This window comes from Virgibacillus sp. 6R (assembly GCF_001895305.1).
GTDB classification, from domain to species: domain Bacteria; phylum Bacillota; class Bacilli; order Bacillales; family Amphibacillaceae; genus Virgibacillus; species Virgibacillus pantothenticus.
Genome location: NZ_CP017762.1, coordinates 2,537,542 through 2,594,490, shown reverse-complemented (window position 1 = coordinate 2,594,490; position 56,949 = coordinate 2,537,542). Strand labels below are relative to the sequence as shown.

The 56,949-nt window shown below is 39.2% G+C and carries 71 protein-coding genes, 2 pseudogenes and 2 other annotated features (1 of these 75 only partly in view); of the genes and pseudogenes, 4 read left to right on the top strand and 69 right to left on the bottom strand.

Annotated elements, in window-relative coordinates:
- Positions 1 to 750: 750 nt before the first annotated feature.
- The 5 genes from BKP57_RS11785 to BKP57_RS21705 all read right to left on the bottom strand — a co-directional run bounded on the left by BKP57_RS11785 (position 751) and on the right by BKP57_RS21705 (position 4,562).
- Positions 751 to 1,086: an imm11 family protein gene (locus tag BKP57_RS11785; RefSeq protein WP_050349600.1), complete on the bottom strand. Its 336-nt coding sequence runs from the start codon at positions 1,084 to 1,086 to the stop codon at positions 751 to 753.
- Between the two features lie 286 nt (positions 1,087 to 1,372).
- Positions 1,373 to 1,831 carry an SMI1/KNR4 family protein gene (locus BKP57_RS11780; RefSeq protein ID WP_050349601.1) on the bottom strand — a complete coding sequence of 153 codons (459 nt, stop codon included), beginning with the start codon at positions 1,829 to 1,831 and terminating at the stop codon, positions 1,373 to 1,375.
- A 17-nt stretch (positions 1,832 to 1,848) separates the two neighbouring features.
- Positions 1,849 to 4,008: a T7SS effector LXG polymorphic toxin gene (locus BKP57_RS21710; RefSeq protein WP_198034990.1), complete on the bottom strand. Its 2,160-nt coding sequence runs from the start codon at positions 4,006 to 4,008 to the stop codon at positions 1,849 to 1,851.
- Between the two features lie 71 nt (positions 4,009 to 4,079).
- Positions 4,080 to 4,295 (bottom strand): ImmA/IrrE family metallo-endopeptidase, encoded by a 216-nt coding sequence (locus BKP57_RS23435; protein WP_128743226.1) that lies wholly within the window; start codon positions 4,293 to 4,295, stop codon positions 4,080 to 4,082.
- A 99-nt stretch (positions 4,296 to 4,394) separates the two neighbouring features.
- The gene (locus BKP57_RS21705; RefSeq protein WP_156875315.1) at positions 4,395 to 4,562 is read right to left on the bottom strand and encodes a hypothetical protein; all 168 of its coding nucleotides are present in this window, start codon (positions 4,560 to 4,562) and stop codon (positions 4,395 to 4,397) included.
- Between the two features lie 89 nt (positions 4,563 to 4,651).
- Between BKP57_RS21705 and BKP57_RS22855 the strand changes: the two genes are divergently transcribed.
- On the top strand, positions 4,652 to 4,831 hold the full coding sequence (locus tag BKP57_RS22855; protein ID WP_128743228.1) for a hypothetical protein: 180 nt from the start codon (positions 4,652 to 4,654) through the stop codon (positions 4,829 to 4,831).
- 257 nt (positions 4,832 to 5,088) lie between these two features.
- Positions 5,089 to 5,529, top strand: a complete 441-nt coding sequence (locus BKP57_RS22850) for a tyrosine-type recombinase/integrase (RefSeq protein ID WP_232231420.1) — start codon at positions 5,089 to 5,091, stop codon at positions 5,527 to 5,529.
- 128 nt (positions 5,530 to 5,657) lie between these two features.
- Here BKP57_RS22850 and BKP57_RS11760 read toward each other — a convergent pair.
- From BKP57_RS11760 to BKP57_RS11735, 6 genes and pseudogenes are all read right to left on the bottom strand, one after another.
- Positions 5,658 to 6,848, bottom strand: a pseudogene (locus tag BKP57_RS11760) (ISL3 family transposase).
- Positions 6,849 to 7,328: 480 nt separating this feature from the next.
- Complete coding sequence (locus tag BKP57_RS11755; protein WP_072741563.1) at positions 7,329 to 7,841, bottom strand: Imm6 family immunity protein; 513 nt, start codon at positions 7,839 to 7,841, stop codon at positions 7,329 to 7,331.
- Positions 7,842 to 7,854: 13 nt separating this feature from the next.
- Entirely contained in the window at positions 7,855 to 9,639 is a 1,785-nt protein-coding gene (locus tag BKP57_RS22845) for a hypothetical protein (RefSeq protein WP_232231150.1), read from the bottom strand.
- Between the two features lie 485 nt (positions 9,640 to 10,124).
- On the bottom strand, positions 10,125 to 10,394 hold the full coding sequence (locus BKP57_RS11745) for a hypothetical protein (protein WP_072741562.1): 270 nt from the start codon (positions 10,392 to 10,394) through the stop codon (positions 10,125 to 10,127).
- 31 nt (positions 10,395 to 10,425) lie between these two features.
- Entirely contained in the window at positions 10,426 to 10,863 is a 438-nt protein-coding gene (locus BKP57_RS11740) for a hypothetical protein (protein WP_072741561.1), read from the bottom strand.
- A 582-nt stretch (positions 10,864 to 11,445) separates the two neighbouring features.
- On the bottom strand, positions 11,446 to 11,868 hold the full coding sequence (locus tag BKP57_RS11735; protein WP_050349672.1) for a helix-turn-helix transcriptional regulator: 423 nt from the start codon (positions 11,866 to 11,868) through the stop codon (positions 11,446 to 11,448).
- A gap of 276 nt (positions 11,869 to 12,144) precedes the next feature.
- On the opposite strand from BKP57_RS11735, the pseudogene BKP57_RS11730 reads away from it, so the two are divergent.
- Both BKP57_RS11730 and BKP57_RS11725 read left to right on the top strand, forming a co-directional pair.
- Positions 12,145 to 12,546 (top strand): annotated as a pseudogene (locus BKP57_RS11730) (ATP-binding protein); the annotation flags it as partial.
- A gap of 12 nt (positions 12,547 to 12,558) precedes the next feature.
- Complete coding sequence (locus BKP57_RS11725) at positions 12,559 to 13,011, top strand: tyrosine-type recombinase/integrase (protein WP_232231149.1); 453 nt, start codon at positions 12,559 to 12,561, stop codon at positions 13,009 to 13,011.
- A 150-nt stretch (positions 13,012 to 13,161) separates the two neighbouring features.
- On the opposite strand, the gene rpsI is transcribed toward BKP57_RS11725, so the two are convergent.
- From rpsI to gltX, 58 genes are all read right to left on the bottom strand, one after another.
- Positions 13,162 to 13,554 carry a 30S ribosomal protein S9 gene (gene rpsI, locus BKP57_RS11720; protein WP_050349607.1) on the bottom strand — a complete coding sequence of 131 codons (393 nt, stop codon included), beginning with the start codon at positions 13,552 to 13,554 and terminating at the stop codon, positions 13,162 to 13,164.
- Positions 13,555 to 13,574: 20 nt separating this feature from the next.
- Complete coding sequence (gene rplM, locus BKP57_RS11715; protein WP_050349608.1) at positions 13,575 to 14,012, bottom strand: 50S ribosomal protein L13; 438 nt, start codon at positions 14,010 to 14,012, stop codon at positions 13,575 to 13,577.
- A 200-nt stretch (positions 14,013 to 14,212) separates the two neighbouring features.
- A complete protein-coding gene (truA, locus tag BKP57_RS11710; protein WP_050349609.1) occupies positions 14,213 to 14,953 on the bottom strand; it encodes a tRNA pseudouridine(38-40) synthase TruA in 741 nt (246 codons plus the stop codon).
- Between the two features lie 21 nt (positions 14,954 to 14,974).
- On the bottom strand, positions 14,975 to 15,772 hold the full coding sequence (locus tag BKP57_RS11705; protein ID WP_050349610.1) for an energy-coupling factor transporter transmembrane component T family protein: 798 nt from the start codon (positions 15,770 to 15,772) through the stop codon (positions 14,975 to 14,977).
- Positions 15,765 to 16,637 (bottom strand): energy-coupling factor ABC transporter ATP-binding protein, encoded by an 873-nt coding sequence (locus BKP57_RS11700; protein WP_050349611.1) that lies wholly within the window; start codon positions 16,635 to 16,637, stop codon positions 15,765 to 15,767. Before BKP57_RS11700 ends, BKP57_RS11705 begins: the two co-directional genes overlap by 8 nt.
- Positions 16,613 to 17,455, bottom strand: coding sequence for an energy-coupling factor ABC transporter ATP-binding protein (locus BKP57_RS11695; RefSeq protein ID WP_072741560.1), 843 nt, complete (start codon positions 17,453 to 17,455; stop codon positions 16,613 to 16,615). Before BKP57_RS11695 ends, BKP57_RS11700 begins: the two co-directional genes overlap by 25 nt.
- A 196-nt stretch (positions 17,456 to 17,651) precedes the next feature.
- Positions 17,652 to 18,005, bottom strand: a complete 354-nt coding sequence (rplQ, locus tag BKP57_RS11690) for a 50S ribosomal protein L17 (RefSeq protein ID WP_050349613.1) — start codon at positions 18,003 to 18,005, stop codon at positions 17,652 to 17,654.
- 276 nt (positions 18,006 to 18,281) lie between these two features.
- A complete protein-coding gene (locus tag BKP57_RS11685) occupies positions 18,282 to 19,226 on the bottom strand; it encodes a DNA-directed RNA polymerase subunit alpha (protein WP_050349614.1) in 945 nt (314 codons plus the stop codon).
- 213 nt (positions 19,227 to 19,439) lie between these two features.
- Positions 19,440 to 19,829: a 30S ribosomal protein S11 gene (rpsK, locus tag BKP57_RS11680; protein WP_050349615.1), complete on the bottom strand. Its 390-nt coding sequence runs from the start codon at positions 19,827 to 19,829 to the stop codon at positions 19,440 to 19,442.
- Between the two features lie 23 nt (positions 19,830 to 19,852).
- Entirely contained in the window at positions 19,853 to 20,218 is a 366-nt protein-coding gene (gene rpsM / locus BKP57_RS11675) for a 30S ribosomal protein S13 (protein ID WP_050349616.1), read from the bottom strand.
- A 26-nt stretch (positions 20,219 to 20,244) separates the two neighbouring features.
- Complete coding sequence (rpmJ, locus tag BKP57_RS11670) at positions 20,245 to 20,358, bottom strand: 50S ribosomal protein L36 (RefSeq protein WP_005999442.1); 114 nt, start codon at positions 20,356 to 20,358, stop codon at positions 20,245 to 20,247.
- Positions 20,359 to 20,389: 31 nt separating this feature from the next.
- A complete protein-coding gene (infA, locus tag BKP57_RS11665) occupies positions 20,390 to 20,608 on the bottom strand; it encodes a translation initiation factor IF-1 (protein ID WP_010095735.1) in 219 nt (72 codons plus the stop codon).
- Positions 20,586 to 20,921 (bottom strand): KOW domain-containing RNA-binding protein, encoded by a 336-nt coding sequence (locus tag BKP57_RS11660; RefSeq protein ID WP_050349617.1) that lies wholly within the window; start codon positions 20,919 to 20,921, stop codon positions 20,586 to 20,588. Before BKP57_RS11660 ends, infA begins: the two co-directional genes overlap by 23 nt.
- A 171-nt stretch (positions 20,922 to 21,092) precedes the next feature.
- Entirely contained in the window at positions 21,093 to 21,737 is a 645-nt protein-coding gene (locus tag BKP57_RS11655) for an adenylate kinase (protein ID WP_050349618.1), read from the bottom strand.
- A 32-nt stretch (positions 21,738 to 21,769) separates the two neighbouring features.
- Positions 21,770 to 23,062: a preprotein translocase subunit SecY gene (gene secY / locus BKP57_RS11650; protein ID WP_050349619.1), complete on the bottom strand. Its 1,293-nt coding sequence runs from the start codon at positions 23,060 to 23,062 to the stop codon at positions 21,770 to 21,772.
- Entirely contained in the window at positions 23,062 to 23,502 is a 441-nt protein-coding gene (rplO, locus tag BKP57_RS11645) for a 50S ribosomal protein L15 (RefSeq protein WP_050349620.1), read from the bottom strand. Before rplO ends, secY begins: the two co-directional genes overlap by 1 nt.
- Positions 23,503 to 23,534: 32 nt before the next feature.
- The gene (rpmD, locus tag BKP57_RS11640) at positions 23,535 to 23,717 is read right to left on the bottom strand and encodes a 50S ribosomal protein L30 (protein ID WP_050349621.1); all 183 of its coding nucleotides are present in this window, start codon (positions 23,715 to 23,717) and stop codon (positions 23,535 to 23,537) included.
- Positions 23,718 to 23,730: 13 nt separating this feature from the next.
- On the bottom strand, positions 23,731 to 24,234 hold the full coding sequence (gene rpsE, locus BKP57_RS11635) for a 30S ribosomal protein S5 (RefSeq protein WP_050349622.1): 504 nt from the start codon (positions 24,232 to 24,234) through the stop codon (positions 23,731 to 23,733).
- 20 nt (positions 24,235 to 24,254) lie between these two features.
- Positions 24,255 to 24,620, bottom strand: coding sequence for a 50S ribosomal protein L18 (gene rplR, locus BKP57_RS11630; protein ID WP_050349623.1), 366 nt, complete (start codon positions 24,618 to 24,620; stop codon positions 24,255 to 24,257).
- 28 nt (positions 24,621 to 24,648) lie between these two features.
- Positions 24,649 to 25,185, bottom strand: a complete 537-nt coding sequence (gene rplF, locus BKP57_RS11625; protein WP_050349624.1) for a 50S ribosomal protein L6 — start codon at positions 25,183 to 25,185, stop codon at positions 24,649 to 24,651.
- A gap of 31 nt (positions 25,186 to 25,216) precedes the next feature.
- Positions 25,217 to 25,615, bottom strand: coding sequence for a 30S ribosomal protein S8 (gene rpsH / locus BKP57_RS11620; RefSeq protein WP_050349625.1), 399 nt, complete (start codon positions 25,613 to 25,615; stop codon positions 25,217 to 25,219).
- Between the two features lie 29 nt (positions 25,616 to 25,644).
- A complete protein-coding gene (locus BKP57_RS11615) occupies positions 25,645 to 25,830 on the bottom strand; it encodes a type Z 30S ribosomal protein S14 (RefSeq protein WP_019375521.1) in 186 nt (61 codons plus the stop codon).
- Between the two features lie 30 nt (positions 25,831 to 25,860).
- Positions 25,861 to 26,400: a 50S ribosomal protein L5 gene (gene rplE, locus BKP57_RS11610; protein WP_050349626.1), complete on the bottom strand. Its 540-nt coding sequence runs from the start codon at positions 26,398 to 26,400 to the stop codon at positions 25,861 to 25,863.
- A gap of 24 nt (positions 26,401 to 26,424) precedes the next feature.
- Positions 26,425 to 26,736 carry a 50S ribosomal protein L24 gene (gene rplX, locus BKP57_RS11605; RefSeq protein ID WP_050349627.1) on the bottom strand — a complete coding sequence of 104 codons (312 nt, stop codon included), beginning with the start codon at positions 26,734 to 26,736 and terminating at the stop codon, positions 26,425 to 26,427.
- A 35-nt stretch (positions 26,737 to 26,771) separates the two neighbouring features.
- A complete protein-coding gene (rplN, locus tag BKP57_RS11600) occupies positions 26,772 to 27,140 on the bottom strand; it encodes a 50S ribosomal protein L14 (protein WP_050349628.1) in 369 nt (122 codons plus the stop codon).
- A gap of 42 nt (positions 27,141 to 27,182) precedes the next feature.
- Positions 27,183 to 27,446, bottom strand: coding sequence for a 30S ribosomal protein S17 (rpsQ, locus tag BKP57_RS11595; protein WP_050349629.1), 264 nt, complete (start codon positions 27,444 to 27,446; stop codon positions 27,183 to 27,185).
- 27 nt (positions 27,447 to 27,473) lie between these two features.
- On the bottom strand, positions 27,474 to 27,674 hold the full coding sequence (rpmC, locus tag BKP57_RS11590; protein ID WP_050349630.1) for a 50S ribosomal protein L29: 201 nt from the start codon (positions 27,672 to 27,674) through the stop codon (positions 27,474 to 27,476).
- Entirely contained in the window at positions 27,664 to 28,098 is a 435-nt protein-coding gene (rplP, locus tag BKP57_RS11585; protein WP_050349631.1) for a 50S ribosomal protein L16, read from the bottom strand. Before rplP ends, rpmC begins: the two co-directional genes overlap by 11 nt.
- 18 nt (positions 28,099 to 28,116) lie before the next feature.
- Positions 28,117 to 28,758, bottom strand: a complete 642-nt coding sequence (gene rpsC / locus BKP57_RS11580; protein WP_050349632.1) for a 30S ribosomal protein S3 — start codon at positions 28,756 to 28,758, stop codon at positions 28,117 to 28,119.
- Between the two features lie 3 nt (positions 28,759 to 28,761).
- Positions 28,762 to 29,103, bottom strand: coding sequence for a 50S ribosomal protein L22 (gene rplV, locus BKP57_RS11575; RefSeq protein WP_050349633.1), 342 nt, complete (start codon positions 29,101 to 29,103; stop codon positions 28,762 to 28,764).
- Between the two features lie 20 nt (positions 29,104 to 29,123).
- Complete coding sequence (gene rpsS, locus BKP57_RS11570) at positions 29,124 to 29,402, bottom strand: 30S ribosomal protein S19 (protein WP_050349634.1); 279 nt, start codon at positions 29,400 to 29,402, stop codon at positions 29,124 to 29,126.
- Between the two features lie 57 nt (positions 29,403 to 29,459).
- The gene (rplB, locus tag BKP57_RS11565; protein WP_050349635.1) at positions 29,460 to 30,290 is read right to left on the bottom strand and encodes a 50S ribosomal protein L2; all 831 of its coding nucleotides are present in this window, start codon (positions 30,288 to 30,290) and stop codon (positions 29,460 to 29,462) included.
- Between the two features lie 30 nt (positions 30,291 to 30,320).
- Complete coding sequence (rplW, locus tag BKP57_RS11560; protein ID WP_050349636.1) at positions 30,321 to 30,608, bottom strand: 50S ribosomal protein L23; 288 nt, start codon at positions 30,606 to 30,608, stop codon at positions 30,321 to 30,323.
- On the bottom strand, positions 30,608 to 31,231 hold the full coding sequence (gene rplD, locus BKP57_RS11555; protein ID WP_072741559.1) for a 50S ribosomal protein L4: 624 nt from the start codon (positions 31,229 to 31,231) through the stop codon (positions 30,608 to 30,610). The genes rplW and rplD overlap by 1 nt, the downstream gene beginning before the upstream one ends.
- Positions 31,232 to 31,257: 26 nt before the next feature.
- Positions 31,258 to 31,887, bottom strand: coding sequence for a 50S ribosomal protein L3 (gene rplC / locus BKP57_RS11550; RefSeq protein ID WP_050349638.1), 630 nt, complete (start codon positions 31,885 to 31,887; stop codon positions 31,258 to 31,260).
- Between the two features lie 28 nt (positions 31,888 to 31,915).
- On the bottom strand, positions 31,916 to 32,224 hold the full coding sequence (gene rpsJ, locus BKP57_RS11545; RefSeq protein WP_050349639.1) for a 30S ribosomal protein S10: 309 nt from the start codon (positions 32,222 to 32,224) through the stop codon (positions 31,916 to 31,918).
- Positions 32,225 to 33,157: 933 nt separating this feature from the next.
- A complete protein-coding gene (gene tuf / locus BKP57_RS11540; protein ID WP_050349640.1) occupies positions 33,158 to 34,348 on the bottom strand; it encodes an elongation factor Tu in 1,191 nt (396 codons plus the stop codon).
- Positions 34,349 to 34,474: 126 nt separating this feature from the next.
- Positions 34,475 to 36,553 carry an elongation factor G gene (fusA, locus tag BKP57_RS11535; RefSeq protein ID WP_050349641.1) on the bottom strand — a complete coding sequence of 693 codons (2,079 nt, stop codon included), beginning with the start codon at positions 36,551 to 36,553 and terminating at the stop codon, positions 34,475 to 34,477.
- Between the two features lie 36 nt (positions 36,554 to 36,589).
- Complete coding sequence (gene rpsG / locus BKP57_RS11530; protein ID WP_050349642.1) at positions 36,590 to 37,060, bottom strand: 30S ribosomal protein S7; 471 nt, start codon at positions 37,058 to 37,060, stop codon at positions 36,590 to 36,592.
- 43 nt (positions 37,061 to 37,103) lie between these two features.
- A complete protein-coding gene (gene rpsL / locus BKP57_RS11525; RefSeq protein ID WP_050349643.1) occupies positions 37,104 to 37,517 on the bottom strand; it encodes a 30S ribosomal protein S12 in 414 nt (137 codons plus the stop codon).
- Positions 37,518 to 37,636: 119 nt separating this feature from the next.
- Positions 37,637 to 37,891, bottom strand: a complete 255-nt coding sequence (locus BKP57_RS11520) for a 50S ribosomal protein L7ae-like protein (RefSeq protein ID WP_050349644.1) — start codon at positions 37,889 to 37,891, stop codon at positions 37,637 to 37,639.
- 176 nt (positions 37,892 to 38,067) lie between these two features.
- Complete coding sequence (gene rpoC, locus BKP57_RS11515; protein WP_050349645.1) at positions 38,068 to 41,676, bottom strand: DNA-directed RNA polymerase subunit beta'; 3,609 nt, start codon at positions 41,674 to 41,676, stop codon at positions 38,068 to 38,070.
- A gap of 168 nt (positions 41,677 to 41,844) precedes the next feature.
- Complete coding sequence (gene rpoB / locus BKP57_RS11510) at positions 41,845 to 45,381, bottom strand: DNA-directed RNA polymerase subunit beta (protein WP_050349646.1); 3,537 nt, start codon at positions 45,379 to 45,381, stop codon at positions 41,845 to 41,847.
- Between the two features lie 478 nt (positions 45,382 to 45,859).
- Positions 45,860 to 46,462, bottom strand: a complete 603-nt coding sequence (locus tag BKP57_RS11505; protein WP_050349647.1) for a class I SAM-dependent methyltransferase — start codon at positions 46,460 to 46,462, stop codon at positions 45,860 to 45,862.
- Positions 46,463 to 46,794: 332 nt separating this feature from the next.
- Positions 46,795 to 47,160: a 50S ribosomal protein L7/L12 gene (rplL, locus tag BKP57_RS11500; protein WP_050349648.1), complete on the bottom strand. Its 366-nt coding sequence runs from the start codon at positions 47,158 to 47,160 to the stop codon at positions 46,795 to 46,797.
- A gap of 48 nt (positions 47,161 to 47,208) precedes the next feature.
- Positions 47,209 to 47,709, bottom strand: coding sequence for a 50S ribosomal protein L10 (rplJ, locus tag BKP57_RS11495; protein WP_050349649.1), 501 nt, complete (start codon positions 47,707 to 47,709; stop codon positions 47,209 to 47,211).
- Positions 47,710 to 47,759: 50 nt separating this feature from the next.
- Positions 47,760 to 47,906, bottom strand: a sequence feature (ribosomal protein L10 leader region).
- A 53-nt stretch (positions 47,907 to 47,959) separates the two neighbouring features.
- Entirely contained in the window at positions 47,960 to 48,652 is a 693-nt protein-coding gene (gene rplA, locus BKP57_RS11490; RefSeq protein ID WP_050349650.1) for a 50S ribosomal protein L1, read from the bottom strand.
- Between the two features lie 225 nt (positions 48,653 to 48,877).
- A complete protein-coding gene (gene rplK, locus BKP57_RS11485; RefSeq protein ID WP_021292725.1) occupies positions 48,878 to 49,303 on the bottom strand; it encodes a 50S ribosomal protein L11 in 426 nt (141 codons plus the stop codon).
- A gap of 152 nt (positions 49,304 to 49,455) precedes the next feature.
- Positions 49,456 to 49,992: a transcription termination/antitermination protein NusG gene (gene nusG / locus BKP57_RS11480; RefSeq protein WP_050349674.1), complete on the bottom strand. Its 537-nt coding sequence runs from the start codon at positions 49,990 to 49,992 to the stop codon at positions 49,456 to 49,458.
- Between the two features lie 364 nt (positions 49,993 to 50,356).
- Positions 50,357 to 50,524 (bottom strand): preprotein translocase subunit SecE, encoded by a 168-nt coding sequence (gene secE, locus BKP57_RS11475; RefSeq protein ID WP_050349651.1) that lies wholly within the window; start codon positions 50,522 to 50,524, stop codon positions 50,357 to 50,359.
- An 88-nt stretch (positions 50,525 to 50,612) separates the two neighbouring features.
- Positions 50,613 to 50,762, bottom strand: a complete 150-nt coding sequence (rpmG, locus tag BKP57_RS11470; RefSeq protein WP_072741557.1) for a 50S ribosomal protein L33 — start codon at positions 50,760 to 50,762, stop codon at positions 50,613 to 50,615.
- Between the two features lie 74 nt (positions 50,763 to 50,836).
- Positions 50,837 to 51,466, bottom strand: coding sequence for an RNA polymerase sporulation sigma factor SigH (sigH, locus tag BKP57_RS11465; protein ID WP_175609444.1), 630 nt, complete (start codon positions 51,464 to 51,466; stop codon positions 50,837 to 50,839).
- Positions 51,467 to 51,593: 127 nt separating this feature from the next.
- Positions 51,594 to 52,103: an NYN domain-containing protein gene (locus tag BKP57_RS11460; RefSeq protein WP_050349653.1), complete on the bottom strand. Its 510-nt coding sequence runs from the start codon at positions 52,101 to 52,103 to the stop codon at positions 51,594 to 51,596.
- Between the two features lie 3 nt (positions 52,104 to 52,106).
- Positions 52,107 to 52,853: a 23S rRNA (guanosine(2251)-2'-O)-methyltransferase RlmB gene (gene rlmB / locus BKP57_RS11455; protein ID WP_072741556.1), complete on the bottom strand. Its 747-nt coding sequence runs from the start codon at positions 52,851 to 52,853 to the stop codon at positions 52,107 to 52,109.
- The gene (locus tag BKP57_RS11450) at positions 52,828 to 53,253 is read right to left on the bottom strand and encodes a Mini-ribonuclease 3 (RefSeq protein ID WP_050349655.1); all 426 of its coding nucleotides are present in this window, start codon (positions 53,251 to 53,253) and stop codon (positions 52,828 to 52,830) included. The genes rlmB and BKP57_RS11450 overlap by 26 nt, the downstream gene beginning before the upstream one ends.
- A 2-nt stretch (positions 53,254 to 53,255) precedes the next feature.
- On the bottom strand, positions 53,256 to 54,656 hold the full coding sequence (gene cysS, locus BKP57_RS11445) for a cysteine--tRNA ligase (protein ID WP_050349656.1): 1,401 nt from the start codon (positions 54,654 to 54,656) through the stop codon (positions 53,256 to 53,258).
- Positions 54,646 to 55,308 carry a serine O-acetyltransferase gene (gene cysE / locus BKP57_RS11440; protein ID WP_072741555.1) on the bottom strand — a complete coding sequence of 221 codons (663 nt, stop codon included), beginning with the start codon at positions 55,306 to 55,308 and terminating at the stop codon, positions 54,646 to 54,648. Before cysE ends, cysS begins: the two co-directional genes overlap by 11 nt.
- Before the next feature lie 345 nt (positions 55,309 to 55,653).
- Positions 55,654 to 55,871, bottom strand: a binding site (T-box leader).
- Positions 55,872 to 55,919: 48 nt separating this feature from the next.
- A protein-coding gene (gene gltX / locus BKP57_RS11435; protein WP_050349657.1) for a glutamate--tRNA ligase crosses the window boundary here: on the bottom strand, positions 55,920 to 56,949 show its 3' portion. The gene runs 440 nt beyond the window's last position; 1,030 of the gene's 1,470 nt are visible here — the last part of the coding sequence; its start codon lies off the right edge, out of view; the stop codon is at positions 55,920 to 55,922.

Here is a 56,949-nt window from a genome sequence, read left to right as displayed (position 1 = left end):
ACAATCCTAAAAACACAAATACAGTGAACTAAAAAGTTAGTTTCCTGATTTCTTTTTTTTAGGTATCGCCTGCATGACCAGTAACAATCCATTAAAATATGAGTTTACCCTATTAATATAATCGATAAAAAGAGAAAAGTCAATCTCCACTGTAGGACTATTTCTATGTTAATGCATTCTCTGCATATCTTACGTCATTTATAATATATGGATCCCTGCATTTGATTCCTTAAAATCTCATTTACTTATGATACGATTCACCGTGACTATTTAAGAGACAAAAAAACAAGCATTGGGATGTAATTCTCAATGCTGTTTTCTTGTAACTAACAAACTACCCTTTATATTTAACAATAAATAGTGTTGGTCAGGGGTAACATAGTACTTGAAACACTATTATATCAACATTTTCCAAGTGCTATGTGTAAAAATTAATCAATCTCTTTCTGTACAGTTGAAAAACCAAAAGCACATTAACGTTATTAGTACTATAGAAATTAATACGTTCTTTTACAAGCCTTACCAACAAATTGATAGCCGAAGAGTTGTTATTTTATACTCCAACACTTATTTTGATAATCCAGCTAACAATTCATTTGTTGTTAGAGTTCTTTAGCGTTTTGACATTATATAAAGAAGCTATTTATCTATCCTTTAATTCAGGAGCAAACGAACGTTCCCATAGAAAAAGCCTACCCGTAAGAGAGTAGGCGATCTAAAATACAGTTAATTAAACTAATACCATCTTTTTCAAACTACTTCAACCTCCAAAAAGTCACAACCTGTAATGTTATTTTCTTCTACTAATTTCTTGAAGGTTTCGGAGACGAATATTGGAATTCCTTTATCTTTTAACTTAAATATATGTTTTCCGTTAATCTTATTTTCATTTAACGCAAATTTGGTAATGTCATATATTTTTTCGTCTTCCAATTCAAAAATAGTATATGTTGAACGTTCATAGTTAATAACATCAACTACATCCAGCAATTTTGTTAATTCCGGCCGATTAAGTATCTCGCCAGTGTAATCATCATCTACATATTTTAGAATATTTATTTGTTCCCGAAAATTCCATGCAGTCATTATCTGTTCTTCCCGTTGACACCCTTACATACACTGCTATCATCGTTTCGCATCTTCTCCCTTCCGTATGCCTCGAATAGATATCGGTAACATTCCTGGATGACTTTATCATAATGGGGTCCTTTGATGACTTTAATCTTCAAGCTGCACCACCCCTTCAACAGAAGATATGTGGCACAGCCTGTAGAAATCCAGGGGCGTACAAAGTTCAGGGTTACAGAAACATTTGTTCTTTTCTATGAAAAAGAAAAACCTTGAAAGGCTTGGCAGATCAAGGTTTTAATTACTAAGAGTTATTTTGTTCGTCTTCTCCATATAAACTATTTAGGAATTCTTCAATGTTATTGGCTAAAAAATACATATTACTCATATCATCAGAATTTTCTGGTTCCTGCTCATGATCCCAGAAGTAAATTTTTTCATAATATGGTTCCTTAGTGCCTAAGCATATAGCATTACCTGCTGGGTCATCTCCAATTGGAATAAATCCCGCCGGTAACCTTTCGTCCATTATATCTATAAAATCAGCCAGATTATCATACATATCACCGATTCCGTAAAATACATTCAATACACTTCGGCCTTGTTCGCCCGATATCGTGAATAAGTTAGGAGCTACTTTTCCACCATTCCATTTTAATAAAAATATCTTATATAATTTTGTAAGTTTAACATTATATTCAATTTCAAATTTCTCTATTTGTTCTAACGAAAGATTTTTATGTGAACCAAAAATTTCCGCCATATATATAACCCTCCTATTTATTTTCTATTAACGACGCTAATTCCACCGGTATGAGTAAATTCCCTATGAATTTTTTTGTCAACAAGAATCATTGTTCTTCCGTCTTGATGATGATGCCAAGTATAACCTTCAGGCGCTTCGTATAAAGAAGCGACCGGTGGATCGGAATCTTTGCTTAATCCCGCTTTTATATTAGAGTTTTTATAATCTAAAGGCCGATTCGTTGGATTTGCAAATTCAACTTCTACTGGCTTGACAGTTGGATGTGAAAACTCTGTAAAATCAGGATACCCCCCAGGATATCCTACAGTTTGACCTTTCTTGTTTGTATATACCCAGACCCCATCTTCATCTATTTTTACAGTTCCACCCTTTTTTATCCACTTATCTGGAGCAGGAGAATATAAAGGTTTAGTAGCAAGCTGCTCTTTTGTAAAGCTTACAACTTGTTTTCTATCCTTCTGCACTGTATGTTTACTGTTCTGTTGATAACCTTTAAGTGCACTTTCACTATCATTAGGGTTAACCTTATAGATGTCTTTTTCGTTTTTAAGATTGTTGTTATTCTTTTTTAAATCACTACTTCCCTTACTCACTGTATAGTGATAGCCGCCTCTCGTATCACTAACTACATTGACTTTAGGTATTTGTGTTCTCATCCATTCCTTTATATTCAACATCGTAGGAATTTTTAGAGAGGACCTTGTATACGTATTATTTTTAGAAATTACTTCTCCAACGTCGTTTTGGTCCGCAAACTTACTACCAGATTTTGGCTTAGAAAGGAACGACTTTGTACCAAAAACCGTTGAAAACAAACCAAAACTAGATAACCAATGTTCTTTGGAATACGTTTCTTCAGGACTTATTGTCCCATGCATCATGTCTACTCCACCAACAGTAAGCCAGTTAACAAAGTCTTTTGGTGTATTCAACATATTTTCTGCCCGGACCTGAAGACCTTTTGAAAAGTCCTGTCCCGTATTCAATGCACCAAAAGTAATATAATTTCCAAAATCATAAAAAGAGTCGAATTTAGCTTCATTTCTATCCTCTGCTGCTTTTACTACATCCGAACCTATCTCTTGAAACGCTTGAGCAGACTTTTGAAATGCATTTTGCCTCCGATCATCTGGAATTGATGATACCAATTCGTACGTCACGGAACCATCAGATTCTTTAAACTCACGGACTTTTCTACCATCAATTAGCGTATAGTATACACCATGCCATTCTTTCTTATAGTCAGAAACCTTTACTCTAGAAACCACTTGGTGTTCAATGGTAGTAAATTCTCCTGTAGTTAAACGGTCACCTGATGCTGCTACAGCTGCATGCATAGCCCGGTAACTATAATCCATGGTTTTCAGTCCAAAATGTTTCTGCAAATACTGAATAGGAATAGCAGCAAATCGATTATACCTAAAGAGTAGAAGCTTGCCTACTTCGCCAAGCACTGCCTCAAGCCCAATTGCGTTTCTCACAGCTTTATTCTTGATACCAGATATAAGTTCTTTATGAAACTTTTGATCAGCTAACTGTCTAGCTTGGTACTTATCAACACATAACTTTCCATTGTTTCCTAGCTCACGGATTTGACTAATATAATTCTTCATCGTTCGTATATCTTGTTCTACGGGTTCTAGCTTAGCTGTATTATGGCGATCAAAAGCGTGGAGCTTCTCTATCGTCTGACGGTTCAGCTTTTTCGCATGCTGTACTTTATCTAGGAATTCCCCATCGTCTATATTGGGAATGTTAACAATATCTTTGACCGAGTGAAGAACGGCATTTGCCTCATCCGTTAACGCCATGGTAATCTGTTCCATTCGCTCAAAGCCTCGTTGCACATCTTGAGAAAGAAAATCCTCACGAATAACCCCATCTTTGTTTGGTTCCATGTCCTGAATCGACTTTTTCATTTCCTGTAAGGTATCGGAGTAATTCGTAATAAAACCTTCTAGGAACAACAGAAACGGCATGTGCACCTCTTGATAGAATGTTCGAATAGAATTTGCCGTTTTTCCTTTAAACGCATCCTCCAAAGCTATCATACCCTCTATGCTTTTCTGGATGTTTTTTACTCGTGTATGTATTTGTTCAAGCTGCGATATGGTTTTGTCAATATAGCTATGAAGGTCGCTCACATAAAGCGCCTTAATGAACATCTCCTCCATCCCCATTGTAATAAATTCAATGTAACCCCTTTAGTTGCATTATACTAAAAGTAAAAAATATATGGAATTGTTTATGGAAAAAATACCACCTCCCGTAACTCGTTTCGATTATAGTTACAGGAAGTGGAGTGGTTTTGGTGTGGAGAAACGGTCCCTAATTCATGAGCCACATCAAACTGACGTCTGTAAAAAGACTTATTATTTCCTAAAACAATAGTGTAATAAGATTTTCCATTTACTTCTTGATTAGATCCGAAAGCGTCAATAGTTCTCTTTTTAATATTCAAGGCTGCTAAAACGAAGTCTTTTTTTCTAAAAGCCGTACTATATTTTTTATAGGTTTGTCAACAAGTCCCCAATAATTCCGGAATTTTTAGTAACGTATTCTACAGTAATATAGATAGCTTTTTAAAGGACATTCCTTTTTTAAATATTGCTCTAACTAAAAGGAAAACAATCAACAACTGCCCTTTTGCTCCTGAACGCAATTCTTTTCCAATGATATTTCCTTTGTCATCTGCACCCATCATGAGTTTAGTTTCAACTTCTTTCATTGGCTGCAAGTCAGAATAACTACTGGATGGACTGATGAGGGAAAGCAAATTATGAATACCTTGATTATTTCACTTCCAGACAAGAAGCAATGGTATCATTGGCTGATTACAACAGCAATCCATATGATTTATCTGCCGGTAAGATCACTTTCAAAGAAGTGTACGAACGATTAAAGAAAGAACGGTTCCCGAAAATATCAAAATCAAATCAAAGTGGCTATGAAATGGCCTTTAACCGCTCGGAGTCTTTACATGACTTAAATTCGTAGATATTAGGAAGGCGCATTTGCAGGCAGTTATCCATAACTGTGATAAATCACACGGCACAAAGAGAAAAATAAAAGTGCTGTTTAATCAGATGTATAAATTCGCTATGGAAAATGATCTAACTCATAAAGACTACGCTAGGTTTGTAGAGTTACCTAGAGATAACACGAAAAGTTCTAGGCAACCATTTAACTAGGATGAGATTAAAAAGTTATAGGAAAACGTCGATAGATTAGATTTTATCGACACGGTCTTGATCATGATCTATACAGGTTTACGACCGGGAGACTTAGTTGAAGTAAAGAACGAAAACATTCATCTTGATAAAAGGTACTTCCGGGGAGGTTTTAAAACAGAAGCTGGAACAAACCGAGTAATCCCCATTCACAAAAAAATACATTCACTTATCGAAGCTCGCATGGATCCAAAGAAGGAATATCTCGTCATTAATCATGAAAACAACAAAATGAGTTGCTACGTCTACTATCACGAAAAATGGAAGAAGATCATGGAGCAATTAGAAATGGATCATAAACCTCATGACTGTAGACACACATTTGCAACACTCATGGATAACGCCGGCGCGAACAAGTTGTCAATCAAACGAATTATGGGACATGCATCCAAGGATATTACAGATAAAGTATATACACACAAGGATATTGAACAGCTGCTTATAGCGATTGACACGCTTAAATAAGCAGCTTTTTCTTTCATAATCCATGTATATTACCTGTATATTACGTGTGCGATTTTTCAGCGTTTTAAACGGTTCTTTGTCAAATGTGGTGGTGGAAATTAATCTCCACCATCTCTTTTTAGTTAGTCTTAAATTAATTTGTTAACCTCTTGTTGCCATAGTATTTTATTCTTCAATCTTGAAAAATTTTTAATGCCATAGGACTTACGTTTCAACACCTTTATCTTGTTGTTTATCCCTTCTATATATCCATTGTTAAAAGGATACATCAATGATGGAAGGATTTCTGTCTTCCATCGCTGAAACGTATGATAAACACGTTGAAATGAATCCATACCTGATTCTTTTAATGTCTGCATACATGCTTCTAATCCAGCTTTAGTTGTATCCTTATCGCTTTCCTTAAACCATTGATCTAACTTATTCTTAAGTGCATATGCTTTTTGTAATCTAGGATCAATCTCAAGAAGTTTTTGTACCTTTTCTGACTCTTCTTCATCCAGTTTATATACCGATTTCCATAACAGTTTTTTACTACGTTTCATCAGGATACGTGGCTTTTTATCCAATTCCCTTTGAACTTCTCAGCGTACTTCATCGAATGCCCAATACACTTGCCTCATATAGTGAAATCGATCCGCAATAATGAATGGATTCCCTAATGCTTTTTGTACAGCTTGTTTAAAGGATTTAGACAAATCAATAACGACGATTTGGACTTTACTCGTATCACGTGATTGTAAATACTCTTTTATGATATCTACTTTTCTATCCGGTAAAATATCGATGATTTCTTTATTCTCCACATCTGCAACGATCGTTTGAAACCTCTCTCCTCCTGCATCTCCTTTAAACTCATCAATGGCTATAGCACGTGGTAGAACCTTCTTTGTTTGCAGAGGATGACGATCAACCAAACGGATTAACCGATTCGTTGTCATACCAGATAAACGAGCTGCATCCGTAAATGAACCGATTGCCGAGTAAGTTCGTGCGCTCATTTGTAATGAATTGGTGCACCTTTGATAACGATCCACCATTTGTAAATGTTCATAAAAGGTATGGTGGCAATGGGTACATAGATATCTTCTTTTTCGCAGAGCAATCTTCACGGATGTATTGGATAGATTTGGTCCTTGGATCAACTGCTTTCGGTAGCTGTGCACTCGCTTTGTTTTCGCTTTACAGGATGGACATGTTTGCTTTTTAATCTTTGTATAAAGCTCTACCAATAATTTCGTGGGTTCTTCTTTTACATCCCATACTTCTACTTGTTTATCTTTTATCCCCAATAAATCTATGATAAGATGATATTGCACTCTTCCCCTCTCCTTTACCTTTTGTGTCTGCAACTCAAGGTTATCAAAAAAGAGGGGAATGAGTGTGTTTTTTTGCATCTTTCTGCGCATTGGCACAATAAGGAGTACCACCACATTTAGTTTAGAGCCTTTTAAACAAACTTATAAAAAGTAAAAACCCCCAACCATGCGAGGTTGAGGGTTTTGAAAAACTTGATATCTTCGTTTTGAGAACTGAGGTTGATTGTAAAATAAGGGGTTTAGCGTGATTTTGTATATTACCTGTATATTACGTGTGCTTATCCACAGAATTTCAAACAAATGTGTATAACTATTTTAAATACGCTTTTAAGTTTTCTTGTATTTTAATTTAGAACTAACAATTAAAATAATCCTTTAAGAACTCAAAAAATGTGCCTCTTCGCTGATTAAAATGAAATAAGGTTGGACATACTGAAAACTATCAGAATAAAACGTTAGGTGTTTTTCATATGTTAATAGTTAATTTTGTATTTGTAATCCCCTTAAAACTTCTGTCCGCAAATCACCCGCAATATTCCCATTCTTATAATCATCCAAGAAAAAAATTATTCTCTGAATATAACTATCTGAATCCTCTATACATTTTGAAAAACAATCCATAAAATGATCTACTAATGTATCATCAACTAAAGCAATTGGTTCTGGATAATATTTGACACCTTCTCTTTCAAATGCTTTTCTACTAGTATAAGCAACTGCATCAATAACACAGTTCCAAGCTAAGACATCTGTTTCATTATCTGACATCTCTTGAATTATTGTTATACCATTTTCCTCATTAACTAATAATTCATAAAGAATATCCCCTATATTTTCTTTACTTTTTAGCCATTCCCAACATTTATATATAACTTCCTGGGCTAAAATTTGATCTTCCTTTTGAGAAAATACCGCCAAAACTTTTTCTGAAAGTCCAAGAAAAAATATTACTTTACCATCTTCTGTTAAACTACTAAAGTTAGTATTAGCCATAATTAACCTCCAACTAATCAATATAATTTCCATTTTTAATCATTAGATTAAGCCTACCAGTTACTTTAATGCTTTCATCAATTTCCGATGTTACTTCAATTTTTAGATTAGGATATTTTAAACTTAATTGCTTTAACACACCAGGCGGAACTTTATCGTTCGCTAATCCTTGATAACACTTTCTACATACACCTGAAGGATTCGATTGATGAAGTTTTAATGTTCCTGTTACATCTTCTGGTTTTATACCTGCCTTTATTACTGCTGAATCAAATTCATTCAGAACCCCTTCCTCTGCATGCCTAGTGAACAAAGGGTTAGACCCTGGGGCTTTAATATTTCTGTCAGGCATTACTTCATCTAAATCAGGTAATCCAGCTTCTTTTCGTACTTTCGGCGATCCACCTTCAAAATTCAAATCTTCTAATCCTTTTACATCAGTTTTTCCAACTGCCACTGTTTCAGTTTCTGGAACATTCCATTTTTTCCTTAGTGCATCTATATCAGTTTTACCAATATCAATCTTACTTTCTTTACCCGCACCCTTAGTCTCTACCCTTTCCCCTCCGCCATTTTTCCTATTAACCATCTGCGTATTAACGTGACTTTCAAAGTCTTTATCTCTAAGTATAAAACTTGCGCCACCAGTTGAAACTGCATATTTCTTACCAAAAGAGAACATATCTGCTATTTTAGCCATTTCGGCTTTAGCTGCATTTATCTTTTCCCGATAGTAATTGCCACTGAAAGGCTTTTTGTCTAATAACTTCGGCGCTCTTCTTGCTGCGCCTGCACCTAGTTTTGCAACGCCTGATGCTCCTTTGACAGCCCAACTACCTGGTATTAAAGCAGCAACGGCTGCTCCAGTGGCATACATAACACCTTCACTTTCCACGGTATCGGTGAAAGCTTGGGCAGTTGATTCCACTGCACGCATAGGATCTTGCATAAATTGTAACGCAGCTTGTGTGTAGGCATCAACTGTTTCATTTGCACTTTCCTTTAACCAAGATGGTTCAACGGGATCAGGAATAATACCAGATACGGTGACAACACCTGCGTCCTTGGCAACGGTTAGCAGTCCCATGACCAGGCTCGCAATACTATTGGCAAATCCTTTTTCAAAATCATCTACAGCTTTGTTTACACTACTAACAACGTCCATGACACCTTCAAAGAAATTCGTATATTTCCTTTTTACATTTCCAGCCAAGTTATTATATTCATCATCCGCATTTTCAAATCTTTTCACTTTGGAATTATATAAATCCCATAACTCGTCCATATTACGTTGCAGCTTTTTTCGGGTTGATTCAATGCTCGTTTGAATTCTCTCCATATGGCGTCGATTGATCTCGCTTGCTTCTTTTTCCGCATCCGTTGGGTCATCAAACATGCCGAAAAATGAAGCAGGTTGCTGATAACTTTTGTTTAGTGCCTTAAAAAGATTATTGGTAATACCGCCCTCTATTTGCTTTAAATTCGCCCAAATATCATTACGATCCACCCGCATCATCGTATTTCTTGAAATTGGTGAAATATATCTTGTAGTGTCTGTTACGTAATTTTCAAATAGCGATAGTAAGTCATTGATCTGTGTTTCATAATTTGCAATTTTTTCTTTCGATGTGCTAATGTTCTGATCCCACGCTTGAACACTTTTTCCCTCATTTTTTTGCATAAAGGTCGTTACCTTATCCAGTGAATCGTCCATTTTTCCTAAAGCACGCTTATATTTCCGAAGTTCGCCAATAATATCATCTAAAACCCCATAATTAATTTGTAAGTCACGCTTCACAAACTATCCCCCTTCTCCCTATACTTTTAAATCCCCTTGTTATTAAGACATTTCAGTTTTCTTCCTCTATATAAATCTTAATGGTAAATTAACCCATACACCATGCATCTTTTTTCCCTGTTTTTACATAGGCGATTTTTACTACTTATACTGTTTTGGTCTTTTTTTTGTTAAATAAAAAATGCCACCTACCCGTAACTCATTTCATTTATAGTTACAGAAGATGGTAAAGTTAATGAGAAAACACAAGGGATGTGCTAGTTCATTTTATCCGCAAATCAATAATGCACTCAAAAGGCAAACGTCGCCCCGTTATACTTATGTACTTATTTTGTTTGTTTGGAGAGAATTAAAGAGAGAAAAGTAGGGAGATTTTAAACGTCCTACTCAATCCGGCTGTTATTCATATACAAATTCAACACGTCCAATAAAATCCGCCACAGTGTAAGGATCGAACGGCTCTACATATATTGTATATATATTATCTAAAGCTTCTTGAGCAAGTTGACGATTTTCTTCTTCTGATTGTTCAGCTTGATAATGGGACGGATTAGGATAATCGTGATATGTCCGTCGCCATTGGATGTGTAGCTAATGTAATTAGAATCAGTCATAGTGCTAGTTACCTCTTCTGGATAAACAATACCATCATCAATCTGAAGGACTGGATCATCAGCTGAACTATGGTTTATATTAACAAGAGGATCTTCCCACACAAGCCATTGATCTAAACTTGGTTCACCATTTATTGTCAAAATAATTCGTGCATAATCAATTTCTGATTGATTATAGTGAGTTTTGTAAATCCTGACTGGACATAGAATAAAGTGATTGTCCATAATGCATAATTTTTTTATCACCTTCATAACGTAGCTTGAATTGTTCTGTTCCACTTTTGCTATGAAGCGTTAAAACATTTCCTTCTATTGTTTTATTGAGAATGGTAGAAGTCATATCGACATCCGAATGATTAAAACTTCGATAGGAATCGTCTCCTATCACCATTATACCTAACCCTATAGGAGAGTTGTAAGGCTCTCCTTCAAATAATGCATATGTTCCTTTAAAATCTTCATATGTATAAGTTGATTCTTCACTCGTTCCCTCTTCCTCTGGTTCAGCAACCTCTGTCTCTTCCTCTTCTTTCTCATCTTCCGAGATTCCTGTTGCTACTGGTTCTTCTATCTTTTCTTCGCCACCGAGAACAGCGATTCCAACAGTCACCCAACAATCACCATTAACCAAATCCACCATTTTTGATAAATTCGTTTTGGTGGTCTTGAACGAGTTTGATTTCGATGTTCATCATAATACTTTTTCTTTGCCATTTGATTCCCTCCTGTATTTGATTTTATCAAAACGTACTCTTATACTCATTAAATTATAACTAATCAAAAACTATACAACTTAGAATAATCAAGCATGTAAAGCCCCATTCCATTTTTCCTTCCTTTTGCCTAGCCTTACAACATGCCCATGCTGACATGGAATTAAAGGCGAAGCGGATCGAAGGGCAAAGCCTTTTCCCTTGATGGAATGGGTGCATTGGCTATCATCTTAGAAGGACAAAAGTGAAGGTAATTCATGAAAAATAGCGAATTTCTAAGTAAAAGTTAGTTTAAGAGTGTTTTTGTCCAAAATTAGGGGGTTAATCCGCATTCAAGATAATGTTAAAGAGTTTATTTAACAATCAAGAGGTATGACTCTTAAAGAAAAGTCATACCTCTTGTACTTTTACAATCACACCCGATTCATGAAAATTAGTGCAATTTTCATGAAGTTAGCTCCGATTGCTTGATATTTAACTTATTTGTTTTGTTTCACTCTCTTTGCCCCCTGGCGAAAAAGAAAATAAAAAATAAACAAGAGAGCTGCTAAACCAGTTGCTCTACCAATAGAAATCCAATTGATTCCTTGATGTGTGATTAAGCTAACAAGTACAATCCCTATTAGAACACCTAAACCAATCAAAATATATGATTGCCAACCTAACTGTTGTTTGCTGTCTTGAATTATCTTTTCTGTCAAATCCTCATCACTCCTTAATAATTCATCGATAGTGATATCAAACAGATCACTTAATTCAATTATCAACTCGATGCTGGGATAGTTTTTACCGGTTTCCCATTTCGAAATTGATTGACGACTAACGTATATTTTTTCAGCAAGGCGATCTTGTGACCACCCCCTCTCTTCTCTTTCTTTTTTTAATTTGTCTCTAAAAAGAATGTGTTTGCCACCCTTTCTTATTCCAGTATTATTGATTGAAGGACTAAAGTAAAGATAGTAATAAGCGCATAAGGGGAAACCTCTTGTTGCTGCCTTATTTTCCCACAATCCCTATTCCAGAATGGTGCACGATTGTTTAAGTTTAATTTTGTCGCTTTGTACGCAGGTAATAAGTGATGGAACGGAAACAACCAAAATATTCCTCCTATGAGAATTCCAGTTGAGATAACACCTGTAAAAGTAATTAAAATTATAAATAATATATTATCACGCTTCATAGAAGCATTAAATCAAGGATATAAGGTTATCTTTACTACCATGGGAGACCTTGTTCATGTACTCAAAACAGAGGAAATCACTCGTAAATCTCAGACAAGAATGAAAAGAATACGAGATGCAGATTTAGTCATTATTGATGATTTAATGTTCATGGCAATGGATCAACAAGAAGCTAATATGTTTTTTCATTTGATCAATGAATTATATAATTAATCATCTACCATTTTAACATCAAATAAATCACCTAAAGAATGGGGAGAATTATTGGGTGACCAAGCAATTACAACAGCGATATTAGATAGAATTTTACATCGAGTTGAAATCATTCATTTAAATGAAGATAGTTATCGAATGAAACATAGATCGACCATATTTGGGCAAGAAAGTGTTTCATATTAATGAGCATAAATTGTGTCTTTTTACTTGACGGTCACAACAGGCTTACGCCCGGGAGAATTAGTTGAAGTAAAGAACGAAAACATTCATCTTAATAAAAGGTATTTTCGAGGTGGCTTCAAAACGGAAGCTGGAACGAATAGGGTAATACCTATCCACAAAAAAGTCCATAAATTGATTGAAGATCGTATGGATCCTAGTAACGAATACTTGATAACAAATTATGAAGGAAACAAATTGAGCTACTATGTTTATTACCATGAGAAATTTAAGAAGATTATGCAACAGCTAGAATTAAAACGCAAGCCTCACGACTGCAGACACACCTTTGCAACACTCATGGATAACGCTGGCGCAAACAAACTGTCGATCAAACGGATTATGGGGCATGCAGATAAGGATATCACAGACAAAGTCTACACCCATAAGGACATCGAGCAGCTACTTATAGCAATTGACATGCTATGAGAAAGGGGCTGCTTTCTCTTCAAACTCTTTGTATGCTACTTGTATGTTATGTGTATGCTACGCGTGAATTTTTCAACCACTTTTAACGTCCTCAAACAAAGTAAAAACCCCCAACCATAAGTGGTTGAGGGATTTGAAAAAGTTGATATCTTAACGTTTTGAGAACTGAGGTGCACGACGTGCTTTTTTAAGACCATATTTATAACGCTCTTTCATACGAGCATCACGAGTTAGGAAGCCCTCTGCTTTTAGAGCGCTACGGTACTCAGGATTTGCTTCAAGCAATGCACGTGCAACTCCGTGACGGATAGCTCCTGCCTGACCAGTGAAGCCACCACCATGAACGTTGACAATGATGTCATATGTCCCTTGCGTTTCTGTTGCTACAAGTGGTTGATTTAGAATTAACAACTGTGTTTCATATGGGAAATAATCCGCTGCGTTACGACCATTAATCGTAATGTTCCCTGTACCAGGTATTAGACGTACGCGTGCAGTTGATTTTTTACGACGACCTGTGCCATAGTATTGTACTTGTGCCAAAATGATTTACCTCCTTTTAGTTAACCACGAAGCTCATAAACTTCTGGTTTTTGTGCTTGATGATTGTGTTCAGCGCCTCTGAATACGTGAAGCTTCTTAGCCATTCTGCGACCTAAAGGGCCTTTAGGAAGCATTCCGCTAACTGCCATTTCTAGCATACGCTCAGGGTATTTTGTACGCATTTCGTATGCATTACGTTCTTTTAAACCACCTGGATAGTTAGAATGGCGGTAATATTTTTTGTCTGTTAATTTGTTACCAGTTAATTCGATTTTCTCTGCATTAATAATAATAACATGGTCACCTGTATCTGCATGTGGTGTGTAAGTTGGTTTATGCTTTCCGCGAAGGATCGCAGCAACTTCACTTGCTAAACGACCTAATCGTTTGCCTTCTGCATCAACAACTAGCCATTTGCGTTCAATATTATTTTCATTTGCCATGAAAGTTGTGCGCATGTGTCTTTCCCTCCAAAATGTTCATATTAAATTTCTGTTCGTTCGTCTATTTCAACATAATTAGTTTCCGGGGCTAATCATGGTTTAGAAATAAAATGCCATAGATCATAATACACCAAATGGTACTAATATGTCAAGGTTTACCCGCTTTTAACTTCAACCTTTTACAATAGTAAATCGAGCTTATCCATAAGCCACTTTCAATACGTCACACGCCACAAATAGAGGCCTTGTGAAGGCACTGTTTCGCCTACTGCCCTTCTATCCCTTTTTGACAGCAAAACGTCTATATCAGCCGGTTTACGTCTTCCTTGTCCTATATCTAATAATACACCTACTATAATTCGCACCATATTGTATAAAAAGCCGCTCCCACGGAAAATAAATTCAATTTCCGATCTGCTCTTTTCACAGGATACTTGATAGAGTGTTCGTTGCTTACTACCTCTAGTTGTCGCTTTGGCAGAAGAAAAAGTGGTGAAATCATGGGTCCCCTCCAAATAACGACATGCAGCTTGCATCGCCGTTAAATCTAGAGCATACGGGAAAAAGTAAGAGTAATTGCGTTTAAATACATCTGGTTCTTCTTTATGGTAAACATAATAGCGATATTCCTTTTCAACTACATCATAGCGGGCATGAAATGTATCTGGAACCGTCTCCACCTGTTTCACATATACATCATGGGGAAGCAATGTATTCAATGCTTGCTTCCAGTTGTATAAAGAGATGCTATAGGGCGAATCAAAGTGGATCGTCTGTCCTTTTGCATGAACACCTGTATCTGTTCGCCCCGATGGATGAATGCGTACAGGTTCACCCTTATGCATTTTTAGTAATGCATTTTCTAATATCCCCTGCACCGTTCTTTTCCCGGGCTGGATTTGAAAGCCGGAGAAACCAGAGCCATCATATTGAAGTGTACATTTTAGTCGTTGCATGTTTTTGCAGCCTTTCTTCTTCTAGTTCCTTGTGATCAATAATCCAATAATGACGATTACAAACAAAAGATATATCCAAACATCAAGCTTACTTAATTTTAATTCACGCAACTTGGTTCTGCCTTCGCCGCCTTGATAGCCTCTTGCTTCCATGGCCATTGCCAGTTCCTCTGCTCGTTTAAAGGCACTGACAAATAGTGGAACGAGTAACGGTACAACAGCTTGTATTCTATCTTTGATCTTTCCTGTTCGAAAATCAACACCCCGTGACGCTTGCGCTTTCGAGATTTTTTCTGTTTCTTGCAGCAAGGTTGGAATAAACCGAAGTGATATTGACATCATCAAGGCTAATTCATGGACAGGAAAGCGCACTTTTTTTAATGGTTGCAGAATGCTTTCAATGGCATCCGTTATTTCGATTGGCGTTGTTGTTAATGTTAATAGCGACGTGACTAAGATAAGCAAAAAGAAGCGCATCGAAATAGCAAACCCTTGAATTAGCCCACCAGAATAAACCTGAAATGCAAACACCTCAAAAATTACGGTTCCTTCTTTTGTAATGATCAAATGAAGGATAAACGTAAAGATAATTAAAAACCAGACAGGCATTAATCCCTTTAGTACAAATTTCAACGGTACACGAGATGTCAACATACTTGTAAGCGCAAAAATGGTTAGTATCGTATAGCTCCAAATATTATTAGCTAAAAAGACGATAAATACAAAGATAAAGATGATGGTAATTTTCGTTCGTGGATCTAATCGGTGAACGAGGGAATTCCCTGGTACGTACTGACCAATAACCATTGCATTATTCATGGTTTTTTCCCCCTTTAATCACCGCTGCAATTGCTGCTGCTAATTCAAGTTCAGACTGCCGTGTAAAAGGAAGGTCGGTGTTAAATTTTTCATTCCAGCGATCTAGAAAGGCCACTACTTCCGGCACATCGAGTTGGACTTTCTGCAATGCTTCTTTTTGTATGAACACTTCTTCCGGCTTGCCTTCCATATATTTTCTGCCTTTATTTAGAATGAGGACATGATCCGCATACGTGACCGCATCCTCCATACTATGAGTAACGAGGACGGTAGTCAGTTGCTCAGCTCGATGCCGTTCGTAGAACATGTTCATCATTTCTTTTTGCCCTCTGGGGTCAAGACCAGCGGTAGGCTCGTCCAACACAAGCACGTTTGGTTTTGTAGCCAATACACCTGCGATAGCAACCCGGCGCATTTGTCCACCGCTTAAGTCAAACGGGGATCGTTCCAAATAATCCTCTGTTAATCCAACCGCTTGTAATGCTTCTGTTACCCGGCGTTGTATTTCGCTATCCCCAACACCAAAATTTTTCGGTCCGAAGCTAATATCCTTAGCCACTGTTTCTTCAAATAGTTGATGCTCCGGATATTGAAATACGACCCCAACATTGCTTCTTAATTGTTTCATATCCTTAGGTTTTTTATCGGCCGTTAACTGAAAATCTCCTATCTTCACTTTCCCTGCAGTCGGCTGCACTAGACCATTTAAATGCTGAATTAATGTTGATTTTCCTGATCCAGTATGACCAACAATGGCCAAAAACGTTCCTGAAGGGACATGAAAACTTAACTGGTCAACGGCTTTATGAGCAAATGGTGAATGCTGTTGATAGATATAGCTTACGTTTTCGAATGTAATATCCATAGGTCCTCCAACAGTTCTTCATGATTTAACGGTTCTTTTGTGACGGGGATATCATACTGCTTTAAAGCTTTTGCTAAAGAGGCAATAAATGGAACATCTAAACCAATTCCACGCAAAGCATCTTGTTTGGAAAAAAGAGCTCTTGGACTAGACTCCTCCCAAACCTGACCTTCATTCATAACGATCACTCGATCTGCTTGGACAATTTCTTGTAGATCGTGGGTAATCGTCAGTAATGTTACGTCCTTGTTTGCCCGCAAATTGACGATAGTTCTCATAATATCTTTTCTACCTCGCGGATCCAGCATCGCAGTTGCTTCATCTAAAATAAGTACTTTGGGAGATACAGCCAATACACTTGCAATTGCTACACGCTGCTTTTGTCCACCAGACAAACGATGCGGTTCGGTTAACCGGTAATCTTCCATGCGGACTGCTTGAAGAACATCATCTAAGCGTGCCAGCATTTCTTCTCTGGGGAATCCCCTATTTTCCATTCCAAATGCAACATCATCTTGTACCGTTGTTCCAACAAATTGGTTATCTGGATTTTGAAATACCATCCCGACATCTTTGCGGATATCCCATATTGTTTCTTCCTGTACTTTTTTTCCGGCAACATAAATTTCCCCTTCTTGTGGGAACAACAGACCATTCATTAACTTCGCAATTGTTGACTTCCCCGATCCATTATGACCAATAATTGCTACCCATTCTTGCTCATAGATTTCAAAGCTACAGTTTTTCAGTACCCATGGCTGCTCGTCTCCATATCGAAATGATACATTTCTAAACTCAACCAATTTGGGATTGCTCATCTAGACTCCTCCTCTTACTTCTTATGCCACATAAGGGTACGTATTTAATACTTCGCAGTTTCTCTTGTTCTACCAAAAGAAAGAAAACTGACATTTGGGCTTTCCCTAAAATGGGATAGGAAATGCAAGTACAAAAAAAGGGCCTGGATGTACCTCGTAGAAGAGATTCAGTCCTGCCCTTGTCGCTGTGGTTACATTAAACTAGTTCAATAATTGCCATTTTCGCACCATCACCTTGACGAGCGCCCAATTTAAGAACACGTGTGTATCCACCTTGGCGGTCTTCGTAACGCGGAGCTACATCATTGAAAAGCTTTTGAATGACATTTTCGTTTTCATTTGCTTCCTGATTGTATAAGAATGATGCTGCTTGACGGCGTGCGTGAAGGTCCCCACGTTTGCCTAATGTAATCATTTTATCAACAACGGATTTTAGTTCTTTCGCTTTTGCTTCTGTTGTTTCAATCCGCTCATGAATAATTAAATCAGAAGCAAGGTTACGAAGCAACGCCATACGTTGATCCGTTGTACGACCTAATTTTCTAGCCATGGACTATCCCTCCCTTTCTTTGATGACTTTTTGAAAGTTTCCATCCAAAACGAATAACCTGATAAGCCTATAGCCTACATGAGGTCTTCCTTGTTTTATCTTTTCTCACGTACATCCTCTATCCTTCCTTGCAAAAGAAAGCTGCTTTTGCCTTCCCGTAAAACGCAAAAAAGTGATGCAACGAACGAAAGCAAACGGTCTGTACTGAATGGAGTAATTCGTGTATGCAAGCACTGTGTACTAGTGCGTCATTATTTTCTAAAGATGTCTGTATGATTAGTCATCGTCTCGCAAACCAAGACCTAAATCACTTAGCTTCACTTTTACTTCTTCTAACGATTTACGTCCAAGGTTACGTACTTTCATCATGTCTTCTTCAGATTTATTTGCTAGTTCTTGTACGGTGTTAATTCCAGCACGCTTTAGACAGTTATAGGATCTGACAGAAAGATCAAGTTCTTCAATCGTCATTTCCATCACTTTCTCTTTTTGGTCTTCTTCTTTCTCAACCATAATTTCAGCGTTTTTCGCTTCATCTGTTAACCCTACAAAAATATTAAGATGTTCCGTAAAGACTTTTGCTCCTAAGGAAACAGCTTCTTCAGGTCGAATACTGCCGTCTGTATGCACATCAAGTGTCAATTTATCGAAGTTAGCCACTTGACCGACGCGTGTATTCTCTACTTGGTAGGTTACTCTTGATACTGGAGTGAAGATGGAATCAACTGGAATTATCCCGATTGGCTGATCATCACGTTTATTTGCTTCAGCAGGGCGGTACCCGCGTCCACGTTCTGCTGTAATCTTCATATGCAAGCTACCTTTGCTATTTAACGTAGCAATTAGCAAATCTGGATTTAAGACTTCTACATCACTATCATATGTTAGATCTGCAGCCGTAACTTTTCCTTCTCCCTGCACATCAATCTCTAATGTTTTCTCTTCATCAGAGTAGATTTTTAGCGCTAGTTTTTTCAGATTCAAAATAATTGTTGTCACATCTTCAACAACACCATCAATCGTTGAAAATTCATGTAGCGCTCCATCAATTTGAACTGATGTCACAGCAGCACCTGGAAGTGAGGATAGTAGGATACGACGCAAGGAGTTTCCTAGAGTGGTACCATATCCACGTTCAAGCGGTTCGACTACGAATTTTCCAAATGTAGCATCATCGCTGATTTCTACCGTCTCAATTTTTGGTTTTTCAATTTCGATCATTCCATAAAACCCTCCTTTAAAACGTCGAAACCCCGGTTAGACCGTTGTCTAACCGAAATTCCTCAAAAAAGGCAGTTGGCGTTTCTGCACTACCTGTAAAATCTTTCGTACGTTCTTGTCTTGTGGATGCTCTGTCCCTAAAGGATACACTCCTTTAGACTTTTAGCTATCATAACCCATTATAGACAGGGTGACAAATTATATACGGTATAATTATACACGACGACGTTTTGGTGGGCGACAACCGTTATGAGGTACTGGTGTTACATCACGAATAGCTGTAACTTCCAAACCAGCTGCCTGAAGGGAACGAATAGCTGCTTCACGTCCAGCTCCTGGTCCTTTAACCGTTACTTCAAGAGTTTTCATACCATTGTCAATTGCTGATTTAGCAGCAGTTTCAGCTGCCATTTGAGCAGCAAATGGTGTAGATTTCTTTGAACCCTTAAAGCCTAATGCGCCAGCTGAGCTCCATCCAACAGCATTACCTTGGGTATCGGTAATTGTAACAATCGTATTGTTGAACGTAGAACGGATATGTGCTACACCTGACTCAATATTTTTTTTCACACGACGTTTACGTGCGGTTGATTTTTGTGCCATTACCTATTAACCTCCTTTAACGTTTATTTTTTCTTCCCAGCAATCGCGCGACGTGGTCCTTTACGAGTACGTGAATTGTTTTTCGTTTTTTGTCCACGAACCGGAAGTCCACGGCGATGACGGATCCCGCGATATGAGCCGATTTCAATTAAACGTTTGATATTTAGAGACACTTCACGGCGAAGATCCCCTTCAATTGTATACTCATCTGTAGCTTTACGAATTCTTCCTAATTCGTCCTCTGTTAGGTCGCGTACACGAGTGTCTTCAGAAACGCCTGCTTCTTTAAGGATTTTTTGGGCAGTAGTTTTTCCAATTCCGTAAATGTACGTTAAGGAAATGACTACGCGTTTATCACGTGGGACATCAATACCTGCAATACGTGCCATATAGCTTTAACACCTCCTGTTAGTTATTATCCTTGTTTTTGCTTATGCTTTGGATTTTCACAAATTACCATTACTTTGCCATTTCGTTTAATGACTTTACATTTTTCACAAATGGGTTTTACAGATGCTCTTACTTTCATCATCTTTACCTCCTTTAATATCGGAGCTCACTTATTTATAACGGTACGTAATTCGTCCTCTTGTTAAATCATACGGAGAAAGTTCCACCGTTACTTTATCGCCTGGAAGAATGCGAATAAAGTGCATACGAATTTTCCCGGATACGTGGGCTAATACAGTATGACCATTTTCCAACTCCACATTAAACATTGCATTTGGCAATGTTTCAGTTACGGTTCCTTCCACTTCAATTACATCGTCTTTCGCCATCGTGTTGATCTCCCTTCTTCAAATCAGTCACAACTTCATTGACAAATTTTGCTATGGCAAATCGCAATTTACCATTTGTGACACGACCAGTTTCTAGAAGGCTGTTTTGGACTTCTGGAGAAATATAATCCATTAACTCGATATGATGAAGATTCTTTTTCTTTGGTCGATCATATTTACGTTTTTCCCCATCTGCAAGCAAGACATACTTATCATCGACAGATTTAATAACGACTGCGTATTGACCCGCTTCACGTCCTTGCATAATACGAACAACTTGACCTATCAGCGGAATCGAATCATCTTCGTTCAACAACGATCACCTTCACTTAGGCTATAGTTTATATGGTTCGCCTGTTTATTCAAAAGAGTTACTCACTTTTATCAGTGTGTCACGTTCTCATCTATATAGGAATATGCCGTTCTTACTCACGACTTATTATAACTTTTCATTGCTAGAATGCATCCCATGCAGTCCATGTGATTACTTTTCTATTTTAGTTTGAATATCCTGGAACACTTGATCAATGTCCTGATCACCGTTTACCGTTACAAGATATCCTTTTTCATCATAAAAGTCTAATAACGGCTTCGTTTGCTCTATATTTACAGATAGGCGTTTCTTCACCGTAGCTGGCTTATCATCATCTCGCTGGATTAAGCTTGAGCCATCTTTATCACAGATCCCGTCTTCTTTTGGCGGGTTATAAACTACGTGGTACGTTGTTCCGCATGTTGGACAAATTCTACGACCAGTTAGACGCTCCACTAATTTTTCTTCCGGTACATCTACATGAATGACGTAATCAATGGATTGATTGATATCCTGCAATAGACTTTGTAATGCTGCTGCTTGAGCAATCGTCCTTGGGAAACCATCTAATAGAAACCCTTTTTTACAATCATCCTTACTCAAGCGTTCTTTGACAATACCGTTAGTAACTTCATCTGGAACAAGTTCTCCTCGGTCCATGTATTCTTTTGCTTTTTTACCTAGGTCTGTTCCCTCTTTAATGGCTAAACGGAACATATCTCCTGTTGAAATATGAGGGATATTATATTTTTCGTTTATCTTTTCCGCCTGTGTACCTTTTCCGGCACCTGGCAGACCCATTAAAATTAAATTCAACAGATTTCCCCTCGCTCTCGTCTTCGGCAAAATTACTTAATAAATCCTTTGTAGTGACGCTTTACCAATTGGCTTTCCAATTGCTTCATCGTTTGCAGAGCTACACCAACAACAATCAGTAAACTCGTTCCACCAATTTGTACGGATTGCGGCAAATTAGCAATTCCGCTTAAAGCTAGTGGCAATACAGCTACAGCTGCTAAGAATAACGCACCGACAAATGTTAAGCGGTACAATACTCTTGTTAAATAAGTCTCTGTGTTTTTACCAGGACGAATTCCCGGTATATAACCACCTTGCTTTTGTAGGTTCTCTGCCATTTGTTCTGGATTTACTTGAACAAAGGTATAAAAATACGTAAACGCGATGATTAACGCAACATAGATAACCATACCTATTGGCTTTGTATAATCAAAAATACGCTGAATGGTTGCAGCAATATCATTTCCTTCAAAAAAGGTGGCAATTGTGCTTGGTGCCATGATAAACGCAACGGCGAAGATAACTGGAATAACACCAGCACCGTTCACTTTTAAAGGTAAGTGTGTCGATTGACCGCCTACTGGAGAACGATTGACCAGCTTTTTCGCATATTGAATCGGTATTTTACGTAACGCTTGTTGAATAAAAATAACTCCAACAGTTACTGCAATAACGACCAAAGCAATTAAAGCAACAATAACAATATTGATAAACAGCTCATCACCAGGATTGATAAAATACTGGCTGTAAAGCTGTTGCATGCCGTTTGGTACTGCTGCTACAATACCTGCAAAAATGATAATCGAAATTCCATTACCGACTCCATTGGCCGTAATTTGTTCTCCTAGCCACATTAAAAATGCTGTTCCACTTGTTAAAACAATGGCAATAACAATAAATTTCATTGGACCAGGATCTGCAATTAGCAAACCATTAGCCATTGCATTAAATCCTATCGACATAGCGATTGCCTGGATAAATGCAAGTACGATGGTGCCATAACGCGTAACTTGGGCAAGCTTTTTCCTTCCCGCATCGCCTTGTTTTTTCCACTCAGCAAATTTAGGTACAACGTCCATTTGCAGCAATTGCATAATAATGGATGCCGTAATATAAGGCATGATACCCATTGCAAAAATGGAGAAGTTTTGCAATGCGCCCCCACCAAATGTATTTAAAAAGCCAAACACATTTTGTGAGTTCATAAAATCAATTGCCTGCCTATCAGTAAAAGGCACAGGTATAAATGTGCCTAGACGGAAGACAACTAGCATCAATAGCGTAAAAATTATTTTCCGTCTTATATCACCTACGCGCATAAAATTGGAGATTGTACGGAACATTAAATCACCTCTATTTGACCGCCCGCTGCCTCGATTGCTTCTTTAGCTGAAGCAGAGAACTTATGAGCTTTTACTGTTAGTTTTTTCTCAATAGAGCCGTTGCCAAGTACTTTAATACCTGCTTTCAACTTGCTAACTACGCCTTCTTCCAGTAATAGCTCAGGTGTTATTTCTGTGCCATCTTCAAAACGATTTAATGTGTCAAGATTTACGATAGCAAACTCTTTGCGATGAATGTTTGTAAATCCACGCTTCGGCAAGCGTTGAAATAGTGGTAATTGACCACCTTCAAATCCTGGGCGAGTTCCGCCACCAGAGCGTGCTTTTTGTCCTTTATGTCCACGTCCTGATGTTTTCCCGTTGCCAGATGACATTCCACGACCTACACGATTACGATTTTTACGTGTACCTTCTGCAGCCTTCAATTCATGAAGTTTCATGCGAGCACCTCCTCTTTACGCTTATTTCGTATTTAAACCTCTTTAACCGTTAGTAAATGAGATACTTTGTTGACCATGCCGCGAACAGCTGGTGTATCTTCATGAACAACCGATTGGCGAATTTTCTTTAAACCTAATGCTTGAACAGTTTTTCTTTGTACTTCTGTTCCACCAATAACACTGCGCGTGAGGGTTATTTCTAGTTTTTTAGACATAACAGTTCCCTCCTTATCCTAACAGTTCTTCTACAGACTTTCCACGTAGTTTTGCTACATCTTCTGCGCGCTTTAAGTTCGTTAAACCATTGATTGTTGCACGGATCATATTAATCGGCGTGTTTGAACCTAATGATTTCGTTAGTATATCACCTACACCAGCAAGTTCTAAAATCGCACGTACTGGTCCACCGGAGATAACACCTGTACCTTCTGCTGCTGGTTTTAATAATACATTACCTGAACCAAATTGACCATGAATTTCATGTGGAATAGTGGTTCCGACGATAGGTACGGTAATTAGATTTTTCTTCGCATCATCTACTGCTTTTTTAATTGCTTCTGGTACCTCTTGTGCTTTTCCTGTACCAAAACCTACATGACCATTTTTGTCTCCGACAACGACTAGAGCTGCAAAGCGGAAATTACGTCCACCTTTAACAACTTTTGCAACACGGTTGACCGCAACAACACGCTCTTCAAGATCTAATTTGTTCGGATCAATGTTTTTATTCATGTATGTCCCTCCTTTATCGTTTAAAATTCAAGACCTGCTTCTCTCGCAGCATCTGCTAAAGCTTTCACACGTCCATGATAAAGGTAGCCTCCGCGGTCAAAGACAACCGATTTGTAACCTTTATCCTGAGCACGTTTAGCTATCATTTCTCCAACTTGTTTTGCAGCTTCCGCATTACTAGTAGCTCCTGTCAAGTTTAGTTCACTATCCTTTGTAGAAGCACTTGCAACTGTTTTACTATTTTCATCATCAATTAGCTGTACATAGATGTGTTTATTTGAACGGTAAACGTTTAGACGAGGACGCTGCTCAGTACCGTGAACAGTTTTACGCACACGTGCGTGTCTTCTTTTACGTACCATATTTTTATCTGGTTTTGTAATCACTTAGGTCACTCCTTTCTGCTACCTAGTCTTACTTGGCAGTTTTACCTTCTTTACGACGTACATATTCGCCTTCGTAACGAATTCCTTTACCTTTATAAGGCTCTGGTGGACGTATTGCTCTGATTTTAGAAGCAATTGCTCCCACAAGCTCCTTATCAATACCTTTAACGATAAGCTGTGTGTTTTTTGGTACGTCAATTTCGATGCCGTCGATTGGATCAATTTCTACAGGGTGTGAGTAACCAGCATTGATGACTACTTTGTTTCCCTGTTTTTGCGCACGGTAACCGACACCGATAATTTCAAGAGACTTTTCAAAGCCTTTATTTACTCCTTCAACCATATTGTTGATTAGGCTTCGTGTAGTACCGTGTAATGCGCGGTGGTCTTTGTGATCGCTTGGGCGCTCTAGTGTGATCACATTACCTTCCATGTTTACTTTGATATCTTGATGTAGATTTCTTGTTAATTCACCTTTTGGTCCTTTAACCGTAATAACAGTACCATCGAACTTCACTTCTACACCTTGGGGAATTTCGATTGGTTTAAGTCCTATACGAGACATTCCATGCACCTCCTCATCTTTAACTATTCCATTACCAGACGTATGCTAATACTTCGCCACCAACAGCTTGGGAACGTGCTTCTTTGTCCGAAAGCACTCCTTTGGAAGTTGAAACGATAGCAATTCCTAAACCATTAAGTACACGAGGTACTTCATTAGCTTTAGCATAAACACGTAGTCCTGGTTTGCTTATACGTTTAATACCTGTAATTACTCGCTCTTCATTCGCTCCATATTTAAGGAAGATACGAAGGATACCTTGTTTGTTATCCTCGACAAGCTCATAATCTGTAACGAAGCCTTCTCGTTTAAGAATATCAGCGATCTCCTTTTTCATCTTTGATGCAGGAAGTTCTAATTTCTCATGTTTTACCATGTTAGCATTACGAATACGAGTAAGCATATCTGCAATTGGATCTGTCATAACCATTCATCATTACCTCCTTCCCAAATCGGGGTTTACCAGCTTGCTTTTTTGACACCAGGAATTTGACCTTTATAGGCAAGTTCGCGGAAACAAATACGGCAAAGTTTAAATTTACGGATTACAGAATGCGGACGCCCACAGCGCTCACAGCGTGTATACTCACGTACTTGGTATTTTTGCGGACGCTTTTGTTTTGCAATCATTGATTTTTTAGCCACTATTTTCCCTCCTTGTATTAGCTCTTTTGCTTACTTTTGGAAAGGCATGCCTAACTGAGCCAGAAGTTCACGAGCTTCTTCATCCGTGTTAGACGTTGTAACAATTACAATATCCATACCACGAATTTTACTTACTTTATCATAATTAATTTCTGGGAAAATGAGCTGTTCTTTAACTCCTAATGTGTAGTTACCGCGACCATCAAATGCTTTCTTTGACACACCACGGAAGTCACGCACACGCGGAAGTGATACAGCAATAAGCTTTTGTAAAAATTCGTACATACGCTCACCGCGAAGGGTTACTTTAGCACCAATCGGCATTCCTTCACGAAGGCGAAATCCAGCGATCGATTTTTTTGCACGAGTAATCATTGGCTTTTGACCAGAAATTAACGCTAACTCTTCGACAGCATTATCCAAAGCTTTTGAGTTCTGAACTGCGTCACCAACACCCATGTTAACTACAATTTTTTCAATAGCTGGTACTTGCATTACAGACTCATAGTTAAATTTATTCATTAAAGATGGTAGTACTTCATCTTGATATTTTTTCTTCAATTGATTCATCATGTCGCCCTCCTTTCGCTGAACCTATTTATCTAACGCTTCACCGGATTTTTTAGCGATACGGACTTTCTTTCCATCACGTACTTCGTAACCAACACGGGTTGGCTCTCCGGATTTACGATCTATTGGCATCACGTTAGAAACATGAATCGGTGCTTCCTGGTTAAGAATTCCCCCTTGTGGGTTTTCTTGGGAAGGTTTGGCATGTTTTTTAACCATGTTAATTCCTTCGACGAGCACTCGGTCTTTTTTCGGGTATGCTTCTAAGATCGTGCCTTCTTTTCCACGGTCTTTGCCGGAAATGACTTTTACTTTATCACCTTTTTTTACATGCATGCTTAACGCACCTCCTAACAAGGCTAAATTTTAGCTTATAATACTTCTGGAGCAAGAGATACGATTTTCATGAACTTTGCATCACGTAATTCACGTGCAACTGGTCCAAAAATACGAGTTCCTCTTGGACTTTTATCATCACGAACAATTACCGCTGCATTTTCATCAAAACGAATATATGATCCATCTTTACGGCGTGCACCAGATTTCGAACGTACAATAACTGCTCTTACTACATCACCTTTTTTGACAACGCCGCCTGGTGTTGCTTCTTTTACCGAACAAACAACAACGTCACCAATATTAGCGGTTTTTCGTCCAGATCCGCCCAATACTTTGATGGTTAATAATTCACGTGCACCAGAGTTATCTGCAACTTTTAAACGAGTTTCCTGTTGAATCATATCGCTGTAACCTCCCTTCGGATACCTTCCGAGCGAACTTTATTATATAATTACCGCTTCTTCAACAATCTCAACTAGGCGGAAATGTTTTGTAGCTGAAAGCGGACGAGTTTCCATGATGCTTACGATATCGCCAACTTTTGCTTGGTTATTCTCATCATGTGCTTTAAATTTCTTTGAGTATTTAACACGTTTTCCATATAGCTTATGGAATTTATATGTTTCCACTAGAACGGAAATGGTTTTATCCATTTTATCGGAAACCACACGACCAGTGTATACTTTACGATCATTGCGTTCAGTCATTTTGAGGTTTACCTCCTCTCGAGAATTCTAGTTATTTACGCTAAGCTCACGTTGACGAACAACGGTTTTCATCCGTGCAATTGATTTTCTTACTTCACGAATACGTGCAGTGTTTTCTAATTGACCAGTTGCAAGCTGGAAGCGTAAGTTGAATAGTTCTTCTTTCAAACCTTTTACTTTTTGTTCAATTTCGGCAGTGGTTAGTTCTCTAATCTCATTAGCCTTCATTGCTTTCACCACCAATTTCTTCACGTTTTACAAATTTAGTTTTAATCGGAAGTTTATGAGAAGCAAGACGTAGTGCTTCACGAGCAACCTCTTCTGATACTCCTGCGATCTCAAACATAATTTTCCCTGGCTTAACTACTGCTACCCATCCTTCTGGAGCACCTTTACCGGAACCCATTCGAACTTCTAGGGGTTTTGCAGTATATGGTTTGTCAGGGAAGATTTTAATCCAAACTTTACCGCCACGCTTCATGTAACGAGTCATTGCAATACGAGCAGCCTCAATCTGACGGCTAGTAATCCATGACGGTTCTACTGCTTGCAGACCATATTCACCGAAAGCTACAGTTGTGCCACCTTTGGCTTGGCCTCTCATTTTACCACGATGTTGTCTACGATATTTCACACGTTTAGGCATTAACATAATACAGTGCCCCCTTCCTTATTTGTTTGTTTTAGTTGGAAGGACTTCTCCACGATATACCCACACTTTGACACCTAACTTACCATACGTAGTGTCTGCTTCTGCTGTGCCATAATCGATATCAGCACGTAGCGTGTGTAGTGGTACGGTCCCTTCACTGTAGTGTTCCGCACGAGCGATGTCTGCGCCACCAAGACGTCCGGATACTTGTGTTTTAATTCCTTTTGCACCTGCACGCATAGCACGTTGAATTGCTTGCTTCTGTGCACGACGGAATGAAATACGGTTTTCTAATTGACGCGCAATATTTTCAGCAACTAATGTTGCATCAAGATCTACTTTTTTAATTTCTACGATATTAATGTGAACTCGCTTGCCAGTTAAACTGTTCAAAGCTTTGCGTAGTGATTCTACTTCGGAACCGCCTTTACCGATAACCATACCTGGTTTTCCAGTGTGAATCGTAATGTTCACTCGATTTGCTGCACGTTCAATATCAATCGAGGAAACAGCAGCTATCTTCAAGCGGTTTTCCAGATATTCTCTAATCTTAATGTCTTCATGTAATAAGTCTGCATAGTCCTTGCCAGCATACCATTTCGACTCCCAGTCTTTAATGATGCCGACACGAAGACCGGTTGGATTTACTTTTTGACCCACTGACTAACCCTCCTTCTTTTCTGTTACCACTACTGTAATATGGCTTGTGCGTTTGTTAATTCTGCTTGCACGACCTTGTGCACGTGGACGGAAACGTTTCAAAGTAACGCCTTCGTTTACATAAGCTTCCGAAACAACCAGATTATCTGTGTCCATTTCATAATTGTGCTCTGCGTTTGCAATTGCAGAGTTTAACACTTTTTCTACGACTGGAGAAGCACCGCGCTGTGTATGGCGTAAAATCGCAATTGCTTCACCCACATTTTTTCCTCGAATCAGATCAACGACTAAACGTACTTTACGAGGAGCAATACGAACCGATTTTGCAACGGCTTTAGCTTGCATGTTGTGTGCCTCCTCTCCTATTAGCGTTTTGTTTTCTTATCATCGCCACTATGCCCTTTAAAGGTACGTGTTGGCGCAAATTCTCCTAATTTATGACCGACCATATCTTCTGTAACATAGACAGGTACATGCTTGCGTCCGTCATATACCGCTATGGTATGACCTACAAAATTAGGGAAAATAGTTGAACGACGTGACCAGGTTTTAATTACCTGCTTTTTATCACTTTCGTTTAGTACTTCGACTTTTTTCATCAGATGGTCATCTGCAAAAGGTCCTTTTTTCAAACTGCGACCCATGGATAAACCTCCTTTCGCATTGGAGAGACGGGCTTATTTCCCCGCCACTGTTTTTGGTTATTTTTTACGTTTACGAACGATATATTTATCAGATGGCTTGTTACGTTGACGTGTCTTGTAACCAAGTGTTGGTTTACCCCAAGGTGACATTGGTGACTTACGGCCGATTGGCGCGCGTCCTTCACCACCACCGTGTGGGTGATCATTCGGGTTCATAACAGATCCGCGGACAGTTGGACGAATGCCTAACCAACGAGAGCGTCCAGCTTTACCTACACGGATAAGTTCATGTTCAATATTACCTACTTGACCTACTGTTGCACGGCAAGTTGATAGAATCAAACGAACTTCACCAGAAGCTAAACGGACTAGAGTATACTTTCCATCACGACCGAGAACCTGTGCTTCTGCACCAGCTGAGCGTGCAAGTTGTCCTCCGCGTCCAGGCTTCAACTCGATGTTGTGAATAACTGTACCTACAGGAATGTTTACTAAAGGCAATGCATTACCTAATTTAATATCTGCATCTGCTCCAGAAACAATTTCCTGACCTACTTTCAAGCCTTTTGGAGCTATAATATAACGCTTTTCTCCGTCAGCATAGTTAATTAAAGCAATGTTTGCTGAACGGTTTGGATCATATTCAATAGTAGCAACGCGTCCAGGTATACCATCTTTATCCCGTTTGAAATCGATGATACGGTATTGACGCTTGTGACCGCCACCTTGATGACGAACAGTTAATTTCCCTTGATGGTTACGACCACCACGTTTGTGCAGTGGAGCTAAAAGGGATTTTTCAGGCGTATCTGTAGTGATTTCTGCAAAATCAGATACGGACATATTACGTCTACCGTTGGACGTTGGTCTGAATTTTTTAATCGCCATCTTTATTTCCCTCCTTCACGAACTTTTTATTTATGCTTCAAAGAAATCTAATTCTTTACTGTCTTCCGAAAGCTGAACAACAGCTTTTTTGCGGTCTGAACGGTATCCACCGTAACGACCCATACGCTTAAACTTTCCTTTTACATTCATGGTGTTCACTTTTACCACTTTCACTCCAAATACTTGTTCAACAGCATCTTTTATTTCTGTTTTATTCGCTTTAGGAGTTACTTCAAAAGTATATTTTTTTTCTGCCATTAAATCAGCTGAATGTTCTGTAATGACAGGGCGCTTTATAATATCACGTGGATCTTTCATTATGCAAGCACCTCCCCTGCTTTTTCAGCTGCCTCTTTTGTTAAGATCAGCTTGTCATGGCCAAGCAAGTCTAATACATTCATCTCTTCCACTGTTAAAACTGTTACAGTTGGAAGGTTATTCATAGAACGAACAACGTTATCTTCTTTTTCAGCCACTACGATTAATGCTTTTGTGTCTACATTTAATGCTGTTAACATTTTAACTGCTTCCTTCGTTTTAGGCTCATCAAAACTGAGACTTTCTAAAACAACAAGGTTATTTTCTTTTGTCTTTGAAGAAAGTGCAGATTTAAGTGCTAAACGACGTACTTTCTTTGGTAATTTATAGCTGTAGCTACGTGGTGTTGGGCCAAATACGGTACCTCCGCCAACCCATTGCGGGGAACGAATAGAACCTTGACGTGCACGACCAGTTCCTTTTTGACGCCATGGTTTACGACCACCGCCACGTACTTCAGAACGGTTTTTCACCGCATGCGTACCTTGACGCATAGATGCACGTTGCATGACTACTGCTTCATGTAATACATGCGTATTTGGTTCGATGCCAAATACGGAATCATTTAATTCCAACTCACCAGCTTGAGCTCCATCTTGTTTTAGTAGTGCTACTTTAGGCATGACATATCCTCCCTTCGTCTGTGTGATTAGTTAGCCTTGATTGCACTCGTGATTTTTACGAATGATTTCTTTGCACCTGGAACGTTACCTTTTACTAGTAGTAAATTGCGCTCTTCGTCTACTTTCACTACTTCAAGGTTTTGAATAGTTACTTGCTCTCCACCCATACGACCTGGAAGTGGTCTTCCTTTGAATACACGCATTGGGTCGACTGCACCTAGCGAACCCGGACCTCTGTGATAGTGGGAACCGTGAGTTTCCGGACCACGTTGTTGATTGTGGCGTTTAATGGAACCTTGGAATCCTTTCCCTTTTGTAGTTCCTGTTACATCAATTTTATCGCCAGCTGCGAATACATTCACACTAACTTCTTGACCAACTTCATATTCGTCAAGCTTCGCGTTACGGATTTCACGAACGTAGCGCTTAGGGGTTGTGTTTGCTTTTTCAGCATGACCTTTTTCCGCTTTATTCGTACGTGATTCCTTTACGTCAACAACACCAAGCTGGATTGCTTCGTAACCATCATTTTCTAATGTTCTCTTTTGTAATACGACGTTTGGCTCAGCCTCAATTACAGTTACAGGCATCAATTCTCCTGTTTCAGAGAAAAGCTGAGTCATGCCGATTTTACGACCTAAGATTCCTTTCGTCATCCGTTACACCTCCTATTTAAAACTCTCATTATAGTTTGATTTCAATATCTACACCAGATGGTAAGTCTAAACGCATTAGTGAATCTACAGTCTGTGGTGTAGGACTAACAATATCGATTAAACGTTTATGTGTACGCATCTCGAATTGCTCGCGTGAATCCTTGTATTTATGAACCGCACGCAATACTGTGTATACTGATTTTTCAGTAGGTAGCGGGATTGGACCCGATACATTAGCACCAGAGCGTTTCGCGGTCTCGACAATTTTCTCAGCTGATTGATCTAAAATACGGTGATCATAAGCTTTCAAACGGATTCTAATCTTTTCTTTTGCCATTATTTTCCCTCCTTTATTCGCCCATTTTGGAATAGACATACTCTGCAGAAATTTCTTGACCACTCGCCATGGCAAAGGGGCCGGGTGTGCCAACAACCTTCTGCTTCATCGCCTTGAACGGCCAACATTCTCATTATATAGAATGCCGTTCATATATGCAACCCTTTTTTACTAATAGTGATTGCACATCTATATATTATACGTACTTCCCTATATGATTTCAAGGGTTTATACAAATTTATTAACTAGGATAGACAAAAAATTTCGGAGTCAACCTTTAAATAAAGCGAAACTTCAATTTAGTGAGGGGGTTCTTTCTTCCCCGACTGGTCGTTAGTACCAAAAAGCTGTGAATTAAAGGTATCAGTACGAATCGGAGTTTTGGTATCGTTGTCTATTCACTTAGACCTTTCGTGTATTACCCTCAACTATAATGCGTGAGTCTTACTGTTCTTACATTTAGGATACAAACAATTAAACTTATTAAACACAATTTTAATAGAAAGATAATCATACTGACTATCCATCTCAAGCTATGCAGATATCAATTCTAATCTACGCTGCCATAAATGAATGGATTCGGAACAAAGGCTCAAGCGCCCGTTTAGCAACGTAGCGAATGGAACGAATCAACTGAGATAAAGGAATCACGGTGAGGCGACGAACCGATGATGACGTATCGTAGGGCGCATTTCTAATGTCGCCTAGTTGCTGGGCTCATGCGCCGAACGTGGCTATTCGGTTATTTCGTTATCCCAAGCATCTCATTTTATATTTTCTTATCTTATAAGAAAAACTTGGCTTGTCGCCAAGTCTAATGGAGGAAGCCTTTGTTTCTCTTATACTATAAACCAAAAAAACCTTATACTTTCCTATAGTGTAAAAAAACACAGGTTACGTCGTCACGCAACCTGTGCTTTATCATCTTTTTTCTTATTCAACGATTTCTGTAACAACGCCAGAACCTACTGTACGTCCGCCTTCGCGAATAGAGAAACGAGTTCCGTCTTCAATTGCGATTGGGGAAATAAGTTCTACTGTCATTTCTACGTTATCGCCAGGCATTACCATTTCTGTTCCTTCTGGAAGTTGGATAACACCAGTTACGTCCGTTGTACGGAAGTAAAACTGTGGGCGATAGTTTGCAAAGAATGGAGTGTGACGTCCACCTTCTTCTTTAGATAGTACATACACTTCTGATTTGAATTTTGTATGTGGAGTGATTGAACCAGGCTTAGCCAATACTTGACCACGGTTGATATCTTCACGAGCCACACCACGAAGTAGTGCACCAATGTTGTCACCAGCTTCAGCATAGTCAAGAAGCTTACGGAACATTTCTACTCCTGTTACAGTCGTTTTTTGAGCTGCTTCGTTCAAACCGATGATTTCAACTTCATCACCAACGCGAACTTCTCCACGCTCAACACGACCAGTTGCAACTGTACCACGACCTGTAATAGAGAACACGTCCTCTACAGGCATCATGAATGGCTTGTCTTTATCACGCTCTGGAGTTGGAATGTACTCATCAACAGCGTTCATTAGCTCAACGATTTTTTCTTCGTATTCTGGTACTCCTTCAATTGCTTTCAAAGCAGAACCAGCAATTACTGGAACATCATCGCCTGGGAAGTCATATTCAGTTAATAGATCACGTACTTCCATTTCAACTAGTTCAAGTAGTTCTTCGTCATCTACCATATCCACTTTGTTTAGGAATACTACAATAGAAGGTACTCCAACGTTACGAGATAGTAGAATGTGCTCACGAGTTTGTGGCATTGGACCATCAGCAGCAGATACAACAAGAATTGCTCCGTCCATTTGTGCAGCACCAGTGATCATGTTTTTAACATAGTCTGCGTGACCTGGGCAGTCAACGTGCGCATAGTGACGAGTATCTGTTTCGTATTCTACGTGAGAAGTTGCGATAGTAATTCCACGCTCTTTTTCTTCTGGTGCGTTGTCGATTTGGTCATAAGCCATTTGCGTACCTTTACCAGATTTTTTATGCATTACAATTGTAATTGCAGCAGTTAACGTAGTTTTACCGTGGTCAACGTGTCCAATTGTACCAACGTTTACGTGACTTTTCGAGCGATCGAACTTTTCTTTAGCCATTTATAGTTCCTCCTTTAAGTAAATGAAAAAGTTTATTTTAAATTTTATAGTTAGCAAGAAACAATGGATCATCATCACTTCTTAGCCTTTAATACAAGTTATACTTTAGATTTATGAAAAAATCAATTATTCGCCAGCATTTTTCTTAATAATTTCTTCTGCAATACTCTTTGGTACTTCTTCATAATGATCGAAGTACATAGTGAAGGTACCGCGACCTTGTGTGTTAGAACGTAATGCTGTAGCATAACCAAACATTTCAGAAAGCGGGACAAATCCCTTTACAACTTGTGCAGGACCACGAGCGTCCATACCTTCTACACGTCCACGACGAGAAGTTATGTCACCCATAATATCTCCCATATATTCTTCTGGAATAACAATTTCAACTTTAGCAATTGGTTCAAGAAGAACTGGGTTACATTTATTTTTCGCAGCTTTTAGCGCCATGGATGCCGCTACTTTAAATGCCATCTCGTTGGAGTCAACATCGTGATAGCTTCCATCGTATAACGTCGCTTTAATATCAATTAGTGGATAGCCAGCCAATACCCCATTTTCCATTGCTTCTTCAATACCAGCTTGAATAGATGGAATGTATTCGCGTGGTACAACCCCACCAACAATATTATTGACGAATTCAAAGCCTGCTCCTTCTTCATTTGGTTCAAACTTAATCCAAACGTGCCCATATTGTCCGCGTCCACCAGATTGACGAACAAACTTTCCTTCTACTTCAGCAGCGGAACGGAATGTTTCTCGATAAGCAACCTGTGGCGCACCAACGTTTGCTTCTACTTTGAATTCACGCTTTAAGCGGTCAACGATAACGTCTAAATGAAGCTCACCCATACCAGAAATAATCGTTTGACCAGTCTCTTCGTTTGTTTCTGTTTTAAATGTTGGATCCTCTTCAGCTAATTTACCTAAAGCAATCCCCATTTTATCTTGGTCTGCCTTTGTTTTTGGTTCAATTGCAACCCCAATTACCGGTTCTGGGAAGTCCATGGACTCAAGAATAACCAGATTCTTTTCATCACAAAGTGTATCACCAGTAGTTGTATCTTTCAAACCAACAGCAGCAGCAATTTCTCCAGAATATACGGTTGAAATTTCTTGTCTCGAATTCGCATGCATTTGTAGGATACGTCCAATACGCTCACGCTTATCTTTCACAGAGTTTTTCACATAAGAACCTGAATTTAAAGTTCCTGAATAAACTCGGAAGAAAGTAAGTTTACCAACGTATGGATCTGTCATTACTTTAAATGCTAATGCAGAAAATGGTGCATCATCCGTAGATGGGCGAGTAACTTTTTCTTCTGTTCCAGGAATAATCCCTTCAATATCAGCAACATCCGTAGGTGCTGGAAGGTAGTCAATAACCCCATCAAGCATTAATTGTACACCCTTGTTTTTGAAAGCTGATCCACAAAATACAGGGTAGAATTCAACATCTAATGTAGCTTTACGAATAGCGGCTTTCAGCTCATCTTTTGTGATTTCTTCACCTTCAAGGTACTTCATCATCAAATCTTCATCAAGTTCAGCAACAGCTTCAATCAAGCTATTACGCCACTCTTCAGCTTTGTCTTTTAATTCAGCAGGAATTTCACGAGTTTCAGCATGTGTACCAAGATCATCTTCATAGAAGTATGCTTGCATGTCAATGAGATCGATTATTCCTTCAAATTTATCCTCTGCACCTATCGGAAGCTGAACCGGATGTGCGTTCGCACCTAGACGGTCTTTTAATGTTTTTGTAGCGTAAAGGAAATCTGCACCGACTTTATCCATCTTGTTAATAAAAACAATACGCGGAACACCATAAGTTGTTGCTTGACGCCATACTGTTTCGGTTTGTGGTTCTACACCTGATTGTGCATCAAGAACGGTTACTGCTCCGTCCAAGACACGTAATGAACGTTCAACTTCAACGGTGAAGTCTACGTGTCCAGGTGTATCAATAATGTTAATTCGATGGTTTTTCCACTGAGCGGTTGTTGCGGCGGAAGTAATCGTGATTCCTCGCTCCTGTTCCTGCTCCATCCAGTCCATCTGTGAAGCACCTTCATGCGTTTCACCAATCTTATGAATACGTCCTGTATAGAAAAGAATACGCTCGGTAGTAGTGGTTTTACCTGCATCAATGTGTGCCATAATACCAATATTTCGCGTCTTTTCCAAGGAGAACTCTCTAGCCATGTATTCTTCTCCTTTCTAGCTTGAATTTAATTTGTTTTACCAGCGGTAATGTGCAAATGCTTTGTTAGCTTCTGCCATTTTATGCATTTCTTCACGTCGTTTTACAGAAGCACCTGTATTGTTAGAAGCATCTAGAATTTCATTAGCAAGACGTTCTTCCATTGTTTTTTCCCCGCGTAAACGAGAGTAGTTAACGATATAACGTAACCCTAACGCCTGACGACGTTCTGGACGTACTTCCATTGGTACTTGGTAGTTGGAACCACCAACACGGCGAGCGCGTACTTCAAGGACTGGCATAACGTTTTTCATAGCTTGCTCAAATACTTCCATTGCGTTTTGTCCGCTTCTTTCAGCAACCAATTCAAATGCTTTGTAAAGAATTTTTTGTGCTTTTCCTCTTTTTCCGTCAACCATAATCTGATTGATTAAACGAGTCACTAATTTTGAGTTGTAAAGTGGATCTGGTAAGACATCGCGTTTAGGTACTGGGCCTTTACGTGGCATATGTCCTTCCTCCTTTCTTCTTATAGGTTAATTTATTATCTGCTTACTTTTTCGGTTTTTTTGTACCGTATTTAGAACGGCCTTGTTGACGACCTTCTACTCCAGCTGTATCCAAAGCTCCACGTACAATGTGATAACGGACACCCGGCAAGTCTTTTACACGACCACCACGAAGCAGTACAACACTATGCTCCTGAAGATTATGACCAATTCCAGGAATGTATGCTGTTACTTCCATGTTGTTAGATAAGCGGACACGAGCATATTTACGAAGTGCTGAGTTCGGTTTCTTAGGAGTTAATGTTCCCACACGTGTACATACGCCACGTTTTTGCGGAGAATTTAGGTCTGTAAATTTCTTCTTAAAGCTGTTGTACCCCTTATTAAGAGCTGGTGAATCAGACTTTTTTGGTTTGCTCACACGTCCTTTGCGGACTAATTGATTAATTGTTGGCATGATATGTTTCCTCCCTTCTATGGTTTATATCACTAATTCAGCCTCGAATTTGTAAACCCACACATCCAGGTGGTTCATCTTTTGGTAAAAAACAACGTTTTAACGAGAAATCGTCAAAACTATCCTTGTTTTATTCCAACAGTTGCTGCGCCAACCTCGATGCCACATGCTGCTCCCAATTTCTTTTTGGAATCGACATGATGACAAGGGATGTTCAGTTCTTCGGCTAAATGTGCAACTTTTTGTGTCATATGTTGATCAGCATCAACAGCAATAAACACTTCACTTATATCGCCATCTTTCATGGCTTTAAGCGTTTGTTTTGTTCCGATAACTACACGTGATTTCACTTGCATTACTTTTTCATAAGACATCTCATATCCTCCAAAGCACCAAGTATAATCGGAAGCACCTTGAATATTCTACCACTCACTTTTTTTAATGTCAACATGATTTACATATTTTTTACGCTTCCGTTTTAATGTCTGCTCTACTCGTATGGGAACTGGTGAGTCTCCCAACTCTTTTAGAAGGGAGACTGTTAAACCAGTTATTGAACGGTTTCTGTTTCTTCCATTGCTTCTGTTGTAATTGGTTCATCCGTTGCCGCCTTAATCCGACGGTAACGTTGCATTCCTGTTCCCGCAGGTACAAGCTTACCGATGATTACATTCTCTTTCAAACCAAGAAGTTCATCGCGTTTTCCTTTAATAGCAGCATCGGTCAGCACTCTCGTTGTTTCTTGGAAAGAAGCAGCCGATAAGAAGGAATCTGTCTCAAGGGATGCCTTGGTAATACCAAGTAACACAGGCTTTCCAATTGCTGGTTGTTGACCTTCTTGAAGCACTTTATGATTTGCATCACGGAACTGGTGCAATTCTAATAAAGAGCCTGGGAGAACGTCAGTATCTCCGGAATCAATTACGCGAATCTTACGAAGCATTTGACGAACCATCACTTCTACGTGTTTATCGCCAATTTCAACCCCTTGCATACGGTATACGCGTTGAACCTCACGCAATAAATAATTTTGCACGCCTTCTACACCTTGGACACGTAACAAATCCTTTGGATCAATGGAGCCTTCTGTCAATTCTTGACCAGCAATAACCTCGTCGCCGACAGCTACCTTCATGCGAGCATTGTAAGGAACAGCGTAAGAGCGTTGTTCGACTTCACCTTGTACGACAACTTCTTGCTTATCTTTTACTTCTTTAATTTCTTGAACAGTACCATATATTTCACTGATGACTGCTTGCCCTTTTGGATTACGTGCTTCAAACAGTTCCTGAATACGTGGAAGACCCTGGGTAATATCATCACCAGCAACCCCACCAGTGTGGAAGGTACGCATTGTTAACTGCGTTCCCGGCTCTCCAATGGATTGAGCTGCAATAATTCCTACCGCTTCCCCAACCTCTACATCGGCGCCTGTTGCAAGATTTCTTCCGTAGCATTTTTGGCAAACGCCATGTTTTGTATTACAAGTAAAGGCACTTCGTATGGTGACTTCTTCGATACCTGAATTCGTAATTTGTTTTGCTTGATCTTCGGTAATAAGCTCATCTGCTTTTACGATAACTTCGTTTGTTTCAGGATGCTTTACATCATAGAAGGCCGTACGACCGATTAATCGATCCACTAATGGTTCAATTAGCTCCGTACCATCTTGTAATGCTGTTACAGTTAACCCGCGATCGGTTCCGCAATCTGCTTCGCGTACAATAACATCTTGCGCCACATCAACAAGACGACGTGTTAGGTAACCTGAGTCAGCTGTTTTCAACGCTGTATCAGCAAGACCTTTACGAGCACCGTGCGTAGAAATAAAGTACTCTAATACCGTTAAGCCTTCACGGAAGCTTGATTTAATCGGCAGTTCAATAATTTTACCAGCCGGGTTAGCCATTAAACCACGCATTCCAGCAAGCTGCGTAAAGTTTGATGCGTTACCACGAGCACCAGAATCACTCATCATATAAATTGGGTTTCTGTTACTTAAGGACAGCATCAGCTTATCCTGAATGGTATCTTTGGCTTGCGACCAAATTGCGATAACACGGTCATATCGCTCATCTTCCGTAATTAAACCGCGACGGAATTGTTTCAATACGTTGTCTACTTTCTGCTGTGCTTCATCAAGAATCGCTTCTTTTTCTTTTAAAACCACAATATCGGAAACACCGACTGTCATACCCGCTTTCGTCGAATAGCTAAAACCAAGATCCTTCATTCTATCAAGCATTTTAGATGTTTCACTGATTTTAAATCGTTTAAAGACTTCAGCAATAATATCTCCTAAAAAGCCTTTTTTAAATGGTTTCACCAAATCAAGCGACTTAATCAATTCAGGGATATTTGTACCCTTTTCCACAAAATATTTTTCAGGTGTACGATGTTCCAAGTTCTCTTTCGTTGGTTCGTTTATATACGGGAAGGAATCGGATAGAATCTCATTAAAGATTAACTTCCCAACCGTCGTAATGAGCAATTGTGATTTTTGCTTTTCTGTAAATGTCTTGTTATTTAATCCAGACGCATGAACAGCGACACGTGTATGCAAATGCACGTATCCGTTTTGATATGCCATAATCGCTTCATTAACGCCTGTAAAGACAGATCCTTCGCCGATAGCATTCTCCCGTTCAAGCGTGAGATAATAGTTTCCTAATACCATATCCTGTGATGGAGTTACAACCGGCTTCCCATCTTTTGGATTCAAAATGTTTTGTGCTGCAAGCATCAGAATACGCGCTTCTGCTTGAGCCTCTGCTGATAACGGTACGTGTACAGCCATTTGGTCTCCATCAAAGTCCGCGTTATATGCCGTACAAACTAATGGGTGCAAACGGATAGCACGACCTTCTACAAGTGTTGGCTCAAACGCTTGAATACCGAGTCTGTGTAGTGTCGGTGCACGGTTAAGCAATACAGGGTGCTCTTTAATAACTTCTTCAAGAACATCCCATACCTCCGGATGAACCCGTTCAATTTTCCGTTTTGCAGACTTAATATTATGCGCAATTCCTTTTGATACTAACTCTCTCATAATAAATGGCTTAAATAATTCTAGTGCCATTTCTTTCGGAAGCCCACATTGATACATCTTCAGGTGTGGTCCAACTACGATAACAGAACGACCAGAATAGTCTACACGTTTACCTAACAGGTTTTGACGGAAACGTCCTTGCTTTCCTTTCAACATATGAGATAAGGATTTTAGCGGACGATTACCTGGTCCTGTTACTGGACGTCCACGACGACCATTATCAATAAGTGCATCTACGGCTTCTTGAAGCATACGCTTTTCGTTTTGAACAATAATGCTCGGTGCTCCAAGATCTAATAAACGCTTCAACCGATTGTTTCGGTTAATAACACGACGATATAAATCATTTAAATCAGAAGTGGCAAAGCGACCGCCATCTAACTGCACCATTGGACGAATTTCAGGTGGAATGACTGGCAATACATCTAAAACCATCCAAGAAGTTTCATTTCCGGAATGGCGAAATGCCTCTAGCACTTCTAATCGTTTGATGGCACGTGTTCTGCGTTGTCCTTGTGCTGTTTTTAGTTCTTCTTTTAAAATGCCTACTTCTTTATCAAGGTCAATATCCTGAAGCAGTTTACGAATGGCTTCTGCTCCCATTTGTGCTTTAAACGACTTACCGTATTTATCGTAATATGCACGGTATTCTTTTTCCGATAGGAGTTGTTTTTTCTCTAATGGTGTATCGCCAGCTTCCGTTACAATATAAGCAGCAAAATAGATTACTTCTTCCAAAGCACGAGGAGACATGTCTAAAACAAGCCCCATGCGACTTGGAATACCTTTAAAGTACCAGATGTGCGATACAGGCGCAGCTAGCTCAATATGACCCATCCGTTCGCGACGTACTTTAGCTTTTGTAACCTCCACACCACATCGATCACAGACAACTCCCTTATAGCGCACTCGTTTATATTTTCCGCAATGGCATTCCCAATCTTTTTGCGGACCAAAAATCCGCTCACAAAACAGTCCGTCTTTTTCCGGCTTTAATGTGCGGTAATTAATCGTTTCTGGTTTTTTTACCTCACCATATGACCAAGAGCGAATTTTTTCTGGTGAAGCTAAACCGATTTTCATATACTCAAAGTTATTTACATCTAGCAAGGGGTCAACCTCCCTCTTAGTGTCCGATTTTACCAAGCTACCAACGGCTACTTAAAGTAAATACAGCTACTGAACCAAATTTTTACCTCGATACGTCCCTGCAATGACAGCTGTGTTCTATGATAGTTGGAGGCTAGCTCTAGAAAAGTGGAGCTAACCCTAGCTATCTTAGCTTTCTTCAACTTCTATATTAAGCTTACTAGCTTGTTGTGTCTCTTCTTCTTCTAATTCTCTCATATCAATTTCTTCTTCTTCACTAGATAACATCTTGACATCCATACCAAGGCTTTGTAGTTCCTTGATTAGTACCTTGAAGGATTCAGGAACACCTGGTTCAGGTACATTATCCCCTTTGACGATGGATTCATATGTTTTCACACGTCCAACCACATCATCTGACTTAACGGTTAGAATTTCCTGTAATGTGTAAGCTGCACCATAAGCTTCTAGCGCCCAAACTTCCATTTCTCCAAATCGCTGACCACCAAATTGCGCTTTACCACCAAGCGGCTGTTGGGTAACAAGTGAGTATGGACCTGTAGAGCGAGCGTGTAATTTATCATCGACCATATGAGCAAGCTTAATCATGTACATTACACCGACTGATACTCGATTATCAAACGGTTCTCCTGATCTTCCATCATAAAGAATTGTTTTCGCATCTCGAGGCATACCTGCTTCTTCTAGCGTCTCCCATACATCGTCTTCTGTAGCTCCATCAAATACTGGTGTTGCTACATGAATACCTAATGCGCGAGCAGCCATACCTAAGTGCAACTCAAACACCTGTCCGATATTCATACGTGATGGCACCCCTAGTGGGTTTAACATAATATCAATTGGCGTTCCATCAGGCAAGAATGGCATATCCTCTTCAGGGAGAATTTTAGAAATTACACCTTTGTTTCCGTGACGCCCTGCCATTTTATCGCCTTCATGAATTTTACGTTTCTGTACAATGTACACCCGTACAAGCTCATTTACGCCTGGAGGAAGCTCATCTCCGTCTTCCCGGTTAAAGATTTTAACATCAAGTACAATACCACCTGCACCGTGCGGAACACGTAATGATGTATCTCGGACTTCACGAGCTTTTTCTCCAAAAATAGCGTGCAATAAGCGTTCTTCCGCAGACAACTCTGTTACACCTTTTGGAGTAACTTTTCCAACAAGTATATCTCCATCCGTCACTTCAGCACCAATGCGAATAATTCCATATTCATTCAGGTTTTTCAATGCATCTTCCCCAACGTTAGGGATATCTCGAGTAATTTCTTCAGGTCCTAATTTCGTATCACGTGCTTCTGATTCATATTCTTCAATATGAATAGAAGTATAAACATCGTCTTTAACAAGTCGTTCGCTCATGATAATAGCGTCCTCATAGTTATAACCTTCCCAAGTCATAAAACCAACGAGAACATTACGACCTAACGCCAATTCTCCATCTTCCATGGAAGGACCGTCTGCAAGGATTTCTCCTTTTATTACCCGATCTCCTTCGCTTACAATTGGGCGTTGATTATAACAAGTTCCTTGGTTGGAACGGATATATTTCTGAAGTTTATAATGGTCGAGATCGCCTTTTACTTCACGTCCATCTACAACAGACGTTCTGCGTACAAAAATTTGCTTTGCTTCAACGCGTTCTACAATTCCTTCATGACGGCAAATAACCGCAGCACCAGAGTCCTTCCCATTTACATACTCCATTCCTGTACCTACAATTGGAGCCTCTGGCTTCATTAATGGGACGGCTTGACGTTGCATGTTTGCACCCATTAGCGCACGGTTGGAGTCATCATTCTCAAGGAAAGGGATACATGCTGTCGCCGCAGATACAACTTGCTTCGGCGATACGTCCATATAATCAATTTTTTCTCGTGCAACGATGGTGTTTTCTCCGCGAAAACGCGCAATAACCTCTTCATCCGCAAAATGACCGTCTTCTGTTAATTTTGCGTTTGCCTGAGCTACCACATAGTTGTCCTCTTCATCAGCTGTTAAATAATCGATTTGCGCTGTCACTTTACCGGTCTCTGGATCAACACGGCGATATGGTGTTTCAATAAAACCAAACTTATTCACTTTCGCAAAACTGGAAAGCGAGTTGATTAATCCAATATTTGGTCCCTCTGGAGTCTCAATTGGACACATACGACCATAATGCGAGTAGTGAACGTCTCGAACTTCAAAGCCTGCACGTTCTCGTGTTAAACCACCTGGCCCTAATGCTGATAAACGTCGCTTATGCGTTAATTCTGCCAAAGGATTGGTTTGATCCATAAACTGTGACAACTGAGAGCTTCCAAAGAATTCTTTGATGGAAGCAATTACGGGACGAATATTAATTAATTGCTGTGGCGTAATGCTTGAAGTGTCCTGAATGGACATTCTTTCACGTACCACACGCTCCATTCGCGATAGCCCGATGCGAAATTGGTTTTGTAATAGTTCTCCGACAGAGCGAAGCCTACGATTACCAAGATGGTCAATATCATCTGTTCCGCCTACTTGATGCAATAAATTAAAGAAATAGCTGATCGATGCTAAAATGTCAGCAGGCGTAATATTTTTTACACTTGCATCAACACCTGCATTGCCGATGACGTTCAACACCCGTTCCCCGCTTGGATCAGTAGGATCGACAATTTTGACGGTCTGCAGGATAATTGGTTCATCCAAAACGCCATCTTTTGGCTGTAATTCCTGTTGACCAAGTTTTTCTTCTTCGCGTTCTAAATATGGTATTAATTTGTCTAATAGTTTTCTTTCCAGCTTGTCACCTTTTTCAGCCAATACTTCACCAGTTTCCTGGTCAACAACAGTTTCAGCTAACACTTGGTTAAACAAACGATTTTTAATATGCAGCTTTTTATTCATTTTATAACGACCTACATGTGCCAGGTCATAACGCTTCGGATCAAAAAAGCGTGAGATTAATAAGCTTTTTGCATTCTCAACGGTAGGTGGCTCACCAGGACGTAAACGCTCGTAGATTTCCAGTAAGGCCTTTTCCGTTGTTTCTGTGTTATCTTTTTCGAGCGTGTTCTTCAGGTATTCATTATCGCCTATGAGCTCAATGATTTCCTGGTCACTGCCAAAACCAAGTGCTCGTAATAATACGGTGATTGGCAATTTACGTGTACGATCAATCCGGACATGGACAACATCCTTCGCATCTGTTTCAAATTCCAACCATGCTCCACGATTTGGAATAACAGTTGCAGCTACGCCTCGTTTACCATTTTTATCAATTTTGTCATTGTAATAAACACTTGGTGACCTTACAAGCTGAGATACAATAACACGTTCTGCTCCATTAATGATAAATGTCCCTGTATCTGTCATTAAAGGGAAATCACCCATGAATACTTCCTGTTCCTTTACTTCGCCGGTTTCATTATTAATTAAACGAACCTTAACACGAAGCGGAGCATTATAAGTAACATCCCGCTCTTTCGATTCATCTACAGGATATTTGGGCTCTCCTAAACTGTAATCAACAAATTCCAGTGATAAATTGCCGGTAAAGTCTTCAATTGGAGAAATGTCCTGAAACATTTCCCGTAGCCCCTCTTCTAAAAACCAATCATAAGAAGCGGTTTGGATTTCAATCAAATTCGGCAATTCTAGCACTTCGCTGATTCGTGCGTAGCTTCTGCGCTGGCGGTGCCGCCCATATTGAACTAGTTGTCCTGTCAACTGCTTCACCCCTTAAATCATCCATTTTTTCGTAGATTGTCATTCTACGCAAAATTTATTATAATAAGAAAAACCAGTTAAAGCAGATGTTCAAAAAAGTCCGTTTAAACGATAGATCGATTCTCTCGATTTCGCTCTTTTTTGAACACATACTTTAAAAGAAGCGAAAAAAGCCTCATTGGTTTTTCGAATATCAACCTTAATGGTATAAAGTAATACAAAACATACATAACAAACTTGCAATCAAGGATTACAAGTATCTATTTGCAGTAAAAACACTATGAAAAGACAGTGTTTGCGCTACACATATCAAACTCTGCATAGCTGCTTTTGTAACGATAGAAAACAGATAAAACTCGTATTTTACCATTGTTTCCCAACAATCATGAAATATACTTGGTGAATTCATCAATTATTCCCTTGACATAAAAAGCGCCATGTTAGCATTTTCCTATCTTACCATAAGACTTCCTCTCGGTCAAACTTTTACTGCTTGAAAAAGATAATACCCTTTTCGCTTAGCTACGGTATGAACTTGTTGAAATATTTCTTCTAACTTTTTCTTTGCTGAAGGGGCTCCTTGTTTTTTTTGGATCACCACCCATAATGCTCCGCCATGTTCTATTACCCGCTCTGCTTGTATAAACATTTCATGCACAACCTGCTTACCAGCACGTATAGGCGGATTCGTAACAACCGCAGCAAATGTCCGATTTTTAACAGCTGACAACTTATCACTCGGTATGCAAGTAATGTTTTCTACCGCGTTTTGCGCTGCATTTCGTTTTGCTAATTCAACCGCACGTTCATTAATATCGATCATAAAAATATGGCGTTCCTTATAGCGATCAGCTATTGTAATCCCAATTGGACCATAACCGCAACCAAGATCTAAAATATCACCTGCTACGTCTGGAGCTGTAAATTGTTCGATTAGAAAGCGGCTACCAAAATCCACTTCGTTTTTCGAGAAGACACCTATATCGCTCGTAAATGTAAATTTCTTACCGTTCGCGTTATATTGCCATGTTTTTGGTGAACTTATTGTTTGGGGTTTTTGTGAAAAGTAATGCTCACTCATTCCGGCACCTACTTTAATCGTATTGAAGGTTTTTATCAACCACTGCATAAATCCAACTTCAGTAAGTTGATAAAGCGAGACTTCAATCAGTAGAGAGATCTTTACATCCCGCTGATTGACAGCACCGCAAGGGTAAGACCTAAAGGCCTTTGAACGGAATCGACATTTGCCATGCAGTTGGAACCTATCCTTTTCCTCCTAGTTTTCACTTCAAAGATGAAAGAGTCAATCTAACTACTAGTTACATAAAGAATAACGATTCCGCACATTCCGACTGAGGTATATAGAAAGCTCGCCGCAATCAATACGACGAGCTCTTTTATTGACAAAAATTACTTAACTTCTACAGATGCTCCTGCTTCTTCTAACTTACCTTTAACTTCTTCAGCGTCTTCTTTTGACACGCCTTCTTTAACTGCTTTTGGTGCATTATCAACTAATTCTTTTGCGTCTTTAAGTCCAAGACCAGTAATTTCACGTACAGCTTTAACAACTTTAATTTTTGAAGCTCCTGCTTCTGTAAGCACTACATCAAATTCAGTTTTTTCTTCTGCTGCTTCACCGCCGCCAGCAGCACCAGCTACTGCTACAGGAGCTGCAGCTGTTACTCCAAATTCTTCTTCAATTGCTTTTACTAAATCATTTAGTTCTAATACAGACATTTCTTTAACTGCTTCAATGATTTGTTCTTTCGTCATGATTCATTTCCTCCTAAATAAATGTTTTTTTATACCGTTAAACGCAAATTATGCGCCTTGTTCTTCTTTTTGTTCAGCCACTGCCTTGGTTGCATAAGCAAGGTTGCGAATTGGTGCTTGAAGTACACTAAGAAGCATAGAGACCATACCTTCGTAGCTCGGAAGATCAGCAAGCTCTTGTACTTGTTCAAGTGTAGCAACACTACCTTGAATAACACCGCCTTTGATTTCAAGCGCTTCATTCTCTTTAGCAAATTTTTTAATAATGCGCGCAGGAGCTACAGCATCATCTTTACTAAAGGCAATTGCAGATGGCCCAACTAAAATGTCGTTAAGCTCATTCAATTCAGCTGCTTCTACTGCACGACGAGTCATCGTATTTTTGTAAACTTTGAACTCAATTCCTTCTTCGCGCAATTGTTTTCGCAATTCTGTTACTGCAGCAACATCCAAACCACGATAGTCAACAACAACAACAGTTTCACTAGAAACAAACTTGTCTTTAATTTCTTCTACTAGCTGTTTCTTTTGCTCAATAATACTAGACATTCTTCCACCTCCTAGAAAATACAAGATTATACCGTATCTAATGGGAACACAAGTGTAAATAAAAAGCTCTCACGCAGACATGAGAGCTTACCAATTCATTGGAAAAACATAAATATCCAATTTATCTATAAACACCTCGGCAGGATGATTAAGCGGATATTTGCCCCTGCTGTCTACGGTACATCATATTCTTTTATTCACAGACTAAAGTATAGCGAAACACAATGATAAAGTCAACACTTTTTCATTATCATACGATGCTAGAAACATCTACACGGATCCCTGGACCCATTGTAGAAGATACAGAAGCATTTTTCATGTAAGTTCCTTTCGCCGCTTGAGGCTTCGCTTTTACAAGTGTTTCCGTAATGGCGACGAAGTTTTCGATTAATTTTTCATTATCAAATGAAACTTTACCAATCGGCACATGAATGTTGGATGATTTATCAACACGATATTCCACTTTACCAGCTTTAACATCCTGGATAGCTTTTTCCACATCAAATGTTACCGTTCCGGTCTTCGGATTCGGCATTAGACCTTTTGGCCCTAATACTCTTCCTAATTTACCAACTTCAGCCATCATGTCTGGAGTTGCTACGACAACATCAAAATCAAACCAACCTTGATTGATTTTATTGATATAATCTGCGTCTCCTACATAGTCAGCACCAGCAGCTTCTGCCTCTTTTGCTTTTTCACCTTTAGCGAATACAAGCACGCGCTGTGTTTTCCCTGTTCCATTCGGTAAAACCATCGCTCCGCGAATTTGCTGGTCTGCTTTCTTAGGGTCAACGCCTAAGCGAAAAGCAGCTTCAACTGTTTCGTCGAAATTAGCTTTAGCAGCTTCTTTTACAAGTGCAATTGCTTCTGACACTTCATACGCTTTCGTACGATCAACAAGCTTCAATGCTTCTTGATGCTTTTTTCCTTTTTTAGCCATTTAATTTCCTCCTCAAATGTGGTTATAACGGTATTACCTCCCACTTATAAAAGCGCGCAAGCTTTTATAAAGGCAAAGCTAATGATTAACCAGTCGGCTAACTCATCATCTTCACGAAAAAGGTTGCGAAGGGAATCCAACCGCAACCTATACCGTACTAGTAAAACTTCAAAAAATTAAAAAACCAATAATTCACAACAAACAACACTAAAAGGCAAGCACGAATTAGTCTTCGATGTTAATACCCATGCTGCGTGCAGTTCCTTCAACCATGCGCATCGCTGCTTCTACATCAGCAGCATTTAAGTCAGGCATTTTTGTTTCTGCGATCTCTTTTACTTTATCGCGTTTGATTGTTGCTACTTTATTACGATTCGGTTCACCTGAAGCAGTTTCAATGCCAGCTGCTTTTTTAAGTAATACAGCTGCAGGTGGAGTTTTTGTAATAAATGTAAATGAACGGTCCTCAAACACTGTTATCTCAACAGGAATAATCATACCCGCTTGATCTTGCGTACGTGCATTAAATTCTTTACAAAAACCCATGATATTAACACCCGCTTGACCAAGTGCTGGTCCTACTGGTGGTGCTGGGTTTGCTTTTCCAGCCGGGATTTGTAATTTTACAAGTTTAATCACTTTTTTAGCCACGAGACACACCTCCTTAAAGTCCGTGATGTGGTAATAGGGGCTCTTGTTTTTCCCCTCCCACTCCTATTGCTCTAACCTATTGGATAGATACAAGAATAACAAAAGAATTTTAGCATGAATAGCAGAAAAATGCAAGAAAATATACAAATTCTCTAATCTAGCTTTTCTATTTGGGAGAAATCCAACTCGACAGGTGTTTCTCTGCCGAACATATTCACATGGACTTTTACCTTTTGTTTATCTACGTCTATATTTTCAACGGTACCAGTGAAATCTGTAAACGGACCGTCCGTTACCCGGACATTTTCCTTGATTTCAAAATTAAATTGTACAGGCGTTTCCGCAACTCCCATACGTTTCAGTACACTTTCTACTTCTTCTGGCAACAATGGCGTTGGCTTGGTCCCACCACCACTTGATCCTATAAATCCCGTTACACCTGGAGTATTACGAACAACGTACCACGAATCGTCTGTCATAATCATTTCTGTTAATACATAGCCAGGGAAAAACTTCTTCTTAGTTACCTTTTTCTTACCATTTTTTATTTCTGTTTCCTCATCTTCAGGAACAATTACTCGAAAAATCTTATCTTCCATCCCCATAGATTCTACACGCTTTTCCAAGTTCGTTTTCACTTTATTTTCATACCCAGAATACGTATGTACGACATACCAATTTTTTTCCATGATTTTGGACAACGCTTTTGTCCTTCCCTCCCTTTTCGTACCATTATATTTTATAGAGGCGGCACCAAAGATTTGGTAATCACGACAACGAATTATCTCCAACTGCCATACTAATCGCCTAATTTCTATGTCCTACCTGACCCTCTTTAGTATACGCACGATCATTCATAAGCTTAAACTAGAGTTATTTTCATTACTCGCACTGAATTTAAAACTTCCAGATGGTTATAGAACGTTAACTGCAAGCTACAATCTGTTTCCAACCTAAAAAACCCGATTGATACCGGGTTTCCACATAAGTTCTCATCTATATTCTTTATCATTATAGCATAATATCCAGACAAATATTCAATCTTTCGTGAAATTAAAGTAAGTTTAGGATTTGCGTAATTCCGAGATCAATTAAAAAGAAGAATAAAGCTATAAAAGCTACCGTTGCAATAACAGTAATTGTATAACTCGTTAGCTCTTTCCTGTTTGGCCAGCTAACTTTCTTCATTTCCCTTGAAACGTTTTTAAAGAAACGAAACATGCTTGTACCCCCTACAGCTGAAAATAACGACTTCATTTATACAAATAATAAATGCAATTATATCTTTTCACTACACTGCAAAAGGGGTTTATTTGGTTTCCTTATGCAATGTATGTTTACCACAAAATTTACAATACTTATTTACTTCAAGCCGTACAGGTTGTGTGGATACATTTTTGTTCGTTGTATAATTTCTGCTAGCACAAACTGCACATGCTAAAGTGATTTTCTTATTCATCCTCTCACCTCAAGCAGGAGAGTTTCTATTCCTTTATTAACTCTAGCACGGTTGCAAAAATGTGTCAATCATTCCTATGGCGCAATTTCCGTCTCCTCAATCAGTTGTTCGAGTTTCCGCTTCACTCGTTGCAATGCATTATCAATGGATTTAACATGACGCTCTAACGCTACAGAAATTTCTTGATAGGTTCGCCCGTCTAAATATAGCTGAAGAACCTTCTTTTCTAACCCGCTCAACAATTCAGATAATTTCATTTCCATATCGCCATATTTTTCCTGATTTACTAAAAGTTCCTGTGGGTCAATAGCTTTTGACCCAGCAATTACATCTAGTAACGTTCGGTCTGTTTCCTCATCATAGATAGGCTTGTCCAAAGACACATACGAATTCAGCGGAATATGCTTTTGTCTCGTTGCAGTCTTGATCGCAGTGATTATTTGTCTCGTTACACAAAGCTCTGCAAAAGCTTTGAACGAGGAGAGCTTGTCTCCATCATAATCGCGAATAGCCTTATATAAACCTATCATTCCCTCTTGGACAATGTCCTCCTTATCCGCACCAATTAAAAAATATGTGCGTGCTTTAGCACGTACAAAATTCCGATACTTGTGTATCAAATAATCTAAGGCGTGGCTATTCCCCCGATGAATAAGTTGCACAATTTTTTCATCATCCAACTTACTTAAGCGTTGTTCGCTCATCTCTATTTGGTTGACATTCACCAAGATGACCCCCCGACTACACCGCAATCCATTTAAAACTAATTATACAGGAAGCGCTTTAAAATCGTCAACATCGGAGATAGAGGCATTTCAACCAAGTAGAGCTCTACATTTGCCCTCTTCTCCATTTTTCAAATGTTTCCAACGTTTTCTTATCCAATGTGATTTTTGTATTTGCTTGTTTCTTATAATGTTTCTCAATCGTTTTTTCTATGTCCTGTTGCATATTGTTTGTTTCTATCCACAGCTCTCGCGCTGATTTCCTTAATGCACCACTCCCAAAAATTGTTCGCTGCTCAGCGAAATCCGATGTTGCTACATACACTTGGGTGCGAATATCTTTTACTTCCTTCACTAATTTTTCAATACATTCATCTGCGGTTTCTTTTTCTTTTGTATAGATTACTTCAACATTAAAAGCGGTTGTTTTGGTCGCTACCCCATGTACATAATAAGCATCAAATACAACGATAACGCGATGACCAGAATAAGCCTGATACTCTGCCATCCATTCAATAAGCCGATCTCGGGCTTGTCCAATATCCTTTTCCTTTAACCTTTGAAGGTCCTCCCACGCCCCTATGATATTATACCCATCCACTATGACGACAATCATCGCTTACTCACCAAAAGGGTTCCTTTTGCGATAAACCTCGTATAATAGTAGACTGCATGCAACCGAAGCGTTCAGAGAAGATAGCTTTCCTTTCATCGGCAGGCTTACCGTCCAATCACATTTTTTCTTTACTAAATGACTGATCCCTTTTCCTTCATTTCCAATGACGATAGCAAGCGGCAACGTACCTTCTAGCTGTCGATAATCCTCTGTTGCATTTGCTTCTGTTCCTACTACCCAAACTTGGCGTTTTTTTAATTCATCTATGGTGTTAGCTATATTCGTTACGCGAACAACTGGAACATGCTCTATCGCTCCAGCAGCTGTTTTGGCTACGGTAGCTGTTAATCCTACCGAGCGACGCTTCGGAATAATCACACCATGTGCCCCGACAGCATCTGCCGTTCGTAAGATAGACCCTAAATTATGTGGGTCTTCCAATTCATCTAGGATAAGAAAAAAAGCAGCTTCATTTTGTTCTTCAGCTCGCTGAAATAGGTCATCTAGTGTTGCATATTCATAAGAAGCAACATAAGCAACCACCCCTTGATGATTCCCCCCTTTAGATAACTGATCGATTTTATGCTTGGGAACTTTTTGAACAATGGTTCCTGCTGATTTTCCTAATTGAAAAAACTTTGCTTGCACCGAGGGATTTAGTTGTTCTGATACAAGCACTTTATTAATGGATCTTCCAGATCTTATCGCTTCGATAACCGGATTTTTACCCATGATTAGTTCCTGTTCCATGCTCTGTTCCCCTCCTTTCTGTTAACTGAATCGCCTCTTGGATAAGCTGTTCAAGCCGCTGTATATGGTTTGCTAAATAAAGATAACCAATTAATGCTTCGAATGCTGTACTATAGCGGTACGTTTGTACACGAATATTTTTAGGAGTAGAACCGGACTTTGCATTCCGCCCTCTAGCGACAACCCGTTCTTCCTCTTGTGTTAGTTTGTCCGTTTCTAACCAGTGTAGTACCACAGTTGCTTGCGCTTTTCCTGACACATATTGAATGGCTTTTTGATGTAATTGCTGCGGCTTTACTTGGCCTTGATGTAGGAGATGCTCTCTTACATATAATTCATAAACAGCATCTCCCATATAAGCAAGGGCAAGACTTTTCATTTGTTTCACATCTACATCCATGCTTACCCTCTTTTCCATCTTACTCCTTGTGGTGTATCCTCTAAAATGATATTTTTCGCCTTTAGCATATCTCTAATTTCATCTGCACGAGTAAAATCACGATTTTTCCGAGCGCTATTTCGTTCTTCGATTAATTGCTCAATTTCTGTATCCAGTAACTCCTGCTCCATTTTCAATTCAATACCAAGAACCTTCAGGAATGTGTAAATTACTTGTTGAAACTCTTCTATAACATAACTGCATGTTTGCTTATATTGGAGGTATACATTAGCCTCTTTAGCCACTTCAAACAAAACAGAAATTGCATTTGCTGTGTGAAAGTCATCATCCATTTCCGCTTCAAATTGCTTTTTCCACTGTGCAATCTTTTCCAACCATTCTTCTTTATGATCTACAAGATCCAGACTGGAGCCTTTACGGTGTTCTAAATTTAAATAGGCTGTTTTAATCCGCTCTAAACCATTTTCTGCGCTTAGTAGTAGATCCTCTGAAAAATTAATTGGATGACGATAGTGGACACTTAGCATAAAGAAACGAATGACTTGCGGATCGTACTGCTGAATTAAATCTCGAGCCAATAAATAGTTTCCTAGCGACTTCGACATTTTTTCATTATTAATATTGATATAGCCATTATGCATCCAATAATTCGCAAAGGTTTTCCCTGTTAGTGCTTCTGATTGCGCAATCTCGTTTTCATGATGCGGAAAAGCTAGGTCTTGGCCTCCTGCATGAATATCAATGGTATCTCCAAGGTATTTTTTCACCATCGCCGAGCACTCAATATGCCAGCCTGGGCGTCCTTTTCCCCAAGGTGAATTCCAAGCAATTTCTCCGTCTTTCGCTTGCTTCCAAAGAGCAAAATCAAGTGGATCCGTTTTTTTCTCACCAACTTGAATCCGTGCACCAGCCCTTAATTCATCAACAGATTGATGAGATAGCTTTCCGTACCCACTAAATTTTCGAGGTTTAAAATAAACATCGCCGTCCGCTTCGTAGGCAACCCCTTTTTCAACAAGCGCCTCAATAAAAGCAATAATATCATCCATTGTTTCCGTTACTCGTGGGTTATGTGTTGCCTCTTTGACCCCCAATGCCCCAACATCTTCTAAATAAGCAGAAATAAATCGGTCTGCTAACTCCGGTACTTCTTTGCCAAGCTCGTTAGCAGTACGGATCAGCTTATCATCCACATCTGTAAAATTCAGGACATAATCTACTTCAAACCCTTTGTATTCCAAATATCGTCTAACTGTATCGAATACAATCGCTGGTCTGGCATTACCAATATGAATATAGTTATATACCGTCGGACCACAAACATACATGCTTACTTTATTCGGTTGTATAGGTGTAAATATTTCTTTTTTACGAGTTAAGGTATTATATATTTTAATGGACATCGTGTTTTTCTCCTTCTTTTAATTTTGCTATTTCTGCCTTTAATTCATCAATTTCCCGTTGTAAATGTTCGCAACGGTTAGCGACTGGATCTGGTAACTGATGATGATTCAAATCCTTGGTTACCTTTTCACCACGATGTTTAACCACTTTTCCAGGTATACCTACTACTGTAGCATGGTCTGGAACATCCTTTAGCACAACAGAACCTCCACCCACTTTCGCACTTTCACCAATCGTTATCGAGCCAAGCACTTTGGCACCTGTTGCAATAAGCACATTATCCTTGATCGTTGGGTGCCGTTTGCCTTTTTCTTTTCCAGTACCGCCTAATGTGACCCCTTGAAAGATGGTTACATTATCGCCAATTTCACATGTTTCTCCAATGACAACTCCCATGCCATGGTCAATAAATAACCGCCTGCCGATGATTGCTCCTGGATGGATTTCAATTCCTGTTAAAAAGCGATTCAACTGTGATATGACACGGGCAATAAAGAACATTCGTCGCTTATAAAATGCATGAGCAATTCGATGCCACCAGACAGCGTGAAGACCTGAATATGTTAAGAAAACTTCAAAATAAGAACGAGCTGCTGGATCTTGTTCAAACACCACATCCATATCTTCCTTCATTCGTTTCCAAATGCTCATCATTTAACCTCCCTATTATTGTAAAAAATTATCAAGTGCATCTTCAATCAGTAGGGGTTTTCTTTTTATACCTTTTGATTGTTAGTAAGACTAGGTTGTGACCTAAGGTCTCCGAGAACGAATCAGGCATTTAGTTGCTGTTATCTCCCACTTAGACTGTTCCGTACACACTTCTTCAACCTTTGAATTGAGATCCTTATAGCACAATATATGCGGGAGAAATGAAGGATATCGTTGTTCTAATATCAACCCTTTACTAGTGACTAGTTAAATCATGCAAACACATTTACTAGCCTAGATTTACTTCTTATGAAATGAAAATAAGCGTCTCTGGGTAATTTCATACTCAGAGACGCTTACGTGCGCGGTTCCACTCTGTTTGAAGGATAATAATCGTCCTCCCAACTCAAACTTATAACGGTAAGCGCCGCCGTTATGTACTAACATTCCATAACGGACTCTCGAGGAGCACTTCAAAAGCAATACTAAAAACCACTTTCAGCCAGGGTGATTCTCTCTGTGTTAGCGAATTGCTTCCTACTTTCCCTCGTCATCGTTCCTTATTTGTTGTGTAGTAATACTATATTACATTTTTCATAAGTTGTGAATCATTACGCTTCAAGCTTTTTTAAAACCGTATCTAAATGGTTAATCACGGTTTCTTTCCCGAGCAGTTCAATAGCCATTGGCAATTCTGGTCCATGTGTCTGTCCTGTTGTTGCCACGCGGATTGGCATAAATAGCTTTTTGCCTCGGTGACCGGTTTCCTTTTGGGTCGCTTTAATTTGTGCTTTAATAGAAGCAGCTGTAAAATCATCCAAATGAATTAACTTGTCTGTGAAAACTTGCAACACCTCTGGAACTTGCTCGCCTTCAAGTACTTCCCAAGCAGCATCATCAAAAGTAAGCTCTTTGGAGAAAAACATTTCCGTTAATTCTACGATTTCTGCACCGTAACGCAATTGCTCTTTGTATAAAGCAATTATCTTCTCCGCCCATTCTCTTGTAGCTTTATCCATATCTTTTGACAATTTGTCTGCTTTTACTAAATGTGGCATCGCCAAGTCAATCACTTCTGATAAATCGGCTGCTTTGATATATGCATTGTTCATCCACTTCAATTTATGACGATCAAATATTGCCGCAGAAGTAGATAAACGTTCTGGATCGAATATATCAATTAATGTTTGTTTATCAAAGATTTCCTCTTCGCCAACTGGTGACCAACCTAACAAGGCAATAAAATTAAACAAAGCCTCGGGCAAATAGCCTAAATCATGATATTGTTCAATAAATTGAATGATATGCTGATCACGCTTGCTCAATTTTTTCCGCTCTTCATTAAGGATAAGCGTCATATGCCCAAATTTCGGCGGCTCCCAACCGAATGCTTCATAGATCATCATTTGCTTTGGGGTATTGGATATATGCTCCTCACCACGTAAAACATGCGTAATTTCCATTAAATGATCATCGACTGCTACTGCAAAGTTATACGTCGGAATACCATTTTTCTTCACGATAACCCAATCACCAAAATCACTAGATTCAAAAGTAATATCGCCTCTTACGATATCATTAAATGTATACGTTTTATTTTCCGGAACCCGCATGCGAATGCTCGGCAAACGACCTTCTTTT

Coding starts and splice junctions, on each gene's coding strand:
- rpsQ (WP_050349629.1), bottom strand. CDS start 27,446: ATGACTGAACGCAATGATCGTAAAGTATACACTGGTCGTGTGGTTTCC.
- rpsG (WP_050349642.1), bottom strand. CDS start 37,060: ATGCCACGTAAAGGCCCAGTACCTAAACGCGATGTCTTACCAGATCCA.
- infA (WP_010095735.1), bottom strand. CDS start 20,608: ATGGCGAAAGACGATGTAATTGAAGTGGAAGGAACCGTAACTGAAACA.
- BKP57_RS11460 (WP_050349653.1), bottom strand. CDS start 52,103: ATGATTGTCGTCATAGTGGATGGGTATAATATCATAGGGGCGTGGGAG.
- rplN (WP_050349628.1), bottom strand. CDS start 27,140: ATGATTCAACAGGAAACTCGTTTAAAAGTTGCAGATAACTCTGGTGCA.
- BKP57_RS11755 (WP_072741563.1), bottom strand. CDS start 7,841: ATGGCTAATACTAACTTTAGTAGTTTAACAGAAGATGGTAAAGTAATA.
- truA (WP_050349609.1), bottom strand. CDS start 14,953: ATGCAACGACTAAAATGTACACTTCAATATGATGGCTCTGGTTTCTCC.
- BKP57_RS11685 (WP_050349614.1), bottom strand. CDS start 19,226: ATGATCGAAATTGAAAAACCAAAAATTGAGACGGTAGAAATCAGCGAT.
- rplJ (WP_050349649.1), bottom strand. CDS start 47,709: ATGTCTAGTATTATTGAGCAAAAGAAACAGCTAGTAGAAGAAATTAAA.
- rlmB (WP_072741556.1), bottom strand. CDS start 52,853: ATGGAACAGGAACTAATCATGGGTAAAAATCCGGTTATCGAAGCGATA.
- rpsM (WP_050349616.1), bottom strand. CDS start 20,218: ATGGCACGTATTGCAGGTATTGATGTCCCACGTGATAAACGCGTAGTC.
- rplV (WP_050349633.1), bottom strand. CDS start 29,103: ATGCAAGCTAAAGCCGTTGCAAAATCGGTTCGTATTGCTCCTCGTAAA.
- rplO (WP_050349620.1), bottom strand. CDS start 23,502: ATGAAACTTCATGAATTGAAGGCTGCAGAAGGTACACGTAAAAATCGT.
- rpmD (WP_050349621.1), bottom strand. CDS start 23,717: ATGTCTAAAAAACTAGAAATAACCCTCACGCGCAGTGTTATTGGTGGA.
- BKP57_RS21710 (WP_198034990.1), bottom strand. CDS start 4,008: ATGGAGGAGATGTTCATTAAGGCGCTTTATGTGAGCGACCTTCATAGC.
- BKP57_RS11785 (WP_050349600.1), bottom strand. CDS start 1,086: ATGACTGCATGGAATTTTCGGGAACAAATAAATATTCTAAAATATGTA.
- BKP57_RS22855 (WP_128743228.1), top strand. CDS start 4,652: ATGGTATCATTGGCTGATTACAACAGCAATCCATATGATTTATCTGCC.
- BKP57_RS21705 (WP_156875315.1), bottom strand. CDS start 4,562: ATGAAAGAAGTTGAAACTAAACTCATGATGGGTGCAGATGACAAAGGA.
- secY (WP_050349619.1), bottom strand. CDS start 23,062: ATGTTCCGTACAATCTCCAATTTTATGCGCGTAGGTGATATAAGACGG.
- rplC (WP_050349638.1), bottom strand. CDS start 31,887: ATGACGAAAGGAATCTTAGGTCGTAAAATCGGCATGACTCAGCTTTTC.
- rplW (WP_050349636.1), bottom strand. CDS start 30,608: ATGAAAGATCCACGTGATATTATAAAGCGCCCTGTCATTACAGAACAT.
- tuf (WP_050349640.1), bottom strand. CDS start 34,348: ATGGCTAAAGAAAAGTTCGATCGCTCGAAAAGTCACGTAAACGTTGGT.
- cysS (WP_050349656.1), bottom strand. CDS start 54,656: ATGTCCATTAAAATATATAATACCTTAACTCGTAAAAAAGAAATATTT.
- nusG (WP_050349674.1), bottom strand. CDS start 49,992: ATGGAAAAAAATTGGTATGTCGTACATACGTATTCTGGGTATGAAAAT.
- rpsS (WP_050349634.1), bottom strand. CDS start 29,402: ATGGGTCGCAGTTTGAAAAAAGGACCTTTTGCAGATGACCATCTGATG.
- rplE (WP_050349626.1), bottom strand. CDS start 26,400: ATGAATCAATTGAAGAAAAAATATCAAGATGAAGTACTACCATCTTTA.
- rplF (WP_050349624.1), bottom strand. CDS start 25,185: ATGTCTCGTATAGGACTTAAACCAATCGAAATTCCCCAAGGTGTAGAA.
- rpmJ (WP_005999442.1), bottom strand. CDS start 20,358: ATGAAAGTAAGAGCATCTGTAAAACCCATTTGTGAAAAATGTAAAGTC.
- BKP57_RS11780 (WP_050349601.1), bottom strand. CDS start 1,831: ATGGCGGAAATTTTTGGTTCACATAAAAATCTTTCGTTAGAACAAATA.
- rpsK (WP_050349615.1), bottom strand. CDS start 19,829: ATGGCACAAAAATCAACCGCACGTAAACGTCGTGTGAAAAAAAATATT.
- rplA (WP_050349650.1), bottom strand. CDS start 48,652: ATGGCTAAAAAAGGAAAAAAGCATCAAGAAGCATTGAAGCTTGTTGAT.
- rplX (WP_050349627.1), bottom strand. CDS start 26,736: ATGCATGTAAAAAAAGGTGATAAAGTAAAAGTCATTTCCGGCAAAGAC.
- BKP57_RS11695 (WP_072741560.1), bottom strand. CDS start 17,455: ATGAGCAATCCCAAATTGGTTGAGTTTAGAAATGTATCATTTCGATAT.
- rplL (WP_050349648.1), bottom strand. CDS start 47,160: ATGACGAAAGAACAAATCATTGAAGCAGTTAAAGAAATGTCTGTATTA.
- BKP57_RS11700 (WP_050349611.1), bottom strand. CDS start 16,637: ATGGATATTACATTCGAAAACGTAAGCTATATCTATCAACAGCATTCA.
- secE (WP_050349651.1), bottom strand. CDS start 50,524: ATGTTTCGTTTCTTTAAAAACGTTTCAAGGGAAATGAAGAAAGTTAGC.
- rpsE (WP_050349622.1), bottom strand. CDS start 24,234: ATGAATAAAAACATTGATCCGAACAAATTAGATCTTGAAGAGCGTGTT.
- rpmC (WP_050349630.1), bottom strand. CDS start 27,674: ATGAAGGCTAATGAGATTAGAGAACTAACCACTGCCGAAATTGAACAA.
- BKP57_RS11705 (WP_050349610.1), bottom strand. CDS start 15,772: ATGAATAATGCAATGGTTATTGGTCAGTACGTACCAGGGAATTCCCTC.
- rplB (WP_050349635.1), bottom strand. CDS start 30,290: ATGGCGATTAAAAAATTCAGACCAACGTCCAACGGTAGACGTAATATG.
- BKP57_RS11520 (WP_050349644.1), bottom strand. CDS start 37,891: ATGTCTTATGAAAAAGTAATGCAAGTGAAATCACGTGTAGTTATCGGA.
- rpsH (WP_050349625.1), bottom strand. CDS start 25,615: ATGGTTATGACAGATCCAATTGCAGATATGCTTACTCGTATTCGTAAT.
- rplP (WP_050349631.1), bottom strand. CDS start 28,098: ATGTTAATGCCTAAACGTGTGAAATATCGTAGACAACATCGTGGTAAA.
- BKP57_RS22850 (WP_232231420.1), top strand. CDS start 5,089: ATGATCTATACAGGTTTACGACCGGGAGACTTAGTTGAAGTAAAGAAC.
- rplM (WP_050349608.1), bottom strand. CDS start 14,012: ATGCGCACAACTTTCATGGCAAATGAAAATAATATTGAACGCAAATGG.
- rpsL (WP_050349643.1), bottom strand. CDS start 37,517: ATGCCAACAATTAATCAATTAGTCCGCAAAGGACGTGTGAGCAAACCA.
- BKP57_RS11505 (WP_050349647.1), bottom strand. CDS start 46,462: ATGAGTGAGCATTACTTTTCACAAAAACCCCAAACAATAAGTTCACCA.
- rpmG (WP_072741557.1), bottom strand. CDS start 50,762: ATGAATAAGAAAATCACTTTAGCATGTGCAGTTTGTGCTAGCAGAAAT.
- rplD (WP_072741559.1), bottom strand. CDS start 31,231: ATGCCTAAAGTAGCACTACTAAAACAAGATGGAGCTCAAGCTGGTGAG.
- cysE (WP_072741555.1), bottom strand. CDS start 55,308: ATGAGCATTTGGAAACGAATGAAGGAAGATATGGATGTGGTGTTTGAA.
- fusA (WP_050349641.1), bottom strand. CDS start 36,553: ATGGCTAGAGAGTTCTCCTTGGAAAAGACGCGAAATATTGGTATTATG.
- rplQ (WP_050349613.1), bottom strand. CDS start 18,005: ATGGCTAGAAAATTAGGTCGTACAACGGATCAACGTATGGCGTTGCTT.
- BKP57_RS11450 (WP_050349655.1), bottom strand. CDS start 53,253: ATGGATGTAGATGTGAAACAAATGAAAAGTCTTGCCCTTGCTTATATG.
- rpsJ (WP_050349639.1), bottom strand. CDS start 32,224: ATGGCAAAAGAAAAGATTAGAATCCGTTTGAAAGCTTATGATCACCGT.
- sigH (WP_175609444.1), bottom strand. CDS start 51,466: ATGAGCGAACAACGCTTAAGTAAGTTGGATGATGAAAAAATTGTGCAA.